Source organism: Agathobacter sp. (genome assembly GCF_977054825.1).
In genome coordinates this window covers 1-57,671 of sequence record NZ_CDRTEH010000008.1, presented here as the reverse complement: position 1 = coordinate 57,671, position 57,671 = coordinate 1, and the positions used below count along the sequence as shown (strand labels likewise).

Below are 57,671 nucleotides of genomic sequence, written 5' to 3'. Positions count from 1 at the left end.
AGTAATTAAGCTTCACGAGAACACATCGGGCATAAGAGATCTTGAGCAGGCTGCGGAGCATCTGGCAGCAAATGCACTTTATCAGATAGAGGTTGATAAGGTAAAGCAGGTGGTATTTGACGCTGAGGCTGTTTTTGAGCTTTTAGGCTAGAAGGATATGATTACGGATACAGGAATTGTTACGAAAATAAAAGGAGATTGTCAGGATGAGAGAATTTGGAAAATCCAGAAAATTAGATAATGTGCTTTATGATGTTAGAGGACCGGTGGTGGATGAGGCGGCCCGCATGGAGGAAAACGGCACAAATGTGTTGAAGCTCAATATAGGAAATCCTGCGCCGTTTGGCTTCAGGACACCTGATGAGGTGATATATGATATGTCTCGCCAGCTCACGGACTGTGAGGGGTATTCCAACTCCAAAGGACTTTTTTCTGCAAGAAAAGCAATCATGCAATATGCACAGCTCAAAAAGCTTCCTAATGTGACGGTTGAGGATATCTACACCGGAAACGGAGTCAGCGAGCTTATAAACTTAAGCATGTCGGCGCTTCTTGACAATGGTGATGAGGTGCTGGTGCCGGCACCGGACTATCCGCTTTGGACAGCCTGCGTTACACTTGCGGGAGGCACGGCAGTGCACTATATCTGTGATGAGCAGTCAGAATGGTATCCGGACATAGAGGATATCAAAAAGAAGATTACAGACAAGACAAAGGCAATCGTAATAATAAACCCTAATAATCCTACGGGAGCGCTCTATCCAAGGGAGGTGCTGCAGCAGATAGTTGATGTGGCAAGAGAGCACGAGCTCATGATTTTTTCGGATGAGATATATGACAGGCTTGTGATGGATGACTATGAGCATGTGTCTATTGCGTCGCTTGCACCGGACCTCTTCTGTGTGACCTTCAGCGGTCTTTCTAAGTCGCATATGATAGCAGGCTATCGTATCGGATGGATGGTTTTAAGCGGCAACAAGGCGCTCGGAAGGGACTATATCGAGGGTCTCAACATGCTCTCAAACATGCGTCTTTGCTCGAATGTTCCGGCGCAGTCGATAGTGCAGACAGCTTTAGGCGGATATCAGAGTGTAGGCGAGTATATTGTGCCGGGCGGACGAATCTATGAGCAGAGAGAGTATGTCTACAAGGCATTAAACGATATACCGGGAATTTCGGCAGTAAAGCCAAAGGCAGCATTTTACATATTCCCAAAGATTGATACTGCAAGGTTCAATATCACAAACGATGAGCAGTTTGCACTCGATCTGCTTCGTGAGAAGAAGATACTCATCATCCACGGCGGCGGCTTCAACTGGGATAAGCCGGATCACTTCAGAGTGGTATATCTGCCTCGAACAGAGATATTAAAGGATGCCACAGGCAAGCTTGCAGACTTTTTGGCTTCATATAAGCAGAAATAATTATTGGCATAGATAATTATTAGCATAGATAATTATAAAACATATGATATAAAACATATAACATATAAGCTCCGGCACAGAAAACTTTTTGTTCTGACCGGAGTTTTTATATTATGCTGTAATATTTTTTAAAAGTAACCTACCTGTAACTTTACATAATGTATTATACACTTGTATCGCGGGGCGGCTGCACTTTAGATGGCAGACCGCACAGCACTCAAAAATGCATAGAGAAGAAAAGGAGAATTAAATGGAACTGCTTAGAGTAGAACACTTATCAAAAATATACGGGGCCGGAGAAAATCAGGTCAAGGCTTTGGACGATGTATCATTGAGCGTGGAAAAGGGAGAGTTTGTGGCAATTGTCGGGGCGAGCGGCTCCGGAAAATCCACACTGCTTCATCTGCTCGGAGGTGTTGACAGACCAACAAGCGGAAAGGTGTATATAAACGGCACTGATATTTTTGCAATGAATGATGATGAGCTTGCCATATTCAGAAGAAGACAGGTGGGTATCATTTACCAGTTTTATAATCTGATACCTATATTAAATGTGGAGGAAAACATGGCAATCCCGATGGAGCTTGACGGAAGAAAGGTTGAAAAAGCACAGATGGATGACATGCTTTTGCGCCTTGGACTTACAGAGAGACGCACTCATCTGCCAAATGAGCTTTCAGGAGGCCAGCAGCAGCGCACATCTATAGGAAGAGCCCTGATTACGAGACCGTCTATAGTGCTCGCGGATGAGCCGACCGGAAACCTGGATACCAAAGCAAGCAATGAGATTATGCATCTCTTAAAGACCTCAAACCGTGAGCTCAACCAGACAATCATTATGATTACACACAATATGGAGCTTGCAAAGGCGGCTGACCGCACAATAATGATAGAGGATGGTAAAATCAGATGAATTTGATGAAGAAACTCACATTAAAAAACTTAAAGCTTAACAGGAAAAGAACTATTGTCACTATAGTTGGAATAATTCTTGCAACAGCGCTTTTGTCAGCGCTTGTCACACTTGTGTCAAGCTTTCAGTACAGTATGATTGAATACCAGAAGCAAAAAGGCGGCGACTTTCATGTGAAATTTTCGAATGTGAAAATGTCTGAGCTTTCGGAGTTTAAAAACAACAGAAATATCGAAAGCACGTTTGAGACGATGGGTATGGGCTTTGCAAAGCTAGACGGCTGCAAGAATGAGGATAAGCCGTATGCGTATGTCATGGCAACAGATGAGGCCGGCTTTGAGAGAGGCTGCTTTCACCTGATAGAGGGGCGCATGGCAAAAAATGAGGATGAGATAGTCATTCCAAGGCACTTAAAGACAAACGGACGAATCGACATAAAGGTGGGAGATGAGATAACACTGGATGTCGGAAAGCGATATGATTCAAACACCGAAAGTGTCATAGGAGAAAACTGTGCATATGAGCATGAGGCAGAGACACTTACCGATACTGTGACAAAGCGCTACAAGGTGGTCGGCATCATGGAAAGACCGGGCTATGGAATGGAGGACTATAGTGCCGCCGGATATACATTTGTCACATACTCTGATGAGCTGGCAGCAATTGATAACGGCTCAAAGAGTGAGGCAGGCGAAGCTGACACTACACTCACAGTGTACAGCAGATATACTCAAAAGGCTTTAAGAAACAAGGATGCTGTGACTGCAGATATAATTGGTGTGGATGAAAAGCTGTTTGAGAAAGCAAATGATTCATCATATGAAATGTCTGCTGAGGAGAGTGACAGGTTTCTTAAGGAGATGGAAGATGCAAAATATGATATATATATAAATGGCTTCCTTATAAGCTATGAGTGCGTTTTCCCGATTGACGGCACATTTAAAGCACTGTTTACAGTGGCCGCTATTGTGGCTTTGATAATCATACTGACATCAGTGTACTGCATCAAAAACAGCTTCAATATATCAATCACTGAAAAAATCAGGCAGTATGGCATGCTTGCAAGCGTGGGTGCTACGAGGCGCCAGATAAAAAGCAGCGTTAAGACAGAGGCTGCAATGCTTGGAGTGGTTGGTATTCCTGTGGGTACCATGAGTGGTATTTTAGCATCGCTTGTACTTGTCAAGGTGGTAAATGCGCTGTCAGCAGGCTGGCTTAACTTTGCTTTGAGCTTTCACACATCACTGCCTGCACTTATTCTTGCTGTGATACTGAGTATAGCGACCATTTATTTCTCCGCAACAGGCAGTGCAAGAAGGGCTGCAAAAGTCACTCCGCTTGAAGCGATAAGAAACACAAAGGAAATAAAAATAAAGTCAGCAAAGCTTAGGACACCGACGATTATAGGCAGAATCTGGGGCATTGGAGGCATTATATCATATAAGAATATAAAGAGGAACAACAAAAAGTACAGAACCACAGTGACATCCATTGTCATCTGCTCAGTGACATTTATTGTGATATCATACTTTATGTCTATGGCCTTTAGCATGGTTGGGATGTCATATGCTTCAACAGATTACAATATCGGAATAAATATGTCATATAAAAAAGACATTGATATTGAAAAGCTCTCTAAGCTTGTGAGCGGTATTGAAGGAGTGGATGATTATCTGGTTGGAGCCAGATATGATTTCGATGTCAGTAAGCCTGAGTACACAAAGGAATATGGAGAGTATTGCGGGCAGCTTTATGATGACAGTGAGGATGTCTCACAAGAGTTTTTAATCACAGTTTTGGATAACAAATCGTATGATAAGTATGCGTCCGACGCGGGCATAAAAAATGCAGCTACAGGAGCAATTCTTGTGAATAAAGGCACATTTGATGTGTATAATGAGAACAGCTCAAAATACGTCAAAAAAGAGATGGAGCTGTACAAATATAAAGCAGGAGATACAATCGAGTGCGGCTATAATGTGTATGATGATGCTTCTTCGGATGAAAATGCCGTGGAAGGTAATACTGAAAGCAGCACAAATGATAATAATGCCGTGGAAGGCGATACTGAAAGCAGCGTTGATGATAACAATGGATACGTTGATGAGGAAACAATTAATAACGGAGTCAGAAAGACTGTGGATGTAACTATTGCAGGTGTAACAGACAAGGTACCGATCGGTTATAAGGGCTATAGCTATACAACACTTTTGTTTATGAACCAAAAAGGCTTTGAAAGCCTATGGGCTGACGGCAAGAGTGGCAATGAGCTCAAACCGGGATATGCGTCATATTTGGCATATGTGGTTGCAGAAAATGCAGATGATTATCAGGACACATTCGAAAAGGAAACGGAGGAGAACCCGGAGTATTCGCAGATTAGTTTTTATGTCAGCAATCTGGATAAGGAGATGCGCGATGAAAAATCACTCTTTACACTGCTTGGAGTATTTGCATACGGACTTATTGTGGTCATTGCCTTAATAGGAATCACAAATATCATCAATACCTTAAGCACAGGAATGGAGCTTAGAAGCCGCGAGTTTGCCACACTAAGAAGCATTGGAATGACAGATAAGCAGTTTGCGGGAATGGTCAGACTCGAGAGTGTGTTTATATCTGTAAAGGCGCTTGTAATAGGTGTACCGCTTGGTATTTTAATCAGCTATCTCTTATGTGTTATGATGAACAGGATGGATAATGCAATCATTTATGAGCCGCCGTATAAAGCAATTATATTGTGTATAGTGGTTGTAATAATGCTGATTTATGCTATCATGAAACTATCAATGACGAAGCTTAGACACAATAACATTATTGAGACGGTCAAGAATGAAAATCTGTAGAAAATGCGGGAGCTGATATGAAAAAAATACTTCTCATAGAGGACAATAAAGGAATAACAGAGGGACTGTGTGATACCTTTACAGAACCTGAATATGAGCTTTTGACAGCAGGAAATTTAAAGGAGGCTGGGGCGCTTTTGAGTGAGCACCCCGGCCTTGTGCTGCTTGATGTGTCGCTTCCGGATGGAAACGGCTTTGATTTTTACAGCGAAAGGCTGGAAAAAGAAAAAACACCGGTGATTTTTCTTACTGCAAAGGATGAGGAAAATGATATAGTAAAGGGACTCGAGCTTGGAGCGGAGGATTATATCACAAAGCCTTTTTCCGTAAGGGAGCTTGTGGCGAGGGTAAACCGCGTATTTTTGCGCAGGAAAAGTGATGACAGCTTATCTGTCATACACGCAGGAAGCATAAGCTATGATTTGGACAAAAAGGAAGCAAGAAGGGATGGTCAGATGATTGCTCTTTCGAGTCTTGAAAACCGCATACTTGATCTGCTTTTTACCAATCATGACAAGGCAGTGTCCAGAAATGCAGTGATTGACTGCATCTGGGAGGCAACAGGCAACGATGTCTATGACCATACTGTGACAGTCTATATGAAGCGCATCAGGGGAAAGCTTGGTGATGATGTGATAAAGACTGTGAAGGGAATCGGGTATCGTGTAGATTCAGGCGAAGCACTTTAAACAGTACCGGCTGACAGAGACAGTTCCCGGAGGAGAGCATGAGAAAGAAGAAATATAATTTAGAGAACAGAAAACACTTTGTGTATTTTGCGATAATATATACATGTATATGTGTGACAGTTATGGCTTTTACAGTCTTTTTCCAGTACAGGTCATATACGAAAAACTATAACGTCACAGTAGCTAAGCTGTGTGCACTCATTAAGGAAAAATATCCCGATGTATCAGAGGGCAGCATAGCCGGTATCATAAACGACAGCAGTATCGACAGTGATGATACGAATTTAAAAGCTGCAGAAACGCTCCTTAAAAAATACGGCATTGATATGGAAAAGGATTCTGCGGTTTTGTCAAATGAAAAAGCGCTTAAAGGAGCACTTGGGCTTGATATTTTTTTTGTTGTGCTTTTTGCAGGGGGCTTTTGCCTTTACATTATGATTATGAGGCTTAGCTTTAAAAGACAGGTCAGACAGGCTGCGGATTATCTGCGCCGCATAAATCAGGGAGACTACAGACTCGTTATGTCAGATAGCACAGAGGGAGAGCTTTCTATACTAAAGGGAGAGCTTTACAAGACAGCAATCTATTTGAGGGAATCTGCGGAAAATGCAAAGGCAGACAAGCTTTTGCTAAAGGATGCGCTTTCTGACATATCGCATCAGCTTAAGACACCGCTCACATCGCTTTCGATAAATCTGGAAAATCTGGAAGCTAATCCGGATATGGCGCCTGAAAACAGAAACAGGATAATGCGCAGGGCAAAGCGTGATGTGGACAATATATCGCATATGGTGCAGGCTATCCTTAAGCTCTCAAGGCTTGAAGCGGATGTTGTGGAGTTTGATGAGAAGGATATACTGCTGTCTGAAATTGTGGCTGAGGCAGCTGACAATGTGATGGCACTTTGCGATTTGAGGGATGTAAGGCTGTCCATAGATGAAGGCTCTGATAAGGATGCCAGCATACATGCTGATGCATACTGGCAGTGTGAGGCCATTACAAACATAGTAAAAAATGCTGTGGAGCACGCAGAGAGTGAGGTAAGGATAGGCTTTTACAGGTATGAGATGTATGCCGAGATAACAGTGCAAAACGATGGAGAAGCCATAAGTGATGAGGACAAAAAGCATATTTTCACGCGCTTTTATAGCGGCAGCGGACAGCCGGCGGACAGCATCGGCATAGGACTTTCGCTCGCGGAAGCGATTGTGCGTCATGACAATGGATATATCCTTGTGGAGGATTGTAAAAAAGATATATTAAAAGATACATTAAATGAAAAAAATGAATGCAGTGGCACACGCTTTGTGGTAAGATATCTGTGATGAATTGAGAAAATTTATCAATAAATACACTAGGAAGCGATAAAATGACACTAAAAGAACTTGGCATAGGACAGAGTGCCAGAATACTTACAGTAGGCGGTGAGGGCGCGCTGCGCCAGCATTTCCTGGATATGGGAGTAATCCCAAAGGCCGAAGTAACAGTTATCAAATTTGCCCCGATGGGAGACCCGATGGAGCTTCAGGTGCATGGCTATGAGCTCACTTTAAGACTTGATGATGCGGCTCAGATTGAGGTAGAATTAATTGACAGCCGTTCAAGAAAGCATGAGGGCCCTAAAAAGATAAGCAACACAGCCCATCCCGGACTTGGTGAGGAGGGCAAATACCATGTGAAGGGCAGTGGTAATCCTCTTCCGGAGGGTGAGAAGCTCACATACGCACTTGTGGGAAATCAGAACTGCGGCAAGACTACACTTTTCAATCAGCTTACAGGCTCAAACCAGCATGTTGGCAATTTCCCGGGAGTGACGGTGGACAGAAAGGATGGCGCAATCAAAGGACATCCTGACACATCAATCACAGATTTACCGGGCATTTACTCAATGAGCCCATATACAAATGAGGAGATTGTGTCGAGAAACTTTGTGCTAGATAACAAGCCAAAGGCCATAATCAACATCGTAGATGCGACTAATATCGAGAGAAATCTGTACCTTACTATGCAGCTTCTTGAGATGGATATACCGATGGTTATCGCACTCAATATGATGGATGAGGTGACGGCAAACTCAGGCTCCATAGATGTAAATAAAATCGAGGGACTTTTAGGAGTGCCTGTTGTACCGATTTCAGCAGCAAAAAATCAGGGTGTCGATGAGCTGGTGCGCCACGCGATACACATTGCAAAGTATCAGGAGCGCCCGGGCAGACAGGATTTCTGTGATGAGAATGATTTCGGCGGTGCCGTGCACAGATGTATACACGCGGTCAGCCATCTGATTGAGGACCATGCAAAGCTCGCCGGAGTTCCAATCCGATTTGCAGCAACCAAGATTATCGAGGGAGATGCGCTTATATTAGAGCAGCTTCATCTTGACGAGAATGAGAAAGAGGCAATAGAGCATCTGATTGTCCAGATGGAGAAGGAGCGAGGTCTCGACAGAAGTGCAGCGATTGCGGATATGCGCTTTACATTCATTGAGAAAATATGCGAGAGCACTGTGGTAAAGCCAAAGGAGAGCAGGGAGCGTATCAGAAGTGAGCGCATCGACCGCATCCTTACAGGAAAATACACGGCAATACCTTGCTTTATAGTGATAATGCTTGCGGTATTTTATCTCACCTTCAACGTAATCGGAGCAGGTCTTCAGTGGCTTTTGGAGCAGGGCATAGGAGCTCTGACCACACTGACGGATAAGGCGCTCACCGCAGCAGGTGTGAATGAGGTGCTGCATGGACTGGTAATAGACGGCATCTTTCAGGGTGTCGGAAGCGTATTAAGCTTTTTGCCGATTATCGTGACACTGTTCTTTTTCTTATCACTTATGGAGGACAGCGGATACATAGCGAGAGTTGCGTTCTTCATGGACAAGCTCCTTCGTAAGATAGGACTTTCCGGACGAAGCATAGTACCTATGCTCATAGGCTTCGGCTGTACAGTGCCTGCTGTCATGGCGACACGTACACTGCCAAGTGAGAGAGATCGTCGAATGACTATACTCCTCACACCGTTTATGAGCTGTTCGGCAAAATTGCCAATTTATGCATTCTTTGTTAGTGCATTTTTCCCGAAGCATGGCGGACTTGTCATGGGAGGACTGTACTTCATTGGCATAGTTGTCGGAATACTTTTCGCGTTTATCTACAGAAAGACATTGTTTAGGGGTGACGCAGTTCCGTTTGTCATGGAGCTGCCAAACTACAGGATGCCGGGCGCCAAGAATGTGTGCCAGCTTCTCTGGGAAAAGGCAAAGGACTTTTTGCAGAAGGCATTTACAGTAATACTTATTGCCACAATGCTGATATGGTTCTTACAGAGCTTTGACATACACTTTAACCTTGTAACAGACTCAAAGGACAGCATGCTTGCCGCTATTTCAAGTGTTATCGTGCCAATCTTTAAGCCTCTGGGACTTGGCGACTGGCGTATATGCACATCACTTATCAGCGGACTCATGGCAAAGGAGAGCGTGGTATCAACACTGGAGATACTGTTTGGCGGAACGGTTACGACAGCACTCACAACACTTTCGGCCGCATCTCTTCTGGTGTTCTCACTGCTCTACAGCCCTTGTGTGGCTGCTATAGCATCCATAAAGAGAGAGCTGGGCACAAAGTGGGCAGTCAGTGTGGTGCTTTTGCAGTGTGCGATTGCATGGGTGGCAGCATTTATTGTAAGAGTGATTGGAATGCTTTTTATGTAACAAAAAACTGATTATTTTTTAAAAAATTAAAAGGAGATATGTGATGGAGATTAAACTGGAAAATGAATCACTTGAGCTCACGATAAACAGCTTCGGAGCAGAGCTAAAAAGCATCACAGGCAAGGAAACAGGTACACAGTATCTGTGGGATGCCGATGAGAAATACTGGAAGAGAAGCGCACCGGTGCTTTTCCCATTTGTCGGCAGCTTAAAGGACAAGAAGTTTACTGTTGATGGAACAGATTATCCGATGGGACAGCACGGCTTTGCCAGAGATATGGAGTTTGAGCTTGTATCACAGACAAAGGATGAGGCATGGTTTTCACTTAAATCAAATGATGAAACTCTTGCAAAATATCCGTTTGAGTTTGTGCTCGAAATCGGCTATAAGCTCTCTGGCAGTGAGATAAAAGTGACCTGGAGGGTGACAAATCCTGCGAAAAAGGATTTACTTTTCTCAATCGGTGGTCATCCTGCGTTCATGTGCCCTATTGCAGAGCAGGGAAAGCAGTCAGACTATTATCTAAAGCTTGACACAGACAGAGCAATCACCTACGGACTTATCTGTGACGGAGGACTTTTAGACAAGGATGATAATCTGCTTAAGGTGGATGCGGATGGATACTGTCAGATAGATGAGCATATGTTTGATAAGGATGCGCTCATCATCGAAAACAGACAGGCTTCAAAGGTGAGCCTGTGTACACCGGATAAGAAGCCATACCTTACGGTATCCTTTGATGCACCGTTATTTGGCCTGTGGTCACCGGCAGGAATGGGAGCACCGTTTATCTGTATTGAGCCGTGGTACGGCCGATGCGACAGAGCAGGCTTTGCCGGAGAATTAAAGGACAGGGAGTATGGTAATTCGCTTGCACAGGGTGAGAAATTTGAGAAGTCATATACGATTGCAATTGAGATGTAGATTTTAGAATCGGGGGCCGGCTTTTTTCAGGCCGGCCTGAAGCAGCCATTTTTGATCAATTTTCTTAAGTTCTTCACCGAATCTGACATGCAGCCGAACTGAGCCCTCGAGCTGCTCGATATGTTCAATGGTGCCCTTGCCGAACTTTGGATGATTGACATCGTCATTGATATTAAATTTTACAGTACTGTTTTTCTTTTTGCGGTATTCCTGCTCGCGTGAATATGTGTCGCGGATAGGAATACTCTTGTCAGTAATTTTCTTTTTGAGAACCTTATCATAATCGTGCTTAATAAGTCCTTCACCGGCTTTGTAGTAAGGAGTGGGAGCTGCTCCGATAAGTGAGCAGCAGTATTTCCACGCACTTCCGTGGATGCCGGGCTGCCAGCTGTATTTATCAGGGATGTCCATATTGTACTGCATATAGTGGGCATATTCATGCTTATATAAATCCATCCTGTCATCCTTTGACAAGGGCTTTGCCACACAGTAGCCGATGAAAAACAGCGAAAAATGAAATTCTTCTTCATCCTGCCCAAAGCCCGGAGTGTATGCGCCAAGCCTGTCCGTATCAAAGCCGAAGGTGATGGGAACCCTTGCACCGTTAAGCCCAAGCTGTCTGTCGAGCTTCTGGTAGAGAAAGCGGATTTCCGCGAGATGTATTTTTGTTTCGTTTTCGAGTAGTTGTCGTAAATTGTTGTCTAAGTTCATAAGTATATCTCTTTTAAAAAATCAGTTTGTTTTCAATACAATAATGATATATTCCGTCTTCCTCAACCGATTTGCATACAAAATCAGCCTTATGCTTGACTTCGTCCTTTGCATTGCCCATGGCAATACCAATGCCTACAGCTTCAAGCATTTCAATGTCGTTATGTCCGTCACCGAAAGCAATGGCTTCATCCTTTGAGAAGCCATAATGCTTAAGTACTGCAGCAACAGCATTGCCTTTGCCACTGTTAAGCGGAATAATATCAACGGCCTTATCCCACCATGCAGTTATCTGTGAGTGTGGCGCACCGGATAGAATCTGTGAGTGCTCATCTTTTTGACAGGAGCACATAATCTGATAGATATCAGTTTTGCTTATCTCGTCAAAATTGTCAGCGATTTTAAGCTTTTCACTGCCGAAGGCAAAGTATTGCTCTAAATCAGGGTCGGTACCGTTTGTGACAATCATATGCTCGTTACTGATTGCGATAGCACGATTCATCTGCTTTAGATTGGAAATTATCTGATATTTGTCGTGCTCATTAATAGGGTTTTTGAAGATGATATCATTGCCTGCGGTGACGAATGAACCGTTAAAGGTGAGCAGGACATCAAAATCAATTCCATCAAAATGAGGCACACCGGTGTAGCTTCTTCCGGTAGCCATACAAAGGATGATGCCATTTTGGTGGAGCTGCTTAAGTGCAGCAGCAGTGTTTGCGGATAATTCTTTATGTCCCAGCCGAAGCAGGGTGCCATCCACATCAAAGAATGCTATTTTAATCATAACTTGACCTCTGAATATAATTTATTTTTCGTAAGAGTTAATAATTTTTAAAAGTTCATTTGGGGTTACAATAAATGGTTCTATAGGAAAATGTTTACTATTTCCGGTAACAAGATAAGCACCGCAGTCTTTTTTTGACATTACAACTTCATAAAAAACCAAATCTTTTGGGTCTGGTAATTCAGTGTTAGTGATGGTTTGAACAGTAAAAATACCATATATTTTTATAACATCTAATAATGTTTGGATATTTTCTTCTGTAAATTTAAATTTTTTTCTATGAAGTACATTACAGTATTCTTCCAAAATTTCAGCATTATAAACGGGAATGATTGTTCCGTCAAATACCAAATTGAGGATTTGGACGGTTGCTGCATCATCATGTTTTGATAGAAGCGCAGAAACCAATACATTTGTATCTATTACAACCATGAATTTCATAACTATAGTTCCCCCACATATTATATTTTTTATAGTGTTCTGGCTTTTTGTATTTCGGAATTTATTTCTTCAAGCGACAAATCCTGAATGTTATTTTTTTGGGCAGATAAACGCATATCATTAAATGCACTACGACCATCTGATAAGGAAACAGTGTTTGAAGCTGAAATTTCAAAAGGAATTTTTCTTTCACGTACAACAGCTCTGGCGAAAACATTTATTGCTGTAGAAGCGTTCATTCCAAATTCTTTACAAAGTCCATCAAATTGAATTTTTAATTTTTCATCCATTCTAACACTAAAAGTAGATTGAGCCATATAGATTCCTTCTTTCATAAATAATAAATTGTAATGTTTATTGTGAAATAATTATACACATTGTGTTGAAAAATATCAATATAAATAACACATATGCAACCAGAAACGAACACTGTTATGTGTGAAAAGTAACCACTGTACTCTGCCACAACGTAAGGTACGTAAGCCGGGGACGGATGGGGAGACACGCGCTTTAGCAGGAGCGCATAGCGAAGAGACTTAGATACTGTAGAAATTATGCCCATGAAGCACAGAAATGCACCTGCAGGAACGCATAGCGAGGAGAACCGCGCCATGGACGGCGCGGTTCGACGGTTTCGTCGAGTATAGAAAGTTTCAAAGCATAATTTCGTACAGAATCTTAGTCGCGAAGCGTAGCGAGAGCGAAAGTGCGTGTATGCCCATCCGTCCCCGGCTTACGTACCGTCCTGCAATTAATGCGCAAAAGTTGCGCGTAAAAACGCGCACCCAAAACCTTTTTTGTGAAAAATGCTTGAAAACAAAAGTTGAAAAATGTCGAAATTGCACATTGACATAATCACAATACTGTAATATACTAAGTTCAGAACAAGCGGTTGCGCGTAAAACGCACCTAAGAAATAAATCAAATTACAAGCAAATGGAGGAAACAACGGATGGACAAATTTATTGTTAACATCATTCACCGCCCTGAGATGGTGCCTGAGTATTCAGCAACAGTGACAGGACAGGGAAAAGAAGAGGATATCGGAGATAAGAAGCTCATCACAGAGTCTCTCGACATCTTCAAGACACAGCAGAGACTTGCGCATGAGGCAGGACTTAAAACTACAATCCAGATGACATACGCTTCACTTTTCAATGATGAGGCAGTAGAGCTTGCAAAACAGGATCACGAGAAATACGGTGATGAGATTGCACTTTCACTCCTTGGACTTCCATGTGAGGAGTTTAGAGAGAAATATAAGACAAAGGATTTCTGTATCTGGATGTTCTCGATGGAGGACAAGAAAGCAATCGTAAATGATGTTTTCGAGAAATTCCATGACAGATTCGGTTTCTATCCTGAGTCAACAGGCTCATACTATATGGATGCAGACCTCACAAACTACATCAAAGAAAAATACCCAATGGTAAAATGTGCAGTTGCAACATGCTGGGAGGAAGGCCCAAAGGCATACCACACATGTAACAACTCATGGTATACACTCTTCGACGGAGGCCCATGGGCACCATGGATTCCATCAAAGCAGAACACACATGCACCGGCAGCAAATAAGGAAGAGGATAGCGGAATCGTAGCAATCCCACATCTCTCACGTGACCTTATCGCCTGCTATGACGGAAACGGATCAAACTTCGGAACACACCCACAGAACGTGCTCCGTGGAATGATTTACGATACAAAGACATGGGAGTATCCATATCTTTACAACCTTATCGACCAGTACAGAGACCTTGCAAAATACAATAACGGATATTCATACAACATGATGTTCGTAGGACCTGGCTGGATGAACAAGATGGGACGCTGGGAGCAGCCATATGAGCTTCTCTTAAAGTCTTACACAGACGGCTGTAACTACTATGGCAAGTTAAAGAAAGAGGGCAAGCTCATCGACATGACAATGTCAGAGTTCGCTGATTACTTCAGAGAGAAGAAGGGTGTCAATGCAGGAAACTACAATGAGCCTGAGTGTGCACCATGGAGAGATATCCTCTACGGCTCAGACAAGCAGCTTTTCTGGTACTGTGACCCATACATGAGAGCATGCGTAAACATGGATCAGGGTGGAGCAATCGTAGACCTTCGTCCATACGTTGCAAAGCTTGAGTGGCCTGTAGGAATCGGAACAAAGCATGTACAGGATGCATCTTATCCATTCCTTATCCAGGAGAAATACAGAGCAGGATACTTTACACACTATGCAGGAGCAGGAACAGTAAGAAGTGCCAAGCTTTCACACAACGGTGAGGAGGTTGACCTTTGTCTCTGCCCTACACACAGCCATTTCTCTGAGGAAGTAATTGATGGCAAGAAGACAAGAATTCTTACTCTTGATCCTGTAGATATTGAGTTTTATGATGTTAAGCTTACTCTTCAGACAAAGGAATACTTTGAGGAGGGCTCATCAAACATCAAGATTGAGCGTAATATCCTTAGCATGAGTGATCCAAATGCGGAGGTTTATCTCGACGAGTACATCACAGCATGCTACGGAACAACAGAGTATCCTGAGGATATGACAGGCATCACACTTACATGTGAGGGAGAAAACCCACAGAGCATCAATTATGAGTACAAGTGTCGTGATGCAAAGGTTGACGGAGCAACTGCAGTAAGCGCAGTAATTCCTGCAATCCAGACAAAGGTTTCACTCACACCATCTGCAAAGGCAGAGGGATACATTGAGGAAGGATATGCATTCTCTCCAATGTTCAAGCTTGGTTACAAGAAACAGATTAAAGACAAGGAGGTATTTGCAACATGGCTCAACTTGGAAAAGGCAAATTAAACTACAGATGTCCTTTATGTTTTATGAGGGATCTCGATATTGATATGTTCTATAATAAAGAAACCGGTATTTATAGCTGCATCCGCTGTCAGTTCAGAGGTACAGAGGAAGAGGTGCTTCAGGGCAACGAGGATGTCCGCAAGAAGTACAAGGCTATGTACAAGAGATTCGACAAGTTCGATTTTGATTAAAGTAGTGATGATTGGTACGCTGCTGCTATAATGGCAGCAGCGTATTTTGCATTTTGCTACAAAGGAGAGTATATATGGCAAAGAGAAAAAAAGACACGATGGAATTCAGATTCTATGAGCTGCCACAGGGAGAGTCTGCACTTGTGCTGTGCGGAGAATCCTGGAAGAGAGTGTATGGCCATGAGGAATTTCACCTGCATTTCCATAATCTGCTGGAAATCGGCATATGCCGGGAGGGCGATGGAAATATGTATCTGGATGAGGATATTTACCAGTATCATGACGGCGATATTACATTTATCCCTGAGAATTTTCCTCATGTTACAGTCAGCTATGGTGATGTGGTAAACTTCTGGGAGTACATTTTTATTGACCTGCGCGCTGTGATAGAAGAGATGTTTCCAAACAATGTGGCATTCCAAAACGATGCAGTTTCGACCATCTCAAAAAAAGCATTTATGACCAATGTATACCAGAGCCCGGCTGTGGCAGAGTATATAAATGCCATAATAAGGGAAACCCGTGAGCACAAGATATATTCCCAGAAAACAATAAAGCTTCTTGTACAGGGGGTTGTTATTGAGCTGCTGCGTAAATATGATGAGCTTCCTGAGGAAAACAATGATGTTGTAAAGGGAACCAATATGTCACAGATTGCTACTGCACTTGACTACATGAACAAGCATTACAGCGAACCGATAAAGGCAGGGGAACTTTCGGCACTATGCAACATGAGTGAGACGCATTTCCGCAGGCTGTTTGAATCATACATCAATATGCCTCCTATGGAGTATCTGAATCTGATAAGAGTACAGAAGGCGTGCGAGCTTATGAAAAAAACAAATGAGCCTATGGAGCTTATTGCACAAAAGTGTGGATTCACAACCCAGTCAACTTTTAACCGTAATTTCCGCAAATTTTTGGACACTTCGCCATATCAGTGGAAGATAAATCCTGAAAATTATGAGCATAAGCTGCTGAATTTTAGGATATCTGCACTAAAGGGATGGTAGAAAATACATGTTTTCGTATAATTTTGTACATTTATGCTTGAATATGCACATAATTGTGTGGAATTTGTTAACACAAAAGTACCATATATAGTTATAATGACTATGTAATCAAGAAACGGACAAACATTCGTAGTCAAAATGCCCAATTAAAATAATATGATTATGAATGAATTGTGAACGGAGTATTGCAAAAACATCATTTTTATTAGGGAGGAAGAAAAATGAAAAAGAAAGTAGTTTCATTATTACTCGTAACAACAATGGTTGCCTCACTTGCAGCCGGATGTGGAGATTCATCTTCATCAGGAGATGGCACAGAAAAGACAGGTAAGAAGGTAGAGACCGTAGATGATGGCCATACACTTACAGCTTGGGCTTGGGATGCAAACTTCAATATCCCGGCACTCAAAGCAGCAGCAGAGGATTACAAGAAAAATGTAGATCCTGATTTTGTACTCAATATCGAGGAGCAGTCACAGTCATCTGATATTGAGACAGCAATTACAACAGCAGGTTCAGCAGGAGATTACACTACACTTCCTGACATCGTATTATTCCAGGATCACTACTTCCAGCAGTACCATACAAATTATCCTGATGCATGGGTATCAGCAAATGATGCAGATGTTAAGTGGGATGATTTCAGCCAGGAGAAGTTATCATTCTCTACAATCGACGGAGAGCACTTTGGATTCCCTGTTGATAACGGAACAGTTATCTTTGCTTACAGAACAGATCTTCTTGAGCAGGCAGGCTACACAATCGATGATATGACAGGAATCTCTTGGAAGGATTTCATCGAGGTAGGTAAGAAGGTATATGATAAGACAGGCAAATACTTACTTGCTATGGACGGCGACGGAAACGATTTATTCTACATGATGCTTCAGGCAGAGGGTGAGTCACAGTTCAAGGATGGCAAGCCAAACTTTGTAGACAACGCTAAATTAAAAGAAATCATGCAGGTACTTAAGGACATGATCGACAACAATGTTCTTTACCTTGCAAATGACTGGTCAGATTACACAGATCAGGCTATTCAGGGAGATATGGTTGCCGGTGTTATGAACGGAAACTGGATTATTCCTACAATTGAGAAGGTTACAGACAACAGTGGAAAGTGGGAGATCACATCTCTTCCAACACTTGAGGGTGGCGAAGGCTATGCATCAAACGGTGGTTCTTCACTTTACATCACAAGCAACTGCAAGCAGACAGACCTTGCTAAGAAATTCTTAGCTTACACATTCGGTGGCGGATCTTATGCAGACAAGGGTGTATCTGATACATATGACAATGCTCTTAAGAATGGTGGTGTTATCACTACATACACACCAGCAGGCAAGTCTGATGTTTACAATGAGGGTGTTGAGTACTTCAACAACCAGCCAATCTACGCTAAGATCGTTGAGATGGGTGCAAATGTTAAGACAATCGAGCAGAGCGATTTCCATTACGATGCACGTAAGAAGCTTGCTACAGCACTTATCAATATCACTCAGAACGGTGCAGATATCGATTCAGAGATAAAGACAGCAGAGGATGACCTTAAATTCACAATGGGACTTTAATCTGTTAGCTTGATGGCAAATGTACAGGGAGCCATTAAATGGCTCCCTGTTTTTTCTCAAAGACTTATAGTTAGGAGGCCTTTACAGTGAAGAATAAGAAAAAAGGAATGAGCATAACCGGTAAACAAAAGGCAGCCGGCTGGATGTATCTGGCTCCGGCAACAATACTCATTTTCATAATGAGCTTCTGGCCTATAATCCAGGCTGTTATTACATCCTTTAAAACCGGCTCAAGTGCAAATATGAAGTGGGCAAATCCACTTACCTACAACTACACAAGAATGTTTCAGGATGCAGTTTTCAAGAGATCTATCGGAAACACATTCTTGTATTTAATTATCGAAGTGCCAATCATGCTTGTACTGGCAATCTTACTGGCACAGTTACTTAACAACAAGGACCTTAAATTTAAAGGACTTTTCCGTACATGTGTATTCTTACCATGTGCAACATCACTCGTATCATATGCATTGATTTTTAAATCGCTTTTTGCAACACAGGGACTTATCAATACAATCCTTGTTAAACTTGGAATATTAGAGAGCAACTTTAACTTCCTCGGTACAGGCTGGAGCGCTAAGATTATTATCATAGTAGCTCTTATCTGGAGATGGACAGGATATAATATGGTGTTCTTTTTAGCCGGTCTCCAGAATATAGAGTATTCTGTTTACGAGGCTGCAAAGATAGATGGAGCGAGCGGCTGGAAGACCTTCTGGTCTATCACGGTTCCTCTTCTTAGACCTACAATTGTTATGACAACTATCATGTCAATAAACGGTACATTACAGCTCTTCGACGAGTCTGTAAACCTGACAAAGGGTGGACCTGCAAATGCAACAATCACCATGTCACATTATATCTATAACGGCTCATTCGGTGAAGGTGTTGCAAACTTTGGATATGCATCAGCAATGTCTGTTATCGTATTCGTTATGGTTGCTATACTGGCATTTATCAATCTGAAAGTAGGTGACAAGCGTGACTAAGAAAAAACATGGATCATCAATACAAAAAAGGCTTATACCTTCATACATTTTTCTTGTAATAGTTTCGTTCATCTCAGTATTTCCGTTTTTCTGGATGATATCGGCAGCAACCAACAAGTCTATTGACGTTGCAAGAGGTAAAATTGCATTTGGCGGCTATGCCCTTGAGAACTTAAAGAAACTGTTTGCATCACAGAACGTTGCACTTGGAATGAAAAACTCATTTATCAATGCAACAGTTCAGACACTTATAGCACTGCTTGTCTGCTCACTTGCCGGCTACGGCTTTGAGCTCTATCATGACAAGGCAAAGGATAAGCTGTTCTCAGTTTTACTCCTTGCCATGATGATTCCGCAGGTTGCTACACTTATTCCTCTGTTCAAGATGATGTCAAAGCTCGGCTTTACAAATACAGTATGGGGCTTCATGCTCCCGGCTATTTCGACGCCGTTCCTCATCATGATGTTCAGACAGAATTCGAGAAACTTCCCAATCGATATCATGGAGGCGGCACGAATTGACGGACTCAGTGAGATTGGCATTTTCTTCAAGATGTATATGCCTGTACAGAAATCAACATATGCAGCTGCTGCAGTTATCACATTCATGAATGCATGGAACTCATATCTGTGGCCAAAGGTAATCCTCAATAAGCCTGATGCTATCACAATGCCAATGCTTATTGCAAACCTCGCAGCAGGATATACAGTAGATTACGGTGTACTGATGATGGGCGTTCTTTTCTGCTCTATCCCTACAATGATCGTATTCTTTGTACTCCAGAAGCAGTTTGCAGAGGGAATTACAGGATCTGTTAAATAAAAGTAAAATAATATTGTTAAAAATCAAGAAGGCAAATAATGTTTATTATTTGTCTTCTTCTCTTAAGGAGGATAACATATGAGTAATTTTGATCCAAATATCATTAAAAATCCGGAAATATTTGAGCAGAACAGACTTGCGGCTCATTCGGATCATGTGTGCTATAAAAATGAACTGGAGAAGATCAAAGGAAAATCAAGCCTGAGATATGATATGAACGGCTTATGGAAGTTTGCGTATGCAAAGAATCAGTCTCTGGCTCCTTGTGGCTTTGAGGCAGCTGATTATGACTGCAAAAGCTGGGATGAGATCAGGGTTCCTGCACATATCCAGATGGAAGGCTATGATGTGCCAATCTATACGAATACCACATATCCGTGGGAGGCTGACGAGTCTATAAAGCCGGGTGAAGTACCTGAGATTTTTAATCCGGTTGCAAGTTATGTGAAGTATTTCACAATTCCTGATAATATGAAGAACAAGAGAGTATGCATTTCCTTCCAGGGAGTGGAGAGCGGCTTTGCACTCTGGCTGAATGGACACTATGTGGGCTACAGTGAGGACACCTTTGACCCATCTGATTTCGAGCTTACTGATTATATTGTTGAGGGTGAGAACAAGCTTGCGGTCAGAGTATGGAAATGGACATCCAGCAGCTGGTGTGAGGATCAGGATTTTTACAGATTTTCAGGCATTTTTAGAGATGTATTTTTGTATGCTGTTCCTTGTGCACATGTGGAGGATCTGTCAGTTGTTCCTACACTTAATGATACCTTTGACGAGGGTACACTTAGCGTGTCAATAAAGGCAGACGGCGATGGCATTGCAAGTGTAAAGCTGTACGAGCTCGGTGATTTGTCTGTGGAAAAATATGACAGGGCAAAGCTTTTACTGGAAGAGTTTGATATAGAGCTTAAGGACAAGGAGCTTTGCGAGGGCTCATGTAATGTGAAAAATCCTCTGTTATGGAGCGCTGAAAAGCCAAATCTGTATGAGGTTAAAATTATAGTTAAGGACTCACATGGAAATGAGACCGAGTTTATCAGCCAGCTGGCAGGCTTCAGACGCTTTGAGATGGTTGACGGACTCATGAAGCTAAACGGTAAGCGTATTGTATTTAAGGGTGTCAACCGCCATGAGTTCAGCTCAGTCACAGGCCGTGTGCCAAACCGTGATGAGGTGATAAAGGATATTGTTACAATGAAAAAGAACAATATCAATGCGATAAGAACAAGTCACTATCCTGATGATTCCATGCTCTATGAGCTTTGCGATATTTATGGAATTTATATGATAGCTGAGAACAATCTTGAGAGTCACGGCACATGGGAGGCATACAATAAGGGCTATGTGGACCTTGATTTTGTTGTGCCAAAGGACAAGCCACAATGGAGAGAAATGATGCTCGACCGTGCCAACTCATGCTATCAGAGAGATAAAAATCATCCGGCAATCCTTATCTGGTCATGCGGCAATGAGTCGTTTGGCGGCAAGACAATATATGAGATGTCACAGCTTTTCAGACAGCTTGATAAGCATCGTCTGGTGCATTATGAGGGAGTATTTAACGATAGAAGCTATAATGACACAAGTGACATGGAAAGCCAGATGTATACACCGGTCGCAGGAATTGAAAAATTCCTGGCAGAGCATCCTGAAAAGCCGTTTATATGCTGCGAGTATACACATGCCATGGGAAATTCCTGCGGTGCTATGCACAAATACACAGAGCTTTCAGACCGCGAGCCTAGATATCAGGGTGGATTTATCTGGGATTATATCGACCAGTCAATCTACAAAAAGGACAGATACGGCAAGTGGTTCCTCACATATGGCGGAGATTTCGGTGACAGGCCTACTGATGGGGATTTCAGCGGAAACGGCATCTGCTACGGCGGAGAGAGAGAGGCTTCTCCAAAGATGCAGGAGGTGAAGTTCAATTATCAGAATATCTCGGTTGATTTTGACAGTGACTACATCTTTACGGTTACAAACAAAAATCTTTTTGTAAATACATCGGTTTTTGATGCTTTTGCCATTCTTCTTGCAGACGGTGAGGAGGTTTACAGGACAAAGCTTCAGGTATCTGTTCCACCTATGGAGAGGGCAAGCTATGAGGTGCCGGTGACTCTTAAAAATTCCATGATAGATGTGGAAAAAGAGTACTGTATTGTGGTATCATTTGTATTGAAGGAAAACACTATCTGGGAAAAGGCCGGATATGAGATTGCATTCGGACAGCATATGATAAAGAAGCCTGTAAGTGAGTATTCATGCGACAAATCAGTTGAGCTTATTGTTGGAAACGGAAATATCCTTGTAAGGGGTGAGAACTTCAAGGCACTTTTCTCAAGAATGAATCTGGGAATGGTTTCATATGTATACGGTGGCGTCGAGATGCTTCCAAATACTATCCCACTGCCGAATTTCTGGAGAACACCTACCAACAATGATTCCGGCAATATGATGCCACAGCGCTATGCACAGTGGAAGATTGCCAGTATGTATGTGACCACCAGACAGGATCAGCGCTTTGCAGATACATCACCAAGGGTAGAAAAAAATGACAACAATATCGCCATCACATACACTTATTTTATGCCTACCACACCGCAGAGCTCATGCGAGGTGACATACAGAGTGTTTGGAGACGGAACCATCGAGACAACGCTGTCATATGATCCGGTTAAGGAGCTTGGTGATATGCCTGAGTTTGGCATGATGTTCAAGCTGGATGCCGACTATGATACAGTAAAATGGTACGGACTCGGACCGCAGGAGACATATGCTGACAGACAGCATGGCGGAAAGTATGGTGTATACGAGAATAAAGTGGCAGACAATATCGCAGAGTATCTCGTTCCGCAGGAGAGCGGCAACAAGTGCAGTGTAAGATATGCAAAGGTTATGGACAAGAAGGGCAGAGGCATGCTGTTCTTTGGTGATGAGCTCTCGTTCTCAGCACTGCCATATACACCGCATGAGCTGGAAAATGCGGCTCATCATTTTGAGCTTCCACCTGTACACTATACTGTTGTCCGTGTGGCAAAGAAGCAGATGGGTGTAGGCGGAGACGACAGCTGGGGCTCACATACTCATCCGGAGTACCTGCTTGATGCCTCAGAAAAAATGGAATTCACATTCTGCTTCCGTGGAATCTAGGATGGTACTACTACCGGAACTGCTCTCATGGTGTAAATAAATGATATAAGAATAAATTATATAAGAGTAAATGATATAAGAATTAAGGAGGATTAAAATGTCAAAATTTATTAAGGGTATGGATTTATCGACCTTGCTCGAGCTGGAACGCTGCGGAGCAAAATACTACGAGGATGGAAAAGAGAAGGATATTCTAGACATCATGAAGGAGCATGATGTTGACACAATCCGCATTCGTCTGTGGAACGACCCAAAATCAGAGGATGGTGAGCCTTACGGTGCGGGTAACAATGACCTGGCTGAGACTATCGCTATCGGAAAAAAGGTTACAGATGCAGGCTTTGGAGTGCTTTTGAATTTCCACTACAGTGATTTCTGGGCAGATCCGGGAAAGCAGATTAAGCCAAAGGCCTGGAAGGATTTCGGTGTGGACGAGCTGGAGCAGGCTGTATATGATTTTACACTTGAAAATCTGACAAAGATTATTGAGGCAGGTGTAAATGTTACAATGATTCAGGTAGGCAATGAGCTCTCAAACGGACTTTTATGGCCTGAGGGAAAGGTGCCGAACTACGATAATATAGCTAAATTTGTGAATGCCGGAATACGTGCCTGCCGCAAGGTAAATGCTGATATTCCGATTATGATTCACCTTGATAATGGTGGAAATAATGAGCTTTATGTCAGATGGTTTACAAACTTCATCGAAAGAGGAGAGGAGTTTGATTATATCGGATTGTCATACTATCCTTTCTGGCACGGCTCTCTCGACCAGCTTGAGTTCAACATGAATGACATTGCAAAGCGTTTCAATAAGGACCTTATCATCGCTGAGGTATCCATGGGCTTTACAATGGACAGCTACAAAGAGTACGAGAAGCTTTCAGACTCTGAGCGCAAGGGCTATGCGACAAAACCGGAGCTTGTTGAGAAAATAGATTATCCTATGACTATTGAGGGTCAGGCTGATTTTACAAAGGATTTCTTAAACAGAGTGGCAAATGTGGTGGATGATCACGGAAAAGGATTTTTCTGGTGGGAGCCTGCGTGGATTCCTGTACCGGGCTCAGGCTGGGCTACACCTGCTTCGCTAAAGTATATGAACGATCCGGGACCATGCGGCAATGAGTGGGCAAACCAGGCACTCTTTGACTATGATGGAAATGTGCTGCCGGCACTTGATGTTATTAAGAGCTTTAAAAAATAATAACATATGTAATTTTGTTGCATGATTTGATTTGTTATGTTGCATTTTCAGTCGGATGTATTGCAATGTAAAAATGTGCAGTTATAATAGAGTTATAAAGAAAAAACGAATTATTTTAACTATCAATTTAACGCAAATACAATCAGCAAAGGAGAAGAAAAAATGATACAGCAGAACGTATTAGACAAATTCAAGGAGCTATTTGGAGCAGATGGGGATATCAGAGTATATTTTGCTCCGGGACGTGTAAATCTGATCGGTGAGCACACTGACTACAATGGAGGACATGTGTTCCCATGTGCACTGACTATCGGTACATATATGGCAGCAAGAAAGCGCGACGACAGGAAGCTTCGCTTTTACTCTATGAATTTTGACAATCTGGGTGTGGTTGAGTCATCACTTGATGAGTTTACACCTGATCCGGATGGACTTTGGACAAACTATCCAATGGGTGTTATGTGGGCCTTTGAGGGACGCGGAATGAAGCTTGAAAGCGGTCTTGATATTGTTTTGTTCGGAAATATTCCAAACGGCTCAGGACTTTCATCATCAGCATCTCTTGAGGTAGTTACAGGATACATGTTAAAGGATATTTACGGCTTTGACGTGACAAATCAGGATCTGGCACTTATCGGTCAGTATTCAGAGAACAACTACAATGGCTGTAACTGCGGTATCATGGATCAGTTTGCATCTGCAATGGGCAAAAAGGATAATGCAATTTTCCTTGACTGCAATACTCTTGATTTCGAGTATGCGCCAATCGTTTTAGACGGTGCAAAGATCGTGGTTACAAACAGCATGGTTAAGCACAGCCTTGTAACAAGTGCTTACAATGACAGAAGAAATGAGAGTGCACAGGCACTTAAGGATTTACAGACAGTATGTGATATCAAGACTCTCGGAGACCTGACAGATGAAGAGTTTGAGGCTCATAAGGATGCTATAAAGGATGAGGTTGCACGTAAGAGAGGCAAGCATGCGGTTTACGAGAACCAGCGTACCATCAAGGCTGTTAAGGCACTGAAGGAAAATGATATTGAGACCTTTGGAAAGCTTATGAACGCCTCACATGTGTCACTTCGTGATGATTATGAGACATCATGCCCTGAGGTTGACGTACTTGTTGATGAGGCATGGAAGATTCCGGGTGTTATCGGCTCACGAATCACAGGCGGCGGCTTTGGTGGCTGTACTGTCAGCATAGTAAAGGACGAGGCTGTTGATGAGTTTAAGGCAAACCTGACAAAGGCCTATGAAGAGAAGGTTGGAAAGACACCTGAGTTTTATGTTGTTTCAATCGGAGACGGACCTAGCCGTCTGGCATAAAATTTGCAATATAAAATAACAGTAACGGATAAATAGGGTTTTCCAGACAATGATTAAGGAGCACGACATGATTCAGGAGAGAATATTAGAATTAGTAAAATATGGTCTTACAACAGGACTTGTTGACCCGGCTGATGAGGTATACACAGTAAACAGACTTCTCGAGGTACTCGGAGTGGACGATATCGAGGATGAGATCTTTGAGAAGGCAGCGGCACAGCCTGCATGGACACAGGAAGAGGCAGAGGAGAAGCTTGAGGGTATACTCGAGGATATGATGACATACGCATACGACAATGGCATCATGAAAGAAAACAGCATTGTATACAAGGATCTTTTTGATACAAAGCTTATGGGCTGCCTTGTAAATGCACCAAGCGTGATCAGAGCCCGCTTTAAGGATTTATACGACAATGAGTCTTCACTTGCGGCAACAGATTATTTTTACAAATTAAGCTGTGACAGCAATTATATCAGAAGACAGCGTATCAAAAAGGATATGAAATGGACCACAGACACAGAGTATGGCACACTTGATGTGACAATCAATCTCTCAAAGCCTGAGAAGGATCCAAAGGCAATTGCTGCCGCTAAAAATGCAAAGCAGAGCGCATATCCAAAGTGCCAGCTCTGTAAGGAGAATGAGGGCTATGCAGGCCGCGTAAACCATCCTGCAAGAGAAAACCACAGAATCATTCCTGTTACAATAAATAACAGCCAGTGGTTTTTCCAGTATTCACCATATGTATACTACAATGAGCACTGTATCGTTTTCAATTCAAAGCATACACCGATGAAAATCGAGCGTGCCACATTTGGAAAGCTGCTTGACTTTGTGACACAGTTTCCACATTATTTTGTAGGCTCAAATGCTGACCTGCCAATCGTTGGAGGCTCTATCCTGAGTCATGACCATTTCCAGGGCGGACACTATACCTTCGCTATGGCAAAGGCTCCGATAGAGAAAGAAATCACATTCAAGGGCTACGAGGATGTTGAGGCAGGTATCGTAAAATGGCCTATGTCTGTTATCAGAATCAAGTCGGCAGACAAGGATAAGCTTATTGACCTTGCAGACAAAATTCTTCTTGCATGGAGAGGCTACACAGACGAGGAAGCATTTATTTTTGCAGAGACAGACGGAGAGCCACACAATACTATCACACCTATAGCAAGACGTCGTGACGGAGATTATGAGCTTGATCTTGTGCTCAGAAACAATATCACCACAGAGGAGCATCCGCTTGGTGTGTATCATCCGCATGCCCACCTTCATCACATCAAGAAGGAGAACATCGGACTTATCGAGGTAATGGGACTTGCAGTGCTCCCGGCCAGATTAAAGGGTGAGATGGCAGAGCTTAAGGAGGCAATCCTTACAGGAAAGGATCTTCACTCGACTGAGACTCTTGCATCACATGCAGACTGGGCTCTTAAGTTTATGTCTAAGTATGATAAGATTGATGAGTCTAATATTGATGGTATCATCAATGAGGAGATTGGACTTGTATTTAAAGAAGTGCTTGAGTGTGCCGGAGTGTACAAGTGCACTGATGAGGGACGTGCAGCGTTCCAAAGATTTATAGATGCGGTAAATGCATAAGATTTATTTTTTATAACGCAATGCCCCAGCGTCCATGCTGGGGCATTGTTGTATGTGGACATAATTCTAACTGCTTCTAAGCTGTTTTTTGTAGTTTGTGCAGGCAGTGGATGAATGCAGGTACCAGGAAGGCATCTGCGAATATCCATGCGAGTGGGCTTGCAAAGCAGGCGGCAGAAAAGCCGAATATCGGTACAAATACAAGTCCGATGAGTGAACGCGCAATCATTTCTGCTACTCCTGCAAACATCGCAAAGCCGGAAAAGCCCATGCCCTGTATGGTGAAACGTACTGTGTTTACCAGAACGAGCGGGATGTAGAAAAATGCATTTGTCAGCAGAAACTGATGAGCCTGTAATACGACCTCTGTTTCGCTTGGCGATACAAACAGGTAAATCAGATAGTTGGCTATAAATAGCAGTGCCACAAAAATTAAAACCGAATAGATCGATCCTATAACTGAGGCTGAAATAAGCCCCTTCTTTACACGTTCGAATTTGGCTGCGCCGACATTTTGTCCACTGTAGGTGGCCATTGTGGAGCCGAGTGCGTCAAATGGACACATCATAAACATTGACAGACGGCTTGCAGCGGTCATTGAGGCAACTGCGATGGAGCCTAAGCCATTTACGGCAGTCTGCAGTATGACGCTGCCTATAGCGGTTATCGAATACTGAAAGCCCATGGGAAGTCCCATGACCATCAGATTTCTGACATATGAAGAGTCAAGCTCCAAATCTTCTCTGGATACATGTAACAGAGGTACCTTTTTGGCTATGTAAATGATGCACAGCAATCCTGATATACCCTGTGACAGTACGGTTGCAAATGCTGCTCCAAACACTCCCATGTTAAATACCAGAATGAAAAGTAAATCAAGACCGATATTTAGAACAGCCGCGATTATAAGGAAAATAACAGGTATGACCGAGTTGCCGAGAGATCTCAGATATCCTGACAGCAGATTGTACAGTATTGTGGCAGGAATGCCTGCAAATATGACAATCAGATACTGGTAGGCAAGATCGTAAATGTCGCTTGGCGTATTCATCCAGGTCAGAATGTGACCGCAGAGAAGCACAGTGAGTGCCGTCATGATTATCGCGATGATTACAGAGACAATCCCTGCATTTCCAACATATTTTTTAAGTCCTTTTTCATCCTTGGCACCAAAGCGCTGTGCTATTGGAAGCGAAAAGCCGGCACACACGCCCTGACAGAAGCCGATGATGAGAAAGCAGATGCTTCCGGTAGAGCCGACTGCGGCTAAGGCCGAAACACTTAGAAAACGGCCGACGATTATAGTATCCATAAGGCTGTAAACCTGCTGAAAAAGCATTCCGAGAAGCAACGGAAGAGAAAAGCCCAGAATGAGCCTGGTAGGAGAACCTACAGTGAGGTCCTTTGAATTATTTTTAGACATTATTTATAATCCCCCTTGATTAAAAATAGATAAAAACATATATAAAAATAGTAATTAAGTGTAATATACAACCTTTACAAACATAAGTAAATGAGGTAAAGTTAATTTGTTGGCATTTTTTTGGGTACATATTTTAAAGTGAATAAAAACGCTGATTTTATGTTTGATATCTTGTTTTTTAAGAAGAAATTTGAATAATCAGTAAATATGTATTGGCTGACATATAATTAAATTTGGAGGAAAAGAATGAGAGACTGGGAAAACAACATTCGAAGGGTTGTGCCTTATACACCGGGAGAACAGCCAAAGAATACCTGTGTTATTAAGTTAAATACAAATGAGAATCCATATCCGCCAGCGCCGGGAGTGAAGGAGGTTTTAAGTAATTTCAATACAGATGATTTAAGACTGTATCCTGACCCAAGGGTTGATAAGCTGGTAAATGCAATTGCGGATTTTTATAGGATAGACAGCTCGAAGGTGTTTGTCGGAGTTGGCTCTGATGATGTACTTGCCATGATTTTCATGACATTTTTCAATTCAAAAAAGCCGATACTGTTTCCTGATATTACGTATTCATTTTATGATGTCTGGGCAGATATGCTTCGAATCCCTTATGAGCAGCTTCCGCTGTCTGATGATTTTTCAATAGTGCCGTCAGATTATTATAAGGAAAACGGCGGAGTAGTATTTCCAAACCCTAATGCTCCGACAGGAAAGCTCATGCCTCTTGATGAGATAGAGGATATAATAAAGCATAATCAGGATGTAATTGTCGTGGTAGATGAGGCATATGTGGATTTTGGCGGTGAGAGTGCGCTGCCGCTCATTGACAAATATGATAATGTCATTGTGGTACAGACGTTCTCAAAATCACGCTCTCTGGCAGGCTCAAGAGTTGGTTTTGCCATGGCAAGCCCGGTGCTTATCAAGTATCTGAATGATGTGAAATATTCGTTCAACTCATATACCATGGACAGAATCACAATCGAAGCAGCTACAGCAGCGATAAAAGACAGAGCATACTTTGAAGAGACCACAGCAAAGGTCATAAAGACACGTGAGTGGACAAAGACAGAGCTTAAGAGGCTTGGCTTTACATTCTGTGACTCAAAGAGCAACTTTATATTTGCAAAGCCTGCAAATGTTTCGGCAACAAAGCTCTTCGAGGACCTTAAGGCAGACAATATATTTGTCAGACATTTCAGCTCACCTGAGCGGATCAACGACTATCTGCGCATATCCATAGGAACCGATGAGCAGATGCATACACTAATTAAATTTTTGGAGAATTATTCATGTTAAAAAAATATATTTACATCTTTTTAATTTCAATGGTGCCACTTATTGAGCTTCGAGGAGCAGTTCCGGTTTCGCAGGTGATGGGCCTGCCGATAGTGCCGTCATTTATCGTTTGTATCATTGCAAATATGCTTCCGGTACCAATTATTTATCTTTTTGCGAGAAAGGTGCTCATCTGGGGAGCAGACAAACCAATCATTGGAAAGTTCTTCAGCTTCTGCCTTGAAAAAGGAGAGAAGGGCGGTAAGAAGCTTCAGGCAAAGGCCGGAAGAGGTCTGTTTGTTGCACTTTTACTTTTCGTAGGTATCCCGCTTCCGGGAACAGGTGCATGGACAGGAACACTTGCTGCAAGTATCCTTGATATGGATTTCAAGTCAACAGTTGCCGCTGTCATGCTTGGAGTACTGCTCGCCGGTATGATTATGATGATAGTAAGTCTGGCGGGTGTGTCTATATTCCTGTAGAATTTATGGGGAGCTTTCTTCGTCCTTTGTTAAACAGTACAAATCCGGCTGCCAGTGAAACAATTGTAACCGCAATCACAATCACAAAGGCTACTACGCTATTGTCTGGCTCAGGGAAAAATCCTGAAAGTGTGCCCCAAAGGTTGAAAAGCAGATGCAGCCCCATAGAGTAGTATATCGAGCCACCGCGTTCGCAGACATATCCGAGCACGATGCCAAGTGCAAAGGCATATATGCCCTGAATCCAGTTGAGATGGAACAGTCCGAAAAGTGCAGCCTGCATCAGATTGGCAAGAGCAAACGGCAAAGCCTTTCTGGCGCAGCGCATGGTCACACCGCGGAAGATAAGCTCCTCACAGATTGGCGCCAGTATGACAGAATAAAGAACGGTCACAAAGGTGGTATCTGTGATGCCGGATGTCTCAAAAAGCTTATTGTACTGCTGAAGCCAGTCGGGACGGATATAGCCGGTTAAGCTTGCAATGAAATTGGCAGCAAACTGTGTACCCGGCACGAGTACGACGATTGCCGCAAGCATCATGGGATTGAAGGTTTTCTTAGCAGATGGAAGAAAATCACCATCGTATCTGGCATAGTACCACATGCCAAAAATTGCTATGGTAATGAGTGCATAGATGACCATAATCATCATGTTAAAATTCACAGATGTAAATGTCTTTTCAATGCGGTCAGATACGTTTGCAGAAGCAAAAGCAAGCTTTCCGACAAGCCCCTGTCCAAACACTCCCATACCCATCATAAAGAATAAGGCGATAGTCTGAATTGCCTCAACTGCAAGCAGTGGGACAAATGTGTAAAAGAAATATCCTATTTTTTTCATTTTCAATTTACTCCATTCTGATTTATTAGGCGATAGTAACATTAGTATAACATATCGGAATTTAATTGCAAGAAAGCTGTTTACTTTAAAACTTTAATATGTTAAAATTGAAAGTAAATAAATCGCATGAAAAAGGAGAACACGATGAGCAAGAATCTTAAAACAGAAGCAGTAGACCATTTGTTTGATGCTATTTTGTGTCTCAAGGATAGAGCAGAGTGTTATACATTTTTTGAGGATGTTTGTACTGTAAATGAGCTTTTTTCTCTATCACAGAGATTTGAAGTGGCAAAGATGCTTAGAGAGCAGAAGACATATCTTGATATAGCAGAAAAGACCGGGGCTTCCACAGCCACGATCAGCCGTGTCAACAGATCATTAAACTACGGCAACGATGGATACGATATGGTTTTTTCACGCATGGAGGATAGCTCTGATAAAGAGGATTAGTTTATCATAGGGGGAAAGAAAAACAGGCTCGTTAATTTGAGCCTGTTTTTTTATGGGAAGAATCCTCTTTTTCTTCATTTAGATTGTCGATCATGCGCTCAATCAGCATTTTCTTGATGTAGACATCAAAGCTCAGCATGCAGATAAAGCTGAATGTGTGGAGAAATTTCTGATCCTCATCAGGAAAATCCTCAAATGTCTCGCCGGCAATCTTGTATTTCTTGCCGAGATCCTTTAGGAGCTTCTGCGACTCTCCAGCCTCTAAGCTGAAAACCTCCGTATAGACATCCTGCATCGTAAATCCGTCGTCGTTGCCGAAATACTTCTCGGTAAGCGGATTAAGAATCGAACGGATATCGTTGATGCTAAGTATATTTTTGAAATAATATATAAAAAGCAGTGTGAGCACGTGCTCCTTAGAGTACTTTTTCTTGTCCGGAGAAGGGAGCAGATTGTTTTTGGCATAGTTGTTTATCATTGTCTTGGTAAGGATTTTGTCGCTTTCATAGCGCTTTGATGCAGCGAGCTGCTCGTCCATGAAGGTTGTGACCTGATCCATGTACAGATCAATGTTTGGTATGTCCTCCGGCTTTATATAATCTATTGATTTAAGCTGTTTTAATAATTCTGATAAAAATTCTTTAACGTCATTCTCCATATCATCACCTCAGACTTCTATTATATAGTATTGAAAACTATATGACAAGTTTTTTTTGAATTTTCTCATATTGGGTTGTGCAAAACATATGTTTGTGGTATGCTGTAATTAAATTATTTTTGTATTTATGGTATGTGTGCCTGTAAAAGACTGGAGAATTGAGAGGAAAACAGATGAACTTAGATATGTTGAATGAACAGCAGAGAGAGGCCGTTTTGACTACGGAGGGACCGCTTCTTATTTTAGCGGGGGCAGGCAGTGGCAAGACCAGGGTCCTCACATACAGGACAGCCTACCTGATAGATGAGTGTGGTGTTAATCCTTACAATATCATGGCAATCACCTTCACCAACAAGGCTGCGGGAGAGATGCGTGAGCGAATTGATGATATGGTGGGCTATGGTTCGGAAAGCATATGGGTTTCTACCTTCCATTCGACATGTGTGCGTATACTGCGCAGGTACATTGACAGGCTGGGATATGATACGAATTTTACCATATATGATGCTGATGACCAGAAGTCTCTGATGAAGGACATCTGCAAGCGCCTTGAGATAGATACCAAGATGTATAAGGAAAAGATGTTTTTAAATGTCATATCATCGGCAAAGGATGAGATGATTGATCCGATAGAGTTTGAAAACCGCTTTACAGGTGACTTTGTGAAGCGCAAGCAGGCACTTGTATACAAGGAGTATCAGAATGCCTTAAAGCAGAATAACGCACTCGATTTTGATGATCTGCTTGTGAAGACAGTAGAGCTTTTCAAGCTGGATAAGGAGGTGCTTGATTACTATCAGGAGCGCTTCAGATATATCATGGTGGATGAGTATCAGGACACCAACACCGTGCAGTTTGAGCTTATCAGGCTGCTTGCCATGAAATATAAGAATCTGTGTGTGGTTGGTGATGATGACCAGTCCATTTACAAGTTCAGAGGTGCCAATATCTACAATATCTTAAACTTTGAGAAGCATTTTGAGGATGCAAAGGTCATAAAGCTCGAGCAGAATTATAGGTCTACCCAGAATATCCTTGATGCCGCCAACAGTGTCATTTCCAACAATGTGGGCAGAAAGGATAAGCGCCTTTGGACCGACAACGGAGCCGGAGACAGGATTACCTTTGAACAGCTTGAGAGCGGCTTTGAGGAAGCAGATTATGTGGCGCGCTCGATAGCTAGGCTCGTGAGAAAGGGTGAGGCGCACTATAAGGACTGTGCTGTGCTTTACCGAACCAACGCGCAGTCGCGTCTTTTCGAGGAAAAATTTATTGCAGCCAACATCCCATACAAGATTGTCGGCGGCGTGAATTTCTATGCCAGAAAAGAAATAAAGGATATCCTTGCATATTTAAAGACTATTGACAATGGTCATGATGACCTTGCGGTAAAGCGAATCATAAATGTGCCAAAGCGCGGCATCGGAGCCACAAGCATCAATAAGGTGACAGACTATGCCCTTGAGAAGGGGATAGATTTCTATACGGCACTGCGCTATGTCGATGAGGTGCCGGGCATGGCGAGGTCAGCAGGCAAGATAAAGCCGTTTGTGATGTTTATACAGTCGCTTCGTGCGAGAGCCGAGATGGATTCGGTTTCGCAGCTCATACAGGCCATTATCGATGAGACCGGCTATGTCGATGAGCTGAAGGCCGAGGGCACGGATGAAGCAGAGCAGCGTATTGAGAATATTGATGAGCTTATAAACAAGGCTGTTGATTACGAGCAGGGTGAAGAGAATCCTACTCTCAGTGGCTTTTTGGAGGAAGTGGCGCTTGTAGCCGATATAGACGGGCTTGACGAAAACAGCGACTATGTGGTTCTTATGACTCTGCACAGTGCTAAGGGACTTGAGTTTCCGAATGTGTATCTGGCGGGCATGGAGGATGGTCTTTTCCCAAGCTATATGTCAATCACAAGCGATGATGCCACAAGCGAGATAGAGGAGGAAAGGCGCCTTGCTTATGTTGGCATCACGAGGGCCAAGGAGCATCTGACCATCACATCGGCGCGTATGCGCATGGTGCGTGGAGAGACACAGTTCAACAAGGTATCGCGATTTGTGAAGGAGATACCGCGTGAGCTTATGGCAGGCGAGGTCTATGAGCCAAAGCGTCGTGACGACGACATTGAAAGAAATTCACAGAGCACCTACAGAAAGGCTAAGGAGGCCTTCAAAAAGACACCTACATACGGTACAGAGTATGCGACCACGTTTAATACACAGCGCACAAGGACACCTGTATACACACCTGTGAGCAACCAGAAGTCATTTGCCAGTGCAAATACCACCGGAGGTCTTTCATATAAGGTAGGAGACAGGGTATCGCACATCAAGTTTGGCGCGGGAGAGGTCATGGCAATTGTAGAAGGCGGCAGGGATTATGAGGTTACCGTGGACTTTGACAAGGCCGGTACCAAAAAGATGTTTGCCTCATTTGCCAAATTGAAAAAAATTGACTAAAATTATTGTAATTTTTGTAGGAAAATTGGATATAATATGCTATAATGGATTTAACAAATAGCATTTGACAATTACTTTTGGAAAAGGAGCGGATTGAATTATGAGTAGAGTTGAAGAATTATTAAAGGACAACAAGCTTACAGAGAAGCTCAGCATGGCAAAGCTTAATGATCTTCTCAAAAAAGAAGAGGAAGAGAAGAAGCCTTCCAAGGCTGTTATCATATTTGCCATCATTGGTGTGTTAGTTGCAGTTGCAGCAGCTGCATATGGTATCTACAGATTCTTTACACCGGATTATTTAGATGATTTCGATGATGAGTATGATGATGAATTCGATGATGATTTCTTCGAGGATGAAGACGATGATGATGCTGAAGAGGAAAAAGAGGCACCAAAGACTAAAGAAGAGAAATAATCGTTTTTAGATAATGGGGGCTACATATGTAGTCCTCATTTTTCTTTATGTGTGAAGCCAGGCACTTGAAGTCGGGCATACAAAGGAATAATAAAGTAAAAAGAGAGATAAGAATTACATGAAAAAAGGATTTAGAGGAACAGGAACCGTAGAAAGAGTAGACTTCCCGAACAAGGGAATAGCCGTTACAGATGACGGCGACAGAGTAATTGTGAAAAATACAATTCCGGGACAGAAGGTGGAATTTGTTGTAAATAAAGTAAAGCATCAAAGGGCAGAGGGCAGACTCATGGAGGTAATTGAGAAATCGCCTCTGGAGACAGAAGAGCCATGTCCTCACTTTGGAATGTGCGGGGGCTGTACATATCAGACAGTGCCTTACGAAAAGCAGCTTGATATGAAGCTCACCCAGGTGAAAAAGCTCATTTCGGATGCCATCGGCACTGAGGAAGAGTCAGGATATGAGTTTATAGGGATACATGGAAGTCCTAAAAAGAGCGAATACAGAAACAAGATGGAATTTTCCTTCGGTGATGAGTACAAGGATGGTCCACTCGCGCTTGGCATGCACAAAAGAGGAAGCTTTTATGACCTTGTGACAGTATCGGACTGTCAGATAGTGGATGAGGATTTCAGGACAATATTAAAGGCAACACTTGATTATTTTTCCAAAAACAATATTCCATATTTCCACAGAGCAACCCATAAGGGCTATCTGAGGCATCTGCTTGTCAGAAAGGCAACAAAAACCGGCGAAATCATAGTAGACCTCGTTACCACCACACAGACAGAGGGCTTCAACGAGGAGGAGCTGCTCGCAGGCTTTAGATATGCACTTTTGACCAGGCACTATGACGGCAGATTCAAGGGTGTTTTACACACAAAAAATGACAGCGTGGCAGATGTGGTCAAAAACGAGGGTACAGAGGTACTCTACGGAGATTCATATTTCTACGAGGAGCTTTTAGGTCTGAAATTCAAAATCACACCATTCTCATTTTTCCAGACCAACTCACTCGGAGCGGAGGTGCTCTATGAGACAGCGCGAGAGTTTATCCTGGGAGATGACAGGGATTCGCTAAACGGTAAAACAGTCTACGACCTCTACAGCGGAACAGGTACCATCGCGCAGCTTATGGCACCGGTGTGTAAGGAGGTAGTAGGTGTCGAGATAGTCGAGGAGGCAGTTTGCGCTGCAAAGGAAAACGCTGCCCTTAATGGCCTTGATAACTGTAAATTTATCGCAGGTGACGTGCTCAAGGTGCTTGACGATATAGAGGAAAAACCGGATTATATAATTCTTGATCCACCACGAGACGGAATCCATCCGAAGGCTATGGGCAAAATCATAGATTATGGTGTTGAGAATATGGTTTATATTTCATGTAAACCGACAAGCCTGGCAAGGGATTTGCAGATATTTATGGCTAGAGGATATAGAGTGGAGAAGATATGCTGCGTGGATATGTTTCCGAATACTTATCATGTGGAGACGGTATGTTTATTGTCCAAACTTCATGAAGCGAAGCATTATGTGAATGTGAGACTGGATATGGATGAACTGGATTTGACATCTGCGGAGAGTAAGGCAACCTATGAGGAAATCAAAGCATACGTGGCTGAGCATAATGATGGAATGAAAGTTTCAAATCTGTATATTGCACAGGTTAAGGCTAAGTATGGGATTATAGAGCGAGAAAATTATAACAAGCCTAAGTCAGATGATGCCAGACAGCCTAAGTGTCCAAAGGAGAAGGAAGAGGCAATAGTAGAAGCGTTGAAAGCTTTTAAGATGATTTAGTTTAGGAGTATGACGATATGAGGGTTTTATTAGGAACAACAAATCCATCAAAGGTAAAAAGATTTTCGGATTTGTTAAAAGGGTATGATATTGAATTTATTACTTTAAGAGATATCGAAGTTATAGAAGAACCTAAGGAAATGGGGAATACACCAGAAGAAAATGCTATTATGAAGGCAGAGTTTTATGGACAATACTTTGATGTTGTTATTTGTAATGATTCTGGATTATATTTTGAAGAACTGGATTTTGAGGATTTGCGTCAGCCGGGACTAAATATTAGAACACCTATGAATATGGATAGACTGTCAGATGAAGAGATGATTGATTACTATTCAAAACTTATTGCAGGGCTTGGAGGTAAAGTCACAGCATATTACCTAGATGGAATTGCAGTTTATAATCACGGAGTAATTTCATCGTTTATGGACAATATGGCAGCTCAAAAAAACGGATTATTCTATATGATTGATAAAGCTTCATCAAAAAGATTTGAAGGATGGCCTCTTGATTCATTATCAATCAATAAAGAAAACGGCAAATATTTTGTTGATGGAAGTATTGAAGAAAGCAAAGAAAATATCATAAAAGATCAATATCAAAAGAGTGTCGTAGATTTTTTGATTAAGTCTTTACATATAGCATAGTATAGGAGAAATGAGACAACTGGAGTTTCCTAAGAATATTCAGGCAATTGTCGGCGGAAAAGAATATTCGCTAGATAATGCTGTCTTAAAAATCTGGCCGGAAAGTGAAGAAACAAATGGCGAATATGCAAGTGCAATAAGAAGTTTCAAACACAATTTGGATATTCAAAAGATATACATAAATTTTGATATAAAAGATACTATTGAGAGGCCGAATGACATTTGAAGGAGAAAATAGTGGACAGAAATAATGCATTAACAGATCCTAAGAAACTTGTCAGAGTAGAATTAAAAAATGCTGGATTTGATATTGATAAAATCAAAATACCGGATAGAGTATATCTTCTTGCTGATGACATTTTTGATGAAATGGTGTCAAGAAATGTAGGAGAATATAGATATCCATTAGGTGGGAAGTTGTATGTGTTTAATAAAAATGAAAACATTGGTTTTATAAAAGGGCATATGTGCTCGCCTGCGATAGCTACACAAGCGGAGGATTTAATTGCCGGAGGCGTTAAAGAATTAATTCATGTTGGTTATGCCGGGGGCTTACGACCAGAATTAGTTCCGGGAGAGATTATTCTTACGGACGGTGCTTTTAATGATACTGCAGTAGCAAGGTTGTACGGATATGATTATGATATAATTCATTCATCGAAGGATTTGACGAACGAGATTGAATCAATGATAACAAGTGCAGAAATACCATATAAGAGAGGAATTCACTGGACAACGGACGCAGGTTATAGAGAGACGTGGGGACAAGTCATGGATTATCGGGATAAAGGAGCACTTTGCGTTGAAATGGAAGGTGTTGGTTTGTTTACAATAGCTAATTATAGAAAATGTGTGGCAACAGGTATATATGTTGTTTCTGATGTGTATTCAGAGAATGATTGGAAACTTGGATGGGAAGGCAATGATATTAAAAGAGCTGTTGGTGCTGTTATTGATATGATAATTGAGTCTATAAGATAGATTGGAGTGTGGTAAGATAGTCGTGAAGTTTGAAAATGTTTATTTTATTAATGGGACAGCATATGCTGGAAAATCCACAATGGTAAAACTTCTGGCAGAAAAATATGACGGAATCGCCTGCGAAGAAAATTATCAGGATAGACTTTTAGAAAATTTGGATACCAAGGAGTTTCCTAATCTTACTTACACAAGAGATTTACAGGATTGGGGTGAATTTGTCAGAAGAACTCCAGATGAATATGAGGCGTGGGTAAATGGAGTTACGAAAGAATGTACTGTCTTAGAAATTGAAATTTTAAAGGATTTAGTTTCCAGAACAAAGAAAAAAATATTTGTAGATACTAATATTTCGGTTGAAATTTTACATGAAATTTCAGATGAAAATCATGTTTTGATTATGTTAGCAGATCCGAATATTTCTGTGCAGAGATTTTTTGAAAGACCAGATAAGGAAAAACAGTTTTTATATCAGTTGTTATTGAAAGAAGATAATTCTGAGGAGGCTATGATAAATTTCAGAGAATGTCTGAAAAGAATTAATTTACAGGAAAGATATATGATGTTTCAAAAATCTGGATTTAATGTAATAACAAGAGACGAAAACCGTAGTATTGATGAGACATTTGCTTTGGTAGAAAATATGTTTGGATTAAATAGATAAAGTCGATACAATGTCTGAGAATGTTAATGCGGAGCAAGGTGTTAGTGCGCATTGACAGACTTTTGGTAAAGCCGGTTCAGGTGGCGGTGAAACTGATGCCGGATGCTGAGATGGAACCGCCGTATGATGGTGCGAAAAAATGATTCTGGTTGATGATGTGGATAATCGGCAGTTTCTGTGTGAATTGGTTGAGAGCATGTGGGAAGAATTGCTTAAGAAGAAAGAGAAAAATTGCACGTAAGACTTGACAAAATCGAACAAATATTCTATATTAACAGTGGAGATTTTATACCCAAAAGTAGAAAATACGAATGTACAAATGGAGCTCAAGCCCTTGTGGTTTGGGCTTTTTCTAATTTTGTAGAAAATCTGAGAACAACTATTTCTAAAAAGTCAATTATCATTTTGTAATGGAAAATAGACAGAATTATTCACAAAACTGTTTGTACAATACTAACAAATTTTTGAGCGTATATAGTCTTGTAAAAGTGGCAGCATGGCAATCGAGTAACATCGGTTGCTTTTTTGTTGCCTAATTTTAGAAAGTCATCAATTGTCCCGATAGAGTGATTTCTAAAAAATAAAGTAAAAAGAGTGGAGGAAATGCAAAGTGAAAGAGTATTCAAAAGGTATTTATGTGAAATTTAAACCAGAGGAGGTGGAAATACTGCATGATCGGATGAAGGAAGCCGGAGTTCAAAATATGAGTGCGTATATCAGGAAGATGGCGATAAACGGGTATGTAATAATCCCTGAATGGCCTGATTTGAACCGGGTAATATCTTTACATACAAGGATTAGTAATAATCTCAATCAGTATGCTAAGAAAGCAAATGAAACGGGGAAGCTGTATGAAGAGGATATTGCAGAAATAAAAAAGATAAATAATGAGCAAACAGAGCTTCTAAAAAAGGTACTTGAAGTAGTTATTCATCTATATGAGGAAGATTCAAAGAAGAGAAAGTGAATTGATAAAAAGCGTTAGCGTGGCTCTGCGGTTTATCTGCAGTTCGAGGGGATTGGGGCATTTTCCCCAACAAGCAAAAATGCGCCGGGTATATACCGGGGCACTGCTTGCCAATTTGAGAAAAAATGAAAGGAAGGACTTTATTTATGAGAAATTTAGAAAAAGAACAGAGGCTTGGAAGAAATGGAATAGAAAATCTGTGCATTAAGCCGACGTTTAATTACTGTACTGGTGAAGAGCAGTTTACTTTCTTCAAGTTACCAAAATGTCTAATAGATGATGCATGCTTTTTGGGGTTGTCAATAGATGCAAAACTTTTATATGTAATCTTTTTAGATAGGGTTTCATTATCTATAAAAAATGGATGGGTGGACGAAAACGGAAGAGTATTTATCTATTATTCTGTAATAAATATTTGTGAGATATTGAATTGTGGAACACAAAAAGCCTGCAAGTTATTGGACGAACTGGAGACATTCGGGGCACTTGAACGTAGGAGACAGGGACTTGGAAAACCTAACAAGCTCTATTTAAAGAAAGTGTTTTGAAAGATATCCACATAAGAAAAAATCAAAGCACATAAGACGTAAAAACCACAGTCAGAAATTTTGATTTTTACGATTACAGAGTTTTTATTTCTACAGGTCTGGAACTGAAAAAATCAAAATCTAATAAGACTAATATTAACAATACTAATTTTAATAATATCTATCTTATCCTATCTGAACGAAAGAATAGTATCTTGGATAGGATATGATGGATAACAATGGCAGAAAGGATTTCAATTATGATTAAAAATAAAGTGGTTATAAAAGAAAGAGATGCATGGAGTGATTTGGCGAATTTTATTGGAGAAATGGTGGCAAAGTATGCAGACGCAATGGAACTGGACCAATTACCGGATCCTGATAATTATCTTCGTATGAAGAGAATAAAACAGTTGTACATGGAATTATATAAAACAGAAAATATTGAGAAATTCAGAAGTATTATCATTTCTATTGAAAGAAATGCTGCGGCATGATAGAATGACCGTATAAACGGAAATAAAAACGATAAATACGGATATAAAATATAACGGAGGAACACACATGATTATCAGTGAAAGAATTTTTTACATAATGGAGCAGAAGAACATGAGTCAGTTGGAACTGTCGAGAAGAACTGGGATTGCAACAAGTAACATTAGTGATTGGAAAAAGAAAAAGACGAATCCAAAAGCAGACTGTCTGTTATCCATATGTGACGCATTGGATATTACACCGGAACAGCTTTTAACGGGAAAAGGAATTGATCCGGAGTATAAAGATGCAGATATGGATTATGAAGTTACCAGGTCGGATATTAAGATATTGAAGCAGATTCATAGCCTTGAAGACGAGCAGTATAAAAGATTGATGGCATATATGAAGGCATTGCAGAAACTGGAGCAGATGGAAAGCATTGTGGAAAAATAGTCTGTGAAGTCACAATTGACCGAGTTCTTTGAGCGATGGATGCTTCTTGTCCGAAGAGCAAGAAGATGGAATATACAAGGAATGCTAATAACAAGGGATGTGTGATTTCATAGCAACAGAATAGAAATCAGCAATTTATAGAAATTGTAATCGATTGGTTGGGAGGAAGAATGGAAGGAACAAAAGAATTGATTACTACAGATGCTATTCGGAGTAAGGTGTACATACTTCGTGGACAGCAAGTAATGTTGGATCAGGATTTGGCAGAAATTTATGGTTATCAAGTTAAAAATTTAAATCAACAGGTAAAACGTAATTTGACAAGATTTCCAGAAGATTTTATGTTTCAACTAACTAAAGAAGAAGTGGAATTGGTGAAATCACAATTTGTGACTTCACGGAATATAAATTATTTTGAAGGGCAAGAAGGAGGGCGTAGAAAATTACCATACGCATTTACAGAACAAGGAATTTATATGCTTGCGACAGTTCTTCGTGGAGAATTGGCAGAACAGCAGAGTATATTTATAATGCGTACTTTTAGGGAGATGCGTCACTATATTAGTCAAAATCAACAGTTTGTTACTAGAAATGAAATGGAACTTTTAACAGCGAAGGTTGGAACGATAACTGAGAGACAGGATCGAATGGAGAAAAAGGTAGAGTTCATTCAAAAAGATGTGACCATTTTAGCAGATAACTTTATTACTGATAAGGATAAAAAGGATTTTGTTATTTATAAAGGACAGAAGTTAGAGGCTGACATTGCTTACATAGAAATCTATCAGCAAGCAAAGAAATCAATCTATGTTGTAGATGATTATATGAATGCAAAGTCATTACAACATCTTTCTCAGAAGGCTGATGGTGTGGAGGTTGTTTTGTTCACAGAAAATGGAAAAGGTGGGAAGGGGTTTCTTACAAAATCTTTAGTGACAGATTTTCAAAATGAATATCCTTCTCTTCAAATTAAGCCTAATCCTGATTGTCATGATAGGTTAATTGTACTTGATTATGGTGAGGAGACAGAACTGGTTTATCACTGCGGAGCATCCAGTAAAGATGCAGGGAAGAAGCTCTGTGCAATTAATCAGATTACAGAAACCGCAATTATTCATCCGGTAATAGATAGATTACTTTTGCTGCCGGATAAACAAATATAATCTGCAGTCGATTTTTTCGACCGCAAAATTGATGTTATGAGGTGATCAGAATGTCTAAAGAGAAAATAAAAGTGTATCTTTACACCCGTGTCTCGACAACCATGCAGATAGATGGCTATTCTCTGGATGCACAGAAAACAAAAATGAAAGCGTTCTGCGACTATAATGAATATGAAATTGCCGGTGAGTATGAGGATGCAGAAAGCCCGGCAAATCAATAGAGGGAAGAGTTTCATTTAATCAGATGATGGAGGATATTAAGTCAGGAAAAGATGGAGTATCTTATGTTCTTGTATTTAAACTTTCCAGATTTGGAAGAAATGCGGCAGATGTACTTGCAACATTACAAGTAATGCAGGATTTTGGAGTGAATCTGATTTGTGTGGAGGACGGAATAGATTCATCCAAAGATGCCGGGAAGCTTATGATATCTGTTCTGTCAGCAGTGGCAGAGATTGAACGCGAGAACATTCGTGTTCAGACAATGGAAGGAAGGATGCAGAAAGCCAGGGAAGGTAAATGGAACGATGGCACGGTAGATCCGTTTAAGCTGACCTTTGTTATGAAAGGGAATGGCAACAGTGTTGTCCCGAATGCAAAGGAATGGTTCAAGGTTGAAAAAAGTACAACAAAGACCGCATAGATTGTGGTATAATTTCATTAGTTATATATTGTACAGATTATAATAATGAAGTATGGAGGAGGGATAGACTATGAACATTAGTATGCCTTTGATTTCGCCACTTTCAAGAAAGTATTTTAACTATGCGCAGGAAAAAGAAAATAGAAAGCATTACAGAGCAGAAGATATAAGAATTTGTATTGAGTATATATGCGATGAGATTGTATATGAATTTGTATCTGAAACAGATAAAGGAAAGTGGAATGATTATGATTTGCATGATAAATTGACGACATCTAAGCAATTTATGGATAAAACCGTAGTGAATAGGCTTATAAAAGCTAAAACTGTGGGAAATAAAGGCGTTCATAAAGGTGAAGAAGGAAAATATACCGAAGCAAATATAGAAAAAGCAATTGAAGCAGTAAGAGAATTTTCCTTAGAAGTATTTGTTGCTTATTTTAAGCATAACGGATTTGGAATAGTAACAAATTCATGGATGCCTACAGCTTTTAGCACTCTTCCACCAGTATATAGAGTGGTTATTCTGAAGCGGTATTATGCATCAGACAATTCGATTATTGTTATAGATAAACTTTCAAAAGCATATACAAAAGCAGGATTGGGAGATGAGGCAAATGAGTTTTTAAAAGAATGCTACGATAAAAAAGAGTTAGACATGGAACAATATGGAGTTTTATTGAATGATGTTGAATTGCTAAAACGTAATCTTGATAAATTGCCAATAGCAAATGACTTAGAAACAGCCAAGAATAATTTCAACAGTTTGATTGAGGTAATTCCAGAAGAAAACAGGGATAGCTTTATCTGCCTTATATCTACAATACTGAATGGATATAGTGGAACTAATAAATCAAAATAAATATAAAAACATTCATAAGGAGGGCTTGATTATGGCTGATCAGACTTTTACATTGAATGTTAGTGATGAGATGAAATTAGACGATGAAAGACAGAATTGTGTAGGAATGGAGAGTGACGAAGAATTGTATTCTTCTTCGGCAAGCGACGCATGTGGAGACTGTATGTCTTTTGTCTAAACTTCATGAAGCAAAACATCATGAAAGCGTGAAACTGGATATGGATGAGATGGATATTACTTCTGCTGAGAGTAAGGCTACGTATGAGGAAATTAAGAAATATGTGCTGGAGGAGACAGGACTTAAGGTATCTAATCTGTATATTGCGCAGGTAAAAGATAAGCATGGATTGGAGAAGAGGGAGAATTATAATCTTTCAAAATCGGAGGATGCAAGACAGCCAAAATGCCCAAAGGAGAAGGAAAAGGCGATTGAGGATGCGTTGAGGCATTTTCAGATGATATTATTGCATTAGCAAATTTCTAGTAAATATTACGTAAGGAGAAAATGATGGATATAAAAAAGACAGATGTTTTTAGCGGCATAGGTGTCTTCACAATCCAAATGATTGCGAATGGAATATGGTATGCTTTTCAAAAAAATAAAATATTTTTAATTATTGGAATAATATTTGCAGTAATTATATCTATTTTTATTGTAATTATTATTGGTCTAAGAAGAAAACTAAGGGTTCAAGAAGAGTATTTCGATAAACAGATTGAAAATTTAGGAATTGATAGTCTGAAAAAAGAAAAAGATGAACTACTAGAATCAATAGCTTCTTTAAATGATAGAATAAATGATGTGGAACGTGAAAGAGATGATATAAATCAAGAAATTGATAGCTTAGAACAAGAAATAGAATTACTAAAGAATAAGTGCGAATATTACATAAATACAGCTTCAGTTAATAGAAAAATACTTTATTCTTTAAAAAATAGAAAGAAATATGAAAATATAGAACTACAAGCTCTAATCGCAGAGATAGAATATATTTTTCGGGATGATGTTTTTTCAAAGAATGCAAAAATGAATACAAGTATCTTTTTACAAGATGATAAAGGACAGTGTAAAATTTTAGTATCAACTAAGCATTCACCTGGAACAATAGATAAATTACGTTTAGATAATGGTTCTTTGGTTGGGACTGCTTTTAAGGAAAAAAGAATAATCTATTGTGGGGATATTGATAATAGAAAGGCCGATGTACCATTTTTAGATTTAGATGATGATAGACAGTATCAATCTATATTGGCTATACCATTGAGTGTAGACGATACGACAGAGTTTGTATTAGTAATAACATGTACAAAAATAAATTGTTTACAAGCAACATTCAATAAGTATCAAGATGTTATTCAGAGATACTTAGAATTATTATGTATTTTATTATTTATATCTTTCAATCAGGAGGAATTATAATGATAAGAAAAGAGAATTATTTAGATATTTTGGAGAGAGAAACACCTATAAACATAATACAATATGAAGAAGAGGATATGTTTTTATTACAGAAATTATATTCTGATTGGATGAACTTGAATGAAAAAATAAAGCAAATCGGCGGAAGACCTAGTAGTTTGCCACCAGAGTTTGTAGAAGCTTTAGTTGCGTATAAAATGAGATATTGGAGAATTGATAATATGAGTGTCGGTTTTGACTGTTTTGACCCAAACGCACCAAAAGGAAAAAATCGTATTGAAATAAAATATGCAACAGGACGAATGGATTTTTCTAGCTTTTCACCGGAAATCAAATGGGATAGATTGAATTTCGTGAAATTTTATAATGAATCACCTGAAGACTGCTATTTTGAGGTTTATGATATTGATATTCAAATGATATTTGAGGAATCGGAGCGCTTTGGAAGGTACATATATGATAGACGGGGATTAAGACCACGCATTAGTGTTATTAGGGAGTTGATTGAAAGAGGAATATATAATGAAAAAAGAGAGTTTTCTTTGTTTTAGATCTAAAACAAAGAAATATGTTTATAGCAGGAGCTGATGTGCTGAGCCTTTGCGCATATATCTATTAACAACGGAATATTTCGAAAGCTGCAAGAGGAAAGTTTCCTGTGCTGTAACGGACATTCACCCTTAACGCAAGTGTATGATGTACTACAAAGTCTCGGTACCAGTGTTTTGGGGATAGCTGTCTTTTCTGCAGTTCTTTATAAACTAAATGTAGCTGTAATACTATTTATTGTTGTGATGTATCATCGAATACTATCAAAAGTGTTGAAAATGGCAGAAGGGCAATGAGTCTTGATACATATTTGAATATTGTTCATGAGAAAGTTATCGTGGAATTCAAATCCGGCACAAGCGTGGATATCCACAGGTAAATACAGTTCAGATTATTGGCGCCTCGCTTCGGCGGGGGACTTTTGTATATACTCAAAAGTCGATTAGTATTGACAAAATACTAATAAAACAGTTATACTGGATGGTAGATTATTGTACCTTTTGAGAGGCGGTGTAGTATGGAAAAGAAAATTTGTTTTGCTGTAGATTCTGATATATATGAGAAGTTTTGCCTTGCATTAAACCTTACAAATGAGAGTGAGAATGTAGCTATTGAAACCTGTATGCGTTGGTATATTGCAAAATCGTTTGAAAAGGCCTCTCAGGAATACAATCCAAAGGCTGCAAATAGGGCTAATGAAAGCAAAGATTATTACGGAAAAGCAATTCAGCGTATTCCTATATGGTCATTAAAACCTACTCAGTACAACCACAAAATTATCAGAGCATATTTCGAGGCAGTAGATATTGCCGGAGAAGCTACTTTGACAATGATGGAGAGGCTGTGTAGTGATAAGAATCATCCCGACCTGTATGTTCCGACTTTCAAAAACAACTACTCACAGATGAAGATTGACGGTCCTAAATCACATGGAAAAGTTTTTGAAGATGATGGTGAAAGAGTATGGATTTGGAGTGAGGTTGAGACAGTCTTACTGCAATACAAAAATAGCTTTTATCAGGGAGGGGAGTAAACATGAGCGTATTAATTGACAGCAGCGTTACGATATATGAGGTTATTTAGAATATAAAAGATGGCAAGTACGTAATGCCTGAGTTCCAAAGACAGTATGTATGGAGCATGGAGCAGATTGAAAAGCTGTGGGACTCCATTCTTTTGGATTATCCGATTGCTACATTCCTATTCTGGCATGTCGATGATGACAATGTAACATGGGATACTTATTTCTGTAATTTCCTATCCTCTGTTACATTTATTAGCTTATACATATTCACAAAATAACTATAAAAAGGAAGTAACAAAGCAGATGGATACATGGTTAGATTCAGTTAGAAATCTAAGAAATTATTGCGCGCATCATTCTATGGTGGTTGGTATGACTTCTTCTGTGGTAATTCCAGATAATAGGGATAGTGCAGATGTACTTCCGGATAATACAAATCTTTATTCACGATTATATGCATTGAAGAAAATATTACCACAAAAAGATGCTGATATGTTGGCAGAGGAATTAGAAAAACTTATTTCAAAAACAAAAATTGATATATAAGATGAATGTATTACCAGCGAATTGGAAAGAATTATATGATAAAACACTGTTCTTATAGGAATAGTAAATTAGTTTGAGAATATAATAAGAATGACCGTAGGAAGGCAAGGGTAATGCCTGAATCCAAATATTCCATTGGCGGGTAGGCAGCTAAGAGGATTAGCTGCCTAGAGACTATGAAGAAAAGTCTGTAAATAATCATTTATCAGAGAAATAATTATGATGATATGGGCTATCATATTACAAGAATATTGGATATTATTTAATAAATAACAAATATGCAAAGAAAAGGAAGGCACATAATGTTTTACGATACATTAAATACAGAGGAACAAGTTTCATACTTAATAAAGCCAATCATAGAAGTGCTACAAGAAGCCGGTGGTCAATTGGAGAGAGCAGAAATTAGGGATAGAATTAGTGAAAAAGACGAGAAGATTGCTGAATTTGAACAAAAGCTATATACATCTAATAAAACCGGTTCTAAATATAAGAAATTTGATTTTAAGTTTAATTTTGCTCTTAAAGAGTTAAGTTATTTGGGATTCCTTACATATGTTAGATATAAACCACTTGTGACATTAACGGAAAAAGGAGCCGCTGTTGATGTTTTAAATTTTGATGTTAAGAAGGAAGTTCGAGAAAAGGCAGCTGTTTATTGGGAAGAAAAATCAGCTAAGAATAAAGAGAAGAATAGTGTAATGCCAAAAGAAATCGAAGATGAAAACAGTATAAATGCTGATGATATATTGGATGATGTTAAGGTCAAATTGCAAAGTGCAATAGCAAATATGTCTCCTAAGAAATTTGAACAATTCTCGAGAGCATTACTGACTAAAATGGGAGTACAGTTTACGGATAAGGGTATTAAAATATCGAATGATGGTGGAATTGATGGATATGGATATCATACAGACGATGATGATTTCAGAACAACCAGAGTTGTAATTCAATGTAAACGATATAACACAGCTCCTGTGAGTGAGCCTGATATAAATCAGTTTTTGGGGGCTATGAATAAATTTCAGGCAGATTATGGAGTGTTTATTACAAATAGCAGATTTACTAATGCAGCAAGGGAGGCAGCAAGAGAAGGTACACCAATAACGTTAATTGATGGCAATGATCTGGTAAGGCTTGTTATTAAGTATGAACTTTATATTACACCTGTAACAACATATGTACTTGATGACTTTTATGATGAAGAATAGTTACGTCGGTTATATTAATAGAAAACATGGTGTCATTGAAACTACAATTACGTTATTGATTAAGCAAGGTAATGTGAAGATTGAAAATAAGTCAGTTTTGAAAAAAGACTTGTTGTTTTTTGATAGCGTTGATTACATTGAGCCTTCAGCAATCAAATGTGATAAAATTCGATATCAGAGGAATAATCAGAGTTATAGGATGCTATTGAACATTTGTAGACTTGTGATTGATGGATTATTACTTTCTACTGAGCAGGGAATGATAAAGATGGCTACATTCCTTGATGATCAGAGAATGAGTCATCTTTATGAAAAGTTTATCCTTGAATATTTCCGGTATCATCATCCAGAATTAAGGGCTAATCCGGATCAGGTACAGTGGAACCTTGATGATGACAATGATACGTGGCTTCCAAACATGATTACTGATATAACGCTTAAATCGAAAGATGGAAGAGTTCTAATCTTAGATGCAAAATATTATGGTCAGCAGATGCAGTCAAACTTTGATGTTCAGACATATAGAAATGCCAATTTGTACCAGATTTATACTTATGTAAAGAACTGGGATAAGGACCAGATTGGCAATGTAGCTGGAATGCTTTTATATGCAAAGACAAGTGAAGAGTTCCAGCCGGCTAATCAGTTTTCGATGGGAGGAAACAAGATAACAGTTGGTTCTTTAGATTTGAATTTACCCTTTAATGAAATAGCTGGTCAGCTAGAGAAGATTGTAACTGATTATTTTGCGGAGGCAGTTTAATGGTTGGAAATTATCCGGTAGTAACCCTATGTGGAAGCACACGTTTTAAAGATGAATTTATGGAAGAACAGAAGAGACTTACATTAGAAGGTAATATTGTTATAAGTGTAGGACTATTTGGACATTCAGGTGATCAGTAAGTTTGGGAAAATATGGATGAAGGAACCCTGACAAAGACAAAAGAGATGTTGGATGACATGCATAAGCGAAAGATAGATATGGCCGATTCTATTTATGTTATTAATGTGGGTGGTTATATCGGAGAGAGTACACGATCTGAAATTGAGTATGCACAGAATCACGGCAAAAAGATATCATATTTGGAAAAATAAAGGAGTGAGGGAATGAAGGTAAAAGATGTATTGCCGTTTTTAAAAGAAAAGGAATTAGAGTTTAAAGTGCACTGTGGAAGAGGCTCTACAGATACATTTTTACCTTTACGTTTGTTTCTTCAAGATCAATCAAAATATAAAGTATGGCAGGAAGAGCAGACGCAGAAAAATTTTCAAAGAAAATATATTCTGTCACTTATATATTGGCACAAAGATGAATGGATTTTTGCGGGAATATACGAAAGTATCTCTGTGAAAGAAACACCAAATGGTCCATTTCAATATAGATATGATACGAAACTTGTTAATATTGGCACTGACTTAATTGGCAAGATGATAATTGGATTTAAGAAGGATTTTCGAGCATCATATCTTTGTCTAGAGAACTATATTGAAGATTTCGAGGTGCTCGAAATAACAAGAGATGTCTGCAAGACAGAATTTCCAGGTTATGACAAGGTGAATGTTACCTGGGAAGAGTTATCAGGCCTAATTGATACTGATGCTTGGAAAACTGCGCTCGCAAATCAAAAAGGAGTGTATCTTATTACGGATTCTTCAAATGGAAAGAAATATGTTGGCTCTGCAACAGGTGAAAATATGATTTGGGGAAGATGGAAGGATTACATAGCCAATGGAAATGGTGGAAATATTGAGTTGAAGAGTTTTGATTTTGAATATATTCAGAAGAATTTCAGATATAGCATCTTGGAAATATATAAAAGTACAACAGATGATGATGCGATATTAGAGAGGGAATCCTGGTGGAAAGAGATCTTAATGACTCGACAATTTGGATATAACAAGAATTAGAAATCATAGAGAAGGGGGAATGCTTTCAAAACTAGAAAGCAGAAAAGAATGTATGGAGCAAATTGAACTTATACAGCATTGGAATTATTTTTGTTCCCTTGCTGAACGATTGGATGATACAAAGCATTATATAGACCATGGTTTGCAAGAATATGATGGAATAAGAGAACTTGTACATGGAAAAGTATACTCTGATATTTTTAAACAAATAATTGTTTTAGCAGCCTCTGAATTTGAAATAATGAGTAAGGCCTTATGTAGTGCTAAGGGAGTAAAAACCAAGAGGATAGGAGATATAAGCGAAACAATACTAGGAGTATTCCCTAAAATTATTGATTTTGAAGTAAGTACACCTTTTTGGATTAATACACCTTTACATGATTGGAAGACGACACGTATTGATAATGGAAAGAATGTAAAAGTAGAAGGATTGGACTGGTGGTTTGCATATAATTCGATAAAGCATGACGAAAAGGAATCTATAAAAAATGCAACACTTGAAAATGCAGTATTAGCATTGGCTTCACTTTATATTATTGAAATTTACCTAATGAAAGAACTGTTTGGAAATATGAGTATTATTTACACATATCCGACAGTATATTTTAAATGCAAGTATTTGCCCCATCCTGTTAGCAGCGGAGAAGGATTGTTACCGGATGAAGGCGGTTTATCCCCAACAGAAAGATATAAAAAAGAATGTCCTGAACTTTTTAAAAAGTTTGAAGCGGAATTAAAGTAATTGTGAGAAAAATGGTTGTGACAAGTTGATATAACATAATTTTTTTTAGTTAGGTTCCAAAGAAGTACCGGTTAAAAGCTGTTTTTCAGATGTCATAAGAATCTGCTTATGTCCAGCCTATAACAGGCTGGACAATTTATTATAGATTAATACAACAGAGAAGGTGGTATTATGGATTCAATATTAGTTTTTGATGATTTTAAGCATTGTTTTAGGGAATTAGACACCTCAAATTATAATGATGATTTAGTTGTAGGATATGTTTTTTTTACAAGAGATGCTATAAATGTCATTGAAAAATATTACAGAATAATTGGTTACATAATATGCGATGATAAGGGCGTTTATTATCCGATTGATGTGAGAAAAAATGATATAGCCATATTGGAAGGAACTTATAATTGCATAGAGGATGAATTAAAGAAGGAATTGGTGCCATATAATATAAAGATCGCACCAGCAGAGGTATGGAGTCCTTTCTTTTTTCGTTGGCAGTTCATGTGTGATTGGAATGTTTTTGAAACTTGTGGAGATTTTATAAATATAGCCTCAAAAATAATAGGAAATGAGAGGCTGATGAAGAAGATTATTGATGACAAAATCGATTATGTCCTTCCAGTAAATTATAAAGAATTATCTCAAATGGTACGAGGCTTGAATAAATTATTTGGAGTAGAATTTTATAATAAGGATTATTACGAAGAGGTAAACTATTTATTTGATTCGCTTGTGAATGGATACCATATAAATATGTCTACAGAAGAAGTTGAGACGTATTGTTATCAATTATGTAATTACGTTTTGAAAAGAATAGAGGGAGAACATGTATAATTCGGGAATAGGTACACCATATTGGTTTGAATGGGAAATTGGAATACTAGAATGCTTGAATATGCTACAAGATACATCAATTGAATCAGTAATACTTCAATCAACTGATTTTCAGGTATTAGATGATGTCGTAGTAAATTATAGTGATAAAAGCATTTTAAATATTCAAGTAAAACATACAGATGAAGATGCTAATTTCACATATTCTTTTTTAGCTTCTGGGAAAAAGCCTTTACTGAATACGCTGGCTTTAGAATGGAAGAATAATAAAGATAATTATAATTTTAAAGGTATTCAAATTGTAACAAATAAAAAATGGGGTCCGCAGGAAATAGATGGAAAGTGTTCAATGGATGACTTTATTTCCAAGGTGTTTCCATGCTTACAAGATAATTATAATTATACTTCGGCAAAGCCTAATGAGCAGAAGGCTATCGAATGGTACAGAGAAAATTTGGAGATAAATTTAGATTCTAATGAGGCGGCGTGTTTCACTAAAATTTTCTCTTTTAGAAAAGAGTCGTGTCTTGCTGATGTGGAAGAAAAAATACGTGTGAAGATTGGCGAAATACTAGGAACAGATAATAGTGATGCGATAGATTTTTGCTTAAATAGTCTTCTTTCTAAATTGAATATATGGGCAACATCAAGAAGAGAGAAGCAGGAAATAACAAGAGAAAATGTATATGGAGCATTATGCTATACCGAGCCGGATGTTCCTTCATATGAACTATGTCCAGAAAAACCGATACTTCCTTCTCGACAACGGTTTGGGGAGACCTTTATAGATGACATTAAAAAGAATAGTAATCATATCATATTCTTAGAAGGATTACCGGGCTGTGGAAAAACAAATTTTATAAGTTATTTATCACAGATGAATGAGTCTATAGTTGATTTTAGATTTTACACATATCTCCCAGTAAATAAAGTAGATGGTTCATATAGTGATGATGAAGGCTTTTATTTAGGTAATATTTTGTGGAGAAGTATTCTCGTACAGCTTAAGAAAAAATTTGAAGAGAATAATTTATTATCTGTTGTAAAGTTTCCACTTATATACCAATTTATGTCTGTTTCTGAAATGCGGGAAACGGTAATACATTTCCTACCGGAATATGCAAAATGTATAGGAAGGCCTTGCTACTTTTTTATAGATGGATTAGATCATGCTGCAAGATCAAAAGATGCACGAAATTCATTTTTATCTCAATTGCCAAGACCAGAGGAAATCGGGGATGATTTTTATTTTGTCTTGGTCGGACAGCCTATAAATGATGGTTATCCGTCTTGGATGAAAGATAATAAAGGTATTACATATTACAGCATGCCGGCTTTGGATACAGATGATGTTGTTATATTATTAGAGCAAAGCGGTGTGGCAGAGAATACAGTCGATATGGAAAACTTGGCGAAAACCGTTATTTCAGTTATTGGGAACAATGTTCTTAATATAATATTTGCAATTCTGGAATTGAAGAAAATGGTATTGCCACTTTCCTTCGAGGCAATAGAGAAGGAACTAAATAGTAGGTTTTTAAATAAACAAATTGATAAATATTACGAATGGATTATTAGTTCGCAGGAAAAAAGCCTTTTGCTATACAAAATTGAGGCAATTATGGCGTTTTCAAGTAAACGTATTAACGCTTATGATGTGGCTCAAATGTGTGGAGTTGAACACGACGAGGCGGCGTTTGTTTTAAATGGCTTATATCCAATTATTGTATGTGAAGGCGATAGATACTTCGCTTTTCATAATGATGTAAGGCTTTTTTTACAGAATGCAATTATTCACAATTCAAATATAAAAGGAATTACCGAATCAATAATTAATCGAATTAAACAGGATAGAGAATTATGGAAATATCGATATGATATCTCTTTTAATTTACTAGTATCTTGTAAGGCCACTGATGAGGTGTTGAAACTGATTGATGTTGAATATGTAATGGATTCAGCATTATATGGGATATCGTTTGATAGGATACTTCAGCAGTTTATACTAGCGCACCAATTGCCAATGGATAATCTTGAAGAAGTATGCATACATTCAAGTGCAGTGTCTCTTTGTTTGGCACAGTATGCAAATTGCATACAGTATTATGCAAAAGAATCGGATTATTTTGAAGCACAAAGTATCAACAAAAAGACTAAAGCGGAAAAATATTGTTTGAATATTAAGAATGATATAGAACAAATCATTTTAGATATTGATTTTGCTGCTAAGGCTGGGTTTGAACGTGGACGTAAACTTTTTGATGAATACCTCAGCGGATATAATATAGAGGAATTGTTAAGCGGGGAGCTAAAAAAAGAAACGCTTGTTAAGGCTGGATATATATATAGATGCTATGGCGCAGATTATATGGAGGCTCTTACTGGAAATTCTAACGATTATGTTTATTTTGTAGATGGATGGCTAGATGCTAGTGTATGTCGTACATCAAAAGAAGATATCAGGCAAACATTCACTTTTAAATGGTATAATCCAGATTCATTGTATGAATATATTCATCAGATTGCTGAAGAAAAGAATCTTGAGAAAGAATCATTTGACGAATTATTGGATATTCTGTTAGGAATGTCTGCACCTATAGAAATTATTATCGAGATTTGCACGTATGGACTATTAAACTCATATAAATGCGAGGCTGGGATAGAATATGTTAGTAACCATTTAAATGATATTAAAAAAATTGATAGCAATTATAAATACGAAGATTTAAGAATAATTTCATTGATTAAGGCTAAACTGTGCCTGTTTGGTAGGATTGAGGAGGCATTAATAGAAAAATGTTATAAAGAGATATTGAATCTAACTCATAATGGTGAATCTCAAAGAGGTTACAAACCGGCATTAGCACAGTATGATATTGCAAAGCATGTTAGTGAACAATTCTATTCGTCGGATAGAAAAGAAGTATTGTCGAAAGATGATATATTTTCATTGATGTATTTTGCGGATAAGTATGGTCCTGGATCCGTGAATGATTGTAATGGATATACTGTTATGAGATTTTTACGTAAAGTATTGGTGAGCTTTTCCGAGCATAACCCCAAGGCAGGAATTATCGATACTATTTGTAAAGCGGTCGTTCAATGTTTGGAATGGGAGAAGACTCGATTTGTTCCAGAGTTTAACAAGTTGTTCTGTATATCCAATGCGCATGCTGAATTTCTAAAAGTTGCAGAATATTGGTGTGGCATTGATGGAGTGGCTTGGAAATCAGAATACGATGAGATGGAAGATTTTTGTAAATACATAATACCGGCATTGGAATACTTTGGAGAAAAAAATTTTATAGAGGAAATACGAGAAAAACAGAAATATAAAATGTTTGGATATGTTGGAAGAAAAGACTATTCGTTAAATGGTTTACTTGATTGTTATAAAAAACTTCCTCTGAATGAAGAAAAATTATGCTGTTATGGTATGAGACTGTTTTCTGTTTCAAATTTAGCGGATTCTATTGGTGATAATAGGTTTTCAAGCGAAGTTGATAGAGAGTTGCTAGAGGATGCAGTTAAATTGGGATATAAGTATTGTAATGCATTATTTGAGTTAAAAAATCACCCTAAAGATTTAGTTTATTGGAGAATGAAAGTTCTTGATTCTCTATATTGCAATATAGATTTGATTTCTGGTGATTCTGAATTACTTGCATTATACAAACTTACAAATTCATGGATTAAAGTGAATATAGAGAATGATAGAGAATACAATCGATTGGAAACCTTAAAAAGTTACAATTATGAAATTATTTCTCGCATTTCAAGTCATGAAATACGAGAAAAGCTTATGGCTAAAGGATTGTATGATAAAGCGGAACAGAAAGATTTCTCTGTAGAAACAGGAAGGGACTATAATCTCGAAATTATCAATCTTTTGAAAGAAGATGGATATAATGAAAAGGCAGAAGGAGTAATTCTTACACAAATAGAAAAAAGAGAAATCGGATTACATAAGCTGATTATGGAGGCTGGGGATATTATCGAGCCAAAACATATGGAAGAATATGTAAATAGATGTGTTGTTAAATTTATTCTATCTGAAAGCAAGTATGGTTATATTGGTAGCGGAATTAGCGATGTATTTGAACGTTACTATGAGATGTTCAATGATGATACATGGATTCTTTTATTTGAAAATATAGTAACTCGATTCGCAGAAAGTGATTATGGCACAATTGCCTCGTTATGGGGAGATTTTACAATTTTCTCAATTCATTACCTTTCAAGAAGAGATAAAGATAAAATAAAAGCTTTATTCGATTGTTTATGTAAAACTCATGAAAGTCTTTCTTCGGCGAATGGAAGAGTAAAAATAAAAGAAGAAAAACTGATCTTAGATGAGAATATTACGTCGCTCTCTGATATGGTAAATTTTCAGCTTAATATATGACTTAGGGTAAGTTACTTATTCTTAGGAAGGAGGGGGTGGCAAATGAGTGATGAATGAGTGATGAGATGTTTGCTGGGATTGACATAGAATTTGCTGAATAATATAATGGGTATGGATCATCAATGTTGATGGTGCATGCCCATTTTTTGCCAAATTTTAAAATAAATTATTGATATTTTCGTAGGTATGTGCTAGTATTATTGTAGACCGTAGGAAGGCGAGGGTAATGCCCGAATCCAAATATTCCATTGGCGGGATTAAGAATGGTATATCCATTCTTTTTTTTTACTATGAAAGAGGGTGTAACGGATGCCGAATACAGAATTACCAATAGATTGGGAAACACAGGTCGTGTTAATGAAAAAATATGTAAGTTTCCGCCAAAGAAAAAAGATGAGGGATTTTCTTGGATATGCAGGATATTTCAGAGCAATCATGACTTGTTGAATGATAATAATATGTGTTCTTTTGAAGAACACGAGGCAGAAAATGTGTGTTTCAACAAAGATGCCGTATCATGTGGAGACATTGAAGCATTTTAAGATGAATAGTTAATAAAGAGAGGTGCATATGCTATGCCAGGTATACTCGTGGTTGAAGATGATGAAAATTTAAATCGTGGAATTACATTCTCACTGAAAAAATCCGGATATGAGGTTTTTTCAGCAGAATCCGTGAAAAAAGCGA

The 57,671-nt window shown here is 39.4% G+C and carries 56 protein-coding genes and 3 pseudogenes (1 of these 59 running past the window's edge); 52 read left to right on the top strand and 7 right to left on the bottom strand.

Annotated elements, in window-relative coordinates; translation table 11 throughout:
• The 8 genes from ACW6PM_RS08485 to ACW6PM_RS08450 form a co-directional block, all read left to right on the top strand.
• On the top strand, nucleotides 1–151 hold the 3' end of the coding sequence (locus tag ACW6PM_RS08485; RefSeq protein WP_055061372.1) for an AAA family ATPase. It extends 1,334 nt beyond the left edge of the window; 151 of the gene's 1,485 nt are visible here — the last part of the coding sequence; its start codon lies off the left edge, out of view; its stop codon occupies nucleotides 149–151.
• Nucleotides 152–206: 55 nt separating this feature from the next.
• Nucleotides 207–1,424, top strand: coding sequence for an aminotransferase class I/II-fold pyridoxal phosphate-dependent enzyme (locus tag ACW6PM_RS08480; protein WP_456056870.1), 1,218 nt, complete (start codon nucleotides 207–209; stop codon nucleotides 1,422–1,424).
• Between the two features lie 250 nt (nucleotides 1,425–1,674).
• Nucleotides 1,675–2,337, top strand: a complete 663-nt coding sequence (locus ACW6PM_RS08475; protein ID WP_012742226.1) for an ABC transporter ATP-binding protein — start codon at nucleotides 1,675–1,677, stop codon at nucleotides 2,335–2,337.
• Nucleotides 2,334–5,183: an ABC transporter permease gene (locus ACW6PM_RS08470; protein WP_456056869.1), complete on the top strand. Its 2,850-nt coding sequence runs from the start codon at nucleotides 2,334–2,336 to the stop codon at nucleotides 5,181–5,183. The genes ACW6PM_RS08475 and ACW6PM_RS08470 overlap by 4 nt, the downstream gene beginning before the upstream one ends.
• Nucleotides 5,184–5,200: 17 nt before the next feature.
• Nucleotides 5,201–5,872, top strand: coding sequence for a response regulator transcription factor (locus ACW6PM_RS08465; RefSeq protein ID WP_456056868.1), 672 nt, complete (start codon nucleotides 5,201–5,203; stop codon nucleotides 5,870–5,872).
• A 38-nt stretch (nucleotides 5,873–5,910) separates the two neighbouring features.
• Nucleotides 5,911–7,197 (top strand): sensor histidine kinase, encoded by a 1,287-nt coding sequence (locus ACW6PM_RS08460; protein ID WP_456056867.1) that lies wholly within the window; start codon nucleotides 5,911–5,913, stop codon nucleotides 7,195–7,197.
• Between the two features lie 44 nt (nucleotides 7,198–7,241).
• Nucleotides 7,242–9,581 carry a ferrous iron transport protein B gene (feoB, locus tag ACW6PM_RS08455; protein WP_456056866.1) on the top strand — a complete coding sequence of 780 codons (2,340 nt, stop codon included), beginning with the start codon at nucleotides 7,242–7,244 and terminating at the stop codon, nucleotides 9,579–9,581.
• Between the two features lie 43 nt (nucleotides 9,582–9,624).
• Nucleotides 9,625–10,506, top strand: a complete 882-nt coding sequence (locus tag ACW6PM_RS08450; protein ID WP_456056865.1) for an aldose 1-epimerase family protein — start codon at nucleotides 9,625–9,627, stop codon at nucleotides 10,504–10,506.
• Between the two features lie 3 nt (nucleotides 10,507–10,509).
• Here the strand turns inward: ACW6PM_RS08450 and ACW6PM_RS08445 are convergent, their stop codons facing one another.
• Genes ACW6PM_RS08445 through ACW6PM_RS08430 form a run of 4 tightly spaced genes read right to left on the bottom strand, consistent with a single transcriptional unit; the run spans nucleotide 10,510 to nucleotide 12,762 of the window.
• Nucleotides 10,510–11,217, bottom strand: coding sequence for a hypothetical protein (locus ACW6PM_RS08445; protein ID WP_456056864.1), 708 nt, complete (start codon nucleotides 11,215–11,217; stop codon nucleotides 10,510–10,512).
• A gap of 13 nt (nucleotides 11,218–11,230) precedes the next feature.
• Nucleotides 11,231–12,004 (bottom strand): HAD family hydrolase, encoded by a 774-nt coding sequence (locus ACW6PM_RS08440; protein ID WP_456056863.1) that lies wholly within the window; start codon nucleotides 12,002–12,004, stop codon nucleotides 11,231–11,233.
• A gap of 21 nt (nucleotides 12,005–12,025) precedes the next feature.
• On the bottom strand, nucleotides 12,026–12,445 hold the full coding sequence (locus ACW6PM_RS08435; RefSeq protein ID WP_456056862.1) for a putative toxin-antitoxin system toxin component, PIN family: 420 nt from the start codon (nucleotides 12,443–12,445) through the stop codon (nucleotides 12,026–12,028).
• Nucleotides 12,446–12,474: 29 nt separating this feature from the next.
• Entirely contained in the window at nucleotides 12,475–12,762 is a 288-nt protein-coding gene (locus tag ACW6PM_RS08430; RefSeq protein WP_456056861.1) for a type II toxin-antitoxin system RelB/DinJ family antitoxin, read from the bottom strand.
• Nucleotides 12,763–13,397: 635 nt separating this feature from the next.
• Between ACW6PM_RS08430 and ACW6PM_RS08425 the strand changes: the two genes are divergently transcribed.
• The 10 genes from ACW6PM_RS08425 (at nucleotide 13,398) to galT (ending at nucleotide 27,148) form a co-directional block, all read left to right on the top strand.
• Nucleotides 13,398–15,257: a hypothetical protein gene (locus ACW6PM_RS08425; RefSeq protein ID WP_015517084.1), complete on the top strand. Its 1,860-nt coding sequence runs from the start codon at nucleotides 13,398–13,400 to the stop codon at nucleotides 15,255–15,257.
• Nucleotides 15,230–15,448, top strand: coding sequence for a hypothetical protein (locus tag ACW6PM_RS08420; protein ID WP_041253978.1), 219 nt, complete (start codon nucleotides 15,230–15,232; stop codon nucleotides 15,446–15,448). Before ACW6PM_RS08425 ends, ACW6PM_RS08420 begins: the two co-directional genes overlap by 28 nt.
• A 74-nt stretch (nucleotides 15,449–15,522) precedes the next feature.
• Nucleotides 15,523–16,461, top strand: coding sequence for a helix-turn-helix domain-containing protein (locus tag ACW6PM_RS08415; protein WP_456056860.1), 939 nt, complete (start codon nucleotides 15,523–15,525; stop codon nucleotides 16,459–16,461).
• 221 nt (nucleotides 16,462–16,682) lie between these two features.
• A complete protein-coding gene (locus ACW6PM_RS08410; RefSeq protein ID WP_308657790.1) occupies nucleotides 16,683–18,032 on the top strand; it encodes an ABC transporter substrate-binding protein in 1,350 nt (449 codons plus the stop codon).
• 107 nt (nucleotides 18,033–18,139) lie between these two features.
• The gene (locus ACW6PM_RS08405) at nucleotides 18,140–19,021 is read left to right on the top strand and encodes a carbohydrate ABC transporter permease (RefSeq protein WP_456056889.1); all 882 of its coding nucleotides are present in this window, start codon (nucleotides 18,140–18,142) and stop codon (nucleotides 19,019–19,021) included.
• Nucleotides 19,014–19,844: a carbohydrate ABC transporter permease gene (locus ACW6PM_RS08400; protein WP_308657792.1), complete on the top strand. Its 831-nt coding sequence runs from the start codon at nucleotides 19,014–19,016 to the stop codon at nucleotides 19,842–19,844. Before ACW6PM_RS08405 ends, ACW6PM_RS08400 begins: the two co-directional genes overlap by 8 nt.
• Nucleotides 19,845–19,922: 78 nt before the next feature.
• Nucleotides 19,923–23,006, top strand: coding sequence for a glycoside hydrolase family 2 TIM barrel-domain containing protein (locus tag ACW6PM_RS08395; RefSeq protein WP_456056859.1), 3,084 nt, complete (start codon nucleotides 19,923–19,925; stop codon nucleotides 23,004–23,006).
• A gap of 97 nt (nucleotides 23,007–23,103) precedes the next feature.
• Complete coding sequence (locus ACW6PM_RS08390; RefSeq protein ID WP_456056858.1) at nucleotides 23,104–24,213, top strand: glycoside hydrolase family 53 protein; 1,110 nt, start codon at nucleotides 23,104–23,106, stop codon at nucleotides 24,211–24,213.
• A gap of 162 nt (nucleotides 24,214–24,375) precedes the next feature.
• Nucleotides 24,376–25,545, top strand: a complete 1,170-nt coding sequence (locus ACW6PM_RS08385) for a galactokinase (protein WP_308650839.1) — start codon at nucleotides 24,376–24,378, stop codon at nucleotides 25,543–25,545.
• Between the two features lie 67 nt (nucleotides 25,546–25,612).
• Complete coding sequence (gene galT / locus ACW6PM_RS08380) at nucleotides 25,613–27,148, top strand: UDP-glucose--hexose-1-phosphate uridylyltransferase (protein ID WP_456056857.1); 1,536 nt, start codon at nucleotides 25,613–25,615, stop codon at nucleotides 27,146–27,148.
• 76 nt (nucleotides 27,149–27,224) lie between these two features.
• Here the strand turns inward: galT and ACW6PM_RS08375 are convergent, their stop codons facing one another.
• On the bottom strand, nucleotides 27,225–28,571 hold the full coding sequence (locus ACW6PM_RS08375; protein WP_456056856.1) for an MATE family efflux transporter: 1,347 nt from the start codon (nucleotides 28,569–28,571) through the stop codon (nucleotides 27,225–27,227).
• Nucleotides 28,572–28,817: 246 nt separating this feature from the next.
• Between ACW6PM_RS08375 and hisC the strand changes: the two genes are divergently transcribed.
• Entirely contained in the window at nucleotides 28,818–29,876 is a 1,059-nt protein-coding gene (gene hisC, locus ACW6PM_RS08370) for a histidinol-phosphate transaminase (RefSeq protein WP_456056855.1), read from the top strand.
• A complete protein-coding gene (locus tag ACW6PM_RS08365; protein ID WP_117482293.1) occupies nucleotides 29,870–30,337 on the top strand; it encodes a COG2426 family protein in 468 nt (155 codons plus the stop codon). The genes hisC and ACW6PM_RS08365 overlap by 7 nt, the downstream gene beginning before the upstream one ends.
• Here ACW6PM_RS08365 and ACW6PM_RS08360 read toward each other — a convergent pair.
• Complete coding sequence (locus ACW6PM_RS08360) at nucleotides 30,324–31,178, bottom strand: CPBP family glutamic-type intramembrane protease (RefSeq protein ID WP_456056854.1); 855 nt, start codon at nucleotides 31,176–31,178, stop codon at nucleotides 30,324–30,326. The two genes, ACW6PM_RS08365 and ACW6PM_RS08360, sit on opposite strands and share 14 nt — an antisense overlap.
• A gap of 144 nt (nucleotides 31,179–31,322) precedes the next feature.
• Between ACW6PM_RS08360 and ACW6PM_RS08355 the strand changes: the two genes are divergently transcribed.
• Nucleotides 31,323–31,628, top strand: coding sequence for a YerC/YecD family TrpR-related protein (locus ACW6PM_RS08355; RefSeq protein ID WP_118004034.1), 306 nt, complete (start codon nucleotides 31,323–31,325; stop codon nucleotides 31,626–31,628).
• Between the two features lie 31 nt (nucleotides 31,629–31,659).
• Here the strand turns inward: ACW6PM_RS08355 and ACW6PM_RS08350 are convergent, their stop codons facing one another.
• The gene (locus ACW6PM_RS08350) at nucleotides 31,660–32,286 is read right to left on the bottom strand and encodes a DUF1836 domain-containing protein (RefSeq protein ID WP_308650833.1); all 627 of its coding nucleotides are present in this window, start codon (nucleotides 32,284–32,286) and stop codon (nucleotides 31,660–31,662) included.
• A 173-nt stretch (nucleotides 32,287–32,459) separates the two neighbouring features.
• On the opposite strand from ACW6PM_RS08350, the gene pcrA reads away from it, so the two are divergent.
• The 31 genes and pseudogenes from pcrA to ACW6PM_RS08195 all read left to right on the top strand — a co-directional run.
• Nucleotides 32,460–34,751 carry a DNA helicase PcrA gene (gene pcrA, locus ACW6PM_RS08345; protein ID WP_456056853.1) on the top strand — a complete coding sequence of 764 codons (2,292 nt, stop codon included), beginning with the start codon at nucleotides 32,460–32,462 and terminating at the stop codon, nucleotides 34,749–34,751.
• Nucleotides 34,752–34,851: 100 nt separating this feature from the next.
• Nucleotides 34,852–35,166 carry a hypothetical protein gene (locus ACW6PM_RS08340; protein WP_055225055.1) on the top strand — a complete coding sequence of 105 codons (315 nt, stop codon included), beginning with the start codon at nucleotides 34,852–34,854 and terminating at the stop codon, nucleotides 35,164–35,166.
• A gap of 118 nt (nucleotides 35,167–35,284) precedes the next feature.
• A complete protein-coding gene (gene rlmD, locus ACW6PM_RS08335; RefSeq protein ID WP_456056852.1) occupies nucleotides 35,285–36,967 on the top strand; it encodes a 23S rRNA (uracil(1939)-C(5))-methyltransferase RlmD in 1,683 nt (560 codons plus the stop codon).
• A 17-nt stretch (nucleotides 36,968–36,984) separates the two neighbouring features.
• Nucleotides 36,985–37,614, top strand: a complete 630-nt coding sequence (locus ACW6PM_RS08330; protein WP_022122791.1) for a non-canonical purine NTP pyrophosphatase — start codon at nucleotides 36,985–36,987, stop codon at nucleotides 37,612–37,614.
• A 10-nt stretch (nucleotides 37,615–37,624) separates the two neighbouring features.
• Complete coding sequence (locus tag ACW6PM_RS08325; protein ID WP_456056851.1) at nucleotides 37,625–37,840, top strand: hypothetical protein; 216 nt, start codon at nucleotides 37,625–37,627, stop codon at nucleotides 37,838–37,840.
• Nucleotides 37,837–38,595 carry a nucleoside phosphorylase gene (locus ACW6PM_RS08320; RefSeq protein ID WP_179963173.1) on the top strand — a complete coding sequence of 253 codons (759 nt, stop codon included), beginning with the start codon at nucleotides 37,837–37,839 and terminating at the stop codon, nucleotides 38,593–38,595. Before ACW6PM_RS08325 ends, ACW6PM_RS08320 begins: the two co-directional genes overlap by 4 nt.
• Nucleotides 38,596–38,617: 22 nt before the next feature.
• Nucleotides 38,618–39,256, top strand: a complete 639-nt coding sequence (locus ACW6PM_RS08315) for a hypothetical protein (RefSeq protein WP_456056850.1) — start codon at nucleotides 38,618–38,620, stop codon at nucleotides 39,254–39,256.
• A 610-nt stretch (nucleotides 39,257–39,866) separates the two neighbouring features.
• Nucleotides 39,867–40,223, top strand: coding sequence for a plasmid mobilization protein (locus ACW6PM_RS08310; protein WP_175305155.1), 357 nt, complete (start codon nucleotides 39,867–39,869; stop codon nucleotides 40,221–40,223).
• A gap of 146 nt (nucleotides 40,224–40,369) precedes the next feature.
• Nucleotides 40,370–40,771: a replication initiator protein A gene (locus ACW6PM_RS08305; RefSeq protein ID WP_195231652.1), complete on the top strand. Its 402-nt coding sequence runs from the start codon at nucleotides 40,370–40,372 to the stop codon at nucleotides 40,769–40,771.
• Nucleotides 40,772–40,989: 218 nt separating this feature from the next.
• Nucleotides 40,990–41,247 carry a hypothetical protein gene (locus ACW6PM_RS08300; RefSeq protein WP_117699325.1) on the top strand — a complete coding sequence of 86 codons (258 nt, stop codon included), beginning with the start codon at nucleotides 40,990–40,992 and terminating at the stop codon, nucleotides 41,245–41,247.
• A gap of 67 nt (nucleotides 41,248–41,314) precedes the next feature.
• Entirely contained in the window at nucleotides 41,315–41,680 is a 366-nt protein-coding gene (locus ACW6PM_RS08295; RefSeq protein ID WP_175305153.1) for a helix-turn-helix domain-containing protein, read from the top strand.
• Between the two features lie 170 nt (nucleotides 41,681–41,850).
• On the top strand, nucleotides 41,851–42,843 hold the full coding sequence (locus ACW6PM_RS08290; RefSeq protein WP_175305152.1) for an ORF6N domain-containing protein: 993 nt from the start codon (nucleotides 41,851–41,853) through the stop codon (nucleotides 42,841–42,843).
• A gap of 50 nt (nucleotides 42,844–42,893) precedes the next feature.
• Nucleotides 42,894–43,375, top strand: a pseudogene (locus tag ACW6PM_RS08285) (recombinase family protein); the annotation flags it as partial.
• A 181-nt stretch (nucleotides 43,376–43,556) separates the two neighbouring features.
• Nucleotides 43,557–44,348 (top strand): hypothetical protein, encoded by a 792-nt coding sequence (locus ACW6PM_RS08280; protein ID WP_456056849.1) that lies wholly within the window; start codon nucleotides 43,557–43,559, stop codon nucleotides 44,346–44,348.
• A gap of 31 nt (nucleotides 44,349–44,379) precedes the next feature.
• Nucleotides 44,380–44,526 (top strand): hypothetical protein, encoded by a 147-nt coding sequence (locus tag ACW6PM_RS08275; RefSeq protein ID WP_456056848.1) that lies wholly within the window; start codon nucleotides 44,380–44,382, stop codon nucleotides 44,524–44,526.
• A pseudogene (locus ACW6PM_RS08270) lies at nucleotides 44,495–44,821 on the top strand (recombinase family protein); the annotation flags it as partial. The gene ACW6PM_RS08275 and the pseudogene ACW6PM_RS08270, both read left to right, overlap by 32 nt.
• A 35-nt stretch (nucleotides 44,822–44,856) precedes the next feature.
• Nucleotides 44,857–45,768, top strand: a complete 912-nt coding sequence (locus tag ACW6PM_RS08265; protein ID WP_456056847.1) for a coiled-coil domain-containing protein — start codon at nucleotides 44,857–44,859, stop codon at nucleotides 45,766–45,768.
• Nucleotides 45,768–46,319, top strand: a complete 552-nt coding sequence (locus ACW6PM_RS08260; protein ID WP_456056846.1) for a Bsp6I family type II restriction endonuclease — start codon at nucleotides 45,768–45,770, stop codon at nucleotides 46,317–46,319. The genes ACW6PM_RS08265 and ACW6PM_RS08260 overlap by 1 nt, the downstream gene beginning before the upstream one ends.
• Before the next feature lie 515 nt (nucleotides 46,320–46,834).
• Nucleotides 46,835–47,350, top strand: a complete 516-nt coding sequence (locus ACW6PM_RS08255) for a hypothetical protein (protein WP_456056845.1) — start codon at nucleotides 46,835–46,837, stop codon at nucleotides 47,348–47,350.
• Between the two features lie 53 nt (nucleotides 47,351–47,403).
• A complete protein-coding gene (locus ACW6PM_RS08250; protein WP_456056888.1) occupies nucleotides 47,404–47,619 on the top strand; it encodes a DUF262 domain-containing protein in 216 nt (71 codons plus the stop codon).
• Nucleotides 47,620–47,644: 25 nt separating this feature from the next.
• Entirely contained in the window at nucleotides 47,645–47,887 is a 243-nt protein-coding gene (locus ACW6PM_RS08245) for a hypothetical protein (protein ID WP_456056844.1), read from the top strand.
• A gap of 302 nt (nucleotides 47,888–48,189) precedes the next feature.
• Complete coding sequence (locus ACW6PM_RS08240; RefSeq protein ID WP_117992965.1) at nucleotides 48,190–49,098, top strand: restriction endonuclease; 909 nt, start codon at nucleotides 48,190–48,192, stop codon at nucleotides 49,096–49,098.
• Complete coding sequence (locus ACW6PM_RS08235) at nucleotides 49,067–49,861, top strand: 5-methylcytosine restriction system specificity protein McrC (RefSeq protein WP_456056843.1); 795 nt, start codon at nucleotides 49,067–49,069, stop codon at nucleotides 49,859–49,861. The genes ACW6PM_RS08240 and ACW6PM_RS08235 overlap by 32 nt, the downstream gene beginning before the upstream one ends.
• Nucleotides 49,861–50,001 (top strand): hypothetical protein, encoded by a 141-nt coding sequence (locus tag ACW6PM_RS08230; protein ID WP_456056842.1) that lies wholly within the window; start codon nucleotides 49,861–49,863, stop codon nucleotides 49,999–50,001. Before ACW6PM_RS08235 ends, ACW6PM_RS08230 begins: the two co-directional genes overlap by 1 nt.
• 12 nt (nucleotides 50,002–50,013) lie before the next feature.
• Complete coding sequence (locus ACW6PM_RS08225) at nucleotides 50,014–50,193, top strand: hypothetical protein (RefSeq protein ID WP_456056841.1); 180 nt, start codon at nucleotides 50,014–50,016, stop codon at nucleotides 50,191–50,193.
• Between the two features lie 12 nt (nucleotides 50,194–50,205).
• On the top strand, nucleotides 50,206–51,006 hold the full coding sequence (locus ACW6PM_RS08220; protein WP_456056840.1) for a GIY-YIG nuclease family protein: 801 nt from the start codon (nucleotides 50,206–50,208) through the stop codon (nucleotides 51,004–51,006).
• A 19-nt stretch (nucleotides 51,007–51,025) separates the two neighbouring features.
• Entirely contained in the window at nucleotides 51,026–51,748 is a 723-nt protein-coding gene (locus ACW6PM_RS08215; protein WP_456056839.1) for a hypothetical protein, read from the top strand.
• Between the two features lie 171 nt (nucleotides 51,749–51,919).
• Nucleotides 51,920–52,579 carry a hypothetical protein gene (locus ACW6PM_RS08210; RefSeq protein ID WP_456056838.1) on the top strand — a complete coding sequence of 220 codons (660 nt, stop codon included), beginning with the start codon at nucleotides 51,920–51,922 and terminating at the stop codon, nucleotides 52,577–52,579.
• Complete coding sequence (locus ACW6PM_RS08205) at nucleotides 52,572–56,984, top strand: hypothetical protein (RefSeq protein ID WP_456056837.1); 4,413 nt, start codon at nucleotides 52,572–52,574, stop codon at nucleotides 56,982–56,984. Before ACW6PM_RS08210 ends, ACW6PM_RS08205 begins: the two co-directional genes overlap by 8 nt.
• 263 nt (nucleotides 56,985–57,247) lie before the next feature.
• Complete coding sequence (locus ACW6PM_RS08200) at nucleotides 57,248–57,526, top strand: hypothetical protein (RefSeq protein ID WP_456056836.1); 279 nt, start codon at nucleotides 57,248–57,250, stop codon at nucleotides 57,524–57,526.
• Nucleotides 57,527–57,559: 33 nt separating this feature from the next.
• A pseudogene (locus ACW6PM_RS08195) lies at nucleotides 57,560–57,671 on the top strand (response regulator transcription factor); the annotation flags it as partial.

Excerpts from the sequence above, each read along its gene's own strand:
- ACW6PM_RS08480 (WP_456056870.1), top strand. The coding sequence starts at position 207 with ATGAGAGAATTTGGAAAATCCAGAAAATTAGATAATGTGCTTTATGAT.
- ACW6PM_RS08475 (WP_012742226.1), top strand. The coding sequence starts at position 1,675 with ATGGAACTGCTTAGAGTAGAACACTTATCAAAAATATACGGGGCCGGA.
- ACW6PM_RS08470 (WP_456056869.1), top strand. The coding sequence starts at position 2,334 with ATGAATTTGATGAAGAAACTCACATTAAAAAACTTAAAGCTTAACAGG.
- ACW6PM_RS08465 (WP_456056868.1), top strand. The coding sequence starts at position 5,201 with ATGAAAAAAATACTTCTCATAGAGGACAATAAAGGAATAACAGAGGGA.
- ACW6PM_RS08460 (WP_456056867.1), top strand. The coding sequence starts at position 5,911 with ATGAGAAAGAAGAAATATAATTTAGAGAACAGAAAACACTTTGTGTAT.
- feoB (WP_456056866.1), top strand. The coding sequence starts at position 7,242 with ATGACACTAAAAGAACTTGGCATAGGACAGAGTGCCAGAATACTTACA.
- ACW6PM_RS08450 (WP_456056865.1), top strand. The coding sequence starts at position 9,625 with ATGGAGATTAAACTGGAAAATGAATCACTTGAGCTCACGATAAACAGC.
- ACW6PM_RS08445 (WP_456056864.1), bottom strand. The coding sequence starts at position 11,217 with ATGAACTTAGACAACAATTTACGACAACTACTCGAAAACGAAACAAAA.
- ACW6PM_RS08440 (WP_456056863.1), bottom strand. The coding sequence starts at position 12,004 with ATGATTAAAATAGCATTCTTTGATGTGGATGGCACCCTGCTTCGGCTG.
- ACW6PM_RS08435 (WP_456056862.1), bottom strand. The coding sequence starts at position 12,445 with ATGAAATTCATGGTTGTAATAGATACAAATGTATTGGTTTCTGCGCTT.
- ACW6PM_RS08430 (WP_456056861.1), bottom strand. The coding sequence starts at position 12,762 with ATGGCTCAATCTACTTTTAGTGTTAGAATGGATGAAAAATTAAAAATT.
- ACW6PM_RS08425 (WP_015517084.1), top strand. The coding sequence starts at position 13,398 with ATGGACAAATTTATTGTTAACATCATTCACCGCCCTGAGATGGTGCCT.
- ACW6PM_RS08420 (WP_041253978.1), top strand. The coding sequence starts at position 15,230 with ATGGCTCAACTTGGAAAAGGCAAATTAAACTACAGATGTCCTTTATGT.
- ACW6PM_RS08415 (WP_456056860.1), top strand. The coding sequence starts at position 15,523 with ATGGCAAAGAGAAAAAAAGACACGATGGAATTCAGATTCTATGAGCTG.
- ACW6PM_RS08410 (WP_308657790.1), top strand. The coding sequence starts at position 16,683 with ATGAAAAAGAAAGTAGTTTCATTATTACTCGTAACAACAATGGTTGCC.
- ACW6PM_RS08405 (WP_456056889.1), top strand. The coding sequence starts at position 18,140 with ATGAGCATAACCGGTAAACAAAAGGCAGCCGGCTGGATGTATCTGGCT.
- ACW6PM_RS08395 (WP_456056859.1), top strand. The coding sequence starts at position 19,923 with ATGAGTAATTTTGATCCAAATATCATTAAAAATCCGGAAATATTTGAG.
- ACW6PM_RS08390 (WP_456056858.1), top strand. The coding sequence starts at position 23,104 with ATGTCAAAATTTATTAAGGGTATGGATTTATCGACCTTGCTCGAGCTG.
- ACW6PM_RS08385 (WP_308650839.1), top strand. The coding sequence starts at position 24,376 with ATGATACAGCAGAACGTATTAGACAAATTCAAGGAGCTATTTGGAGCA.
- galT (WP_456056857.1), top strand. The coding sequence starts at position 25,613 with ATGATTCAGGAGAGAATATTAGAATTAGTAAAATATGGTCTTACAACA.
- ACW6PM_RS08375 (WP_456056856.1), bottom strand. The coding sequence starts at position 28,571 with ATGTCTAAAAATAATTCAAAGGACCTCACTGTAGGTTCTCCTACCAGG.
- hisC (WP_456056855.1), top strand. The coding sequence starts at position 28,818 with ATGAGAGACTGGGAAAACAACATTCGAAGGGTTGTGCCTTATACACCG.
- ACW6PM_RS08365 (WP_117482293.1), top strand. The coding sequence starts at position 29,870 with ATGTTAAAAAAATATATTTACATCTTTTTAATTTCAATGGTGCCACTT.
- ACW6PM_RS08360 (WP_456056854.1), bottom strand. The coding sequence starts at position 31,178 with ATGAAAAAAATAGGATATTTCTTTTACACATTTGTCCCACTGCTTGCA.
- ACW6PM_RS08355 (WP_118004034.1), top strand. The coding sequence starts at position 31,323 with ATGAGCAAGAATCTTAAAACAGAAGCAGTAGACCATTTGTTTGATGCT.
- ACW6PM_RS08350 (WP_308650833.1), bottom strand. The coding sequence starts at position 32,286 with ATGGAGAATGACGTTAAAGAATTTTTATCAGAATTATTAAAACAGCTT.
- pcrA (WP_456056853.1), top strand. The coding sequence starts at position 32,460 with ATGAACTTAGATATGTTGAATGAACAGCAGAGAGAGGCCGTTTTGACT.
- ACW6PM_RS08340 (WP_055225055.1), top strand. The coding sequence starts at position 34,852 with ATGAGTAGAGTTGAAGAATTATTAAAGGACAACAAGCTTACAGAGAAG.
- rlmD (WP_456056852.1), top strand. The coding sequence starts at position 35,285 with ATGAAAAAAGGATTTAGAGGAACAGGAACCGTAGAAAGAGTAGACTTC.
- ACW6PM_RS08330 (WP_022122791.1), top strand. The coding sequence starts at position 36,985 with ATGAGGGTTTTATTAGGAACAACAAATCCATCAAAGGTAAAAAGATTT.
- ACW6PM_RS08325 (WP_456056851.1), top strand. The coding sequence starts at position 37,625 with ATGAGACAACTGGAGTTTCCTAAGAATATTCAGGCAATTGTCGGCGGA.
- ACW6PM_RS08305 (WP_195231652.1), top strand. The coding sequence starts at position 40,370 with ATGAGAAATTTAGAAAAAGAACAGAGGCTTGGAAGAAATGGAATAGAA.
- ACW6PM_RS08300 (WP_117699325.1), top strand. The coding sequence starts at position 40,990 with ATGGCAGAAAGGATTTCAATTATGATTAAAAATAAAGTGGTTATAAAA.
- ACW6PM_RS08295 (WP_175305153.1), top strand. The coding sequence starts at position 41,315 with ATGATTATCAGTGAAAGAATTTTTTACATAATGGAGCAGAAGAACATG.
- ACW6PM_RS08290 (WP_175305152.1), top strand. The coding sequence starts at position 41,851 with ATGGAAGGAACAAAAGAATTGATTACTACAGATGCTATTCGGAGTAAG.
- ACW6PM_RS08280 (WP_456056849.1), top strand. The coding sequence starts at position 43,557 with ATGAACATTAGTATGCCTTTGATTTCGCCACTTTCAAGAAAGTATTTT.
- ACW6PM_RS08275 (WP_456056848.1), top strand. The coding sequence starts at position 44,380 with ATGGCTGATCAGACTTTTACATTGAATGTTAGTGATGAGATGAAATTA.
- ACW6PM_RS08265 (WP_456056847.1), top strand. The coding sequence starts at position 44,857 with ATGGATATAAAAAAGACAGATGTTTTTAGCGGCATAGGTGTCTTCACA.
- ACW6PM_RS08260 (WP_456056846.1), top strand. The coding sequence starts at position 45,768 with ATGATAAGAAAAGAGAATTATTTAGATATTTTGGAGAGAGAAACACCT.
- ACW6PM_RS08255 (WP_456056845.1), top strand. The coding sequence starts at position 46,835 with ATGGAAAAGAAAATTTGTTTTGCTGTAGATTCTGATATATATGAGAAG.
- ACW6PM_RS08245 (WP_456056844.1), top strand. The coding sequence starts at position 47,645 with ATGGATACATGGTTAGATTCAGTTAGAAATCTAAGAAATTATTGCGCG.
- ACW6PM_RS08240 (WP_117992965.1), top strand. The coding sequence starts at position 48,190 with ATGTTTTACGATACATTAAATACAGAGGAACAAGTTTCATACTTAATA.
- ACW6PM_RS08235 (WP_456056843.1), top strand. The coding sequence starts at position 49,067 with ATGTACTTGATGACTTTTATGATGAAGAATAGTTACGTCGGTTATATT.
- ACW6PM_RS08230 (WP_456056842.1), top strand. The coding sequence starts at position 49,861 with ATGGTTGGAAATTATCCGGTAGTAACCCTATGTGGAAGCACACGTTTT.
- ACW6PM_RS08225 (WP_456056841.1), top strand. The coding sequence starts at position 50,014 with ATGGATGAAGGAACCCTGACAAAGACAAAAGAGATGTTGGATGACATG.
- ACW6PM_RS08220 (WP_456056840.1), top strand. The coding sequence starts at position 50,206 with ATGAAGGTAAAAGATGTATTGCCGTTTTTAAAAGAAAAGGAATTAGAG.
- ACW6PM_RS08215 (WP_456056839.1), top strand. The coding sequence starts at position 51,026 with ATGCTTTCAAAACTAGAAAGCAGAAAAGAATGTATGGAGCAAATTGAA.
- ACW6PM_RS08210 (WP_456056838.1), top strand. The coding sequence starts at position 51,920 with ATGGATTCAATATTAGTTTTTGATGATTTTAAGCATTGTTTTAGGGAA.
- ACW6PM_RS08205 (WP_456056837.1), top strand. The coding sequence starts at position 52,572 with ATGTATAATTCGGGAATAGGTACACCATATTGGTTTGAATGGGAAATT.
- ACW6PM_RS08200 (WP_456056836.1), top strand. The coding sequence starts at position 57,248 with ATGGTATATCCATTCTTTTTTTTTACTATGAAAGAGGGTGTAACGGAT.